The organism is Acetobacter persici (genome assembly GCF_018256955.1).
In the GTDB taxonomy this organism is placed as follows: Bacteria; Pseudomonadota; Alphaproteobacteria; order Acetobacterales; family Acetobacteraceae; genus Acetobacter; species Acetobacter persici.
Window position 1 is genome coordinate 458031 of record NZ_JAERKU010000002.1, and the last position, 44353, is coordinate 502383.

A 44353-nucleotide genomic window follows, 5' to 3' on the forward strand; every position below is an offset into this window, starting at 1 on the left:
GAATACTGGGTGGCCCGTGTGAAACCCGGTCGCATTTTGTTTGAAATCGAAGGCGTGCCGCCCGAGATCGCGCGTGAAGCGCTGGCTCTCGGTGCAGCAAAGCTGCCGATCAAGACAAAATTTGTGACCCGAATTGGAGATGCGTAAGATGGCGAAGGCAACAAAGCCCGCTGACCTGCGTGCCAAAACGGCCGACGAACTGAACGCACTTCTGCTTGAGCTGAAGCGTGAGCAGCTCAATCTCCGGTTCCAGCAGGCAACCGGGCAGAACGAAGGCCAGAGCCGCATTCGTGTGGTCCGTCGTGAAATTGCGCGCATCAAGACGATTGACGCGCAGAATACAAAGAAGACTGCGGCGGGTGCTAAAACATCTGCCGCCATTTCCTGAAGGGAGTTGGACGATGCCAAGGCGCGTCCTTACCGGGCGTGTGACCAGCGACAAAATGGATAAGACCGTAACGGTTCTTGTCGATCGTCGCGTCATGCACCCGCTGTATAAGAAGTTCATTCGTCGCTCTAAAAAATATGCGGCGCATGATGAAGAGAATGTCTGCAAAGTGGGCGATAGCGTGCGCATCATTGAATGCACGCCGATTTCCAAGCGCAAGACGTGGGCCGTGGTGGCACGCAATGGTGAGGTCGTTGATGCGTCCTCCGCTGGCGTGTCAGCGTAAGGTAAGGATATCTAGTTCATGATCCATCCCGAGACCAACCTCGACGTGGCCGACAATTCTGGTGCGCGTCAGGTGCAGTGCATCAAGGTACTGGGCGGCTCCAAGCGGAAGTCCGCCTCGGTCGGCGACGTGATCGTCGTGTCTGTCAAGGAAGCCATCCCCCGTGGGAAGGTGAAAAAAGGCGACGTGCACCAAGCTGTTATCGTGCGTACCTCTTATCCGGTTCGCCGCCCCGACGGGAGCGCGATCCGTTTTGATAAGAACGCTGCTGTTCTGATCAACAAGCAGCAGGAGCCGATCGGCACCCGTATCTTCGGCCCGGTTGTTCGTGAACTGCGTGCGCGCAAGTTCATGAAAATTATCTCTCTGGCGCCGGAGGTTCTATAAATGGCTGCTCGCATTAAAAAAGGCGATACGGTTGTTGTCATCACGGGTTCCTCCAAAGGAACTCAGGGTGAAGTTCTCTCTGTCCGCCCGGCTGAAAATCGCGCGATTGTTCGTGGTGTAGCGCTTGTTAAGCGTCACCAGAAAGCAACGCGTATGGGTGAAGAAGGCGGCATCATCACGCGTGAAGCCCCGATTCATCTGTCGAATCTGAAACTGGTCGATCCGGCCTCCAAGAAACCGACCCGCGTTGGGTTCCGTGTTCTGGAAGACGGGCGGAAAGTTCGTGTTGCAAAAGCAACCGGCGAAGTGATTGAAGGCTGAGGGGGCGAGAATGAGTGAGTCTAAGGGCGTTCGTTCCGTTCCTCGTATGCAGGAACGTTATGAAGCCGAACTGCGCGCTAAACTGCGTGAACAGTTTGGTTACAAAAACATCATGCAGGTTCCTCGGCTGGAAAAAATTGTCCTGAATATGGGCGTTGGTGAAGCTGCGGGCGACCAGAAGAAACTGGACGCTGCCGTTGCTGAAATGACGCTGATTGCAGGTCAGAAGCCGGTTAAAACTGTTGCAAAGAAAGCCATCGCGGGCTTCAAAATCCGTGAAGGTCTGCCGATCGGTTGTAAGGTTACGCTGCGCCGTGCGCAGATGTATGAATTCCTTGATCGTCTGGTCACGATCGCAATGCCCCGCATTCGCGATTTCCGTGGTCTGCCGGCTAACAAGGGGTTTGACGGACGTGGTAACTTCGCTCTTGGTCTGAAAGAACAGATCGTTTTCCCTGAAATCGACTACGATAAAGTAGACGAAGTTCGCGGGATGGACGTGGTGTTTGTGACCAGCGCAAAGACGGATGCTGAGGCTAAGGCGCTTCTTAAAGCGTTCGATCTCCCCTTTGCTGCCTGAGTGAAATAGGTTACCTGTCACCAGGTGTTGTTGTCTTGGAAAACCATCGAAGGTTTTCGAAGGGTTCCGGAGGATAAAATTATATGGCTAAGACTTCTGCCATCACGCGTAATGCCAAGCGGACACGCATGGCTGCGCGCGACAAGGAAAAGCGTGCGGCGCTGAAGAACATTGTGATGGACCGCTCGCTTCCTGTAGAAGATCGGTTTGATGCGTCTTTAAAGCTGGCTGAACTGCCGCGGAATGGTTCACGCGTACGTGTCCGTCTCCGTTGCAAACTTACGGGGCGCTCTCGCGGTAACTACCGCAAGTTTGAGCTGTGCCGTATTGCACTGCGTGATCTGGCTTCAAACGGGCAGATCCCGGGCCTGGTCAAAGCTAGCTGGTAAGGGCGCACAATGTCACTTTCTGATCCGCTGGGTGATATGCTCACCCGTATTCGTAACGCGCAGCGTGCACGCCATGTGTCCTGCGTGTCGCCGGCTTCCAAGCTGCGTTCGAATGTTCTTGATGCCCTGCAGCGTGAAGGCTACATCCGTGGCTACTCACACGAAGAAATTCGCAAAGGCATCACTCAGCTCCATATCGAGCTGAAATATTCCGAAGGCGAGCCGGTTATTAAGGAAATCCACCGCGTGTCCCGTCCGGGCCGTCGTGTGTATTCCAAAATTAAAGAGTTGCCGCGGGTGCGTGCTGGGCTCGGGGTTTCGATCCTGTCCACACCGCGTGGTGTTCTGTCTGATGTCGAGGCTCGCGCTGCCAATGTTGGCGGTGAAGTCCTCTGTCGCGTGTTCTGAGGAGGGATACATGTCACGTGTAGGCAAATATCCCGTTGATGTTCCCGCAGGGGTGACTGTCTCGATTGCAGACGGTGTTTTCAAGGCGAAGGGAAAGCTGGGCGAACTCGCTCTGCCGCTTTCCTCTCACATTGAAGCGGAAATTTCAGACGGGAAAGTTGCGGTGCGTCCGGTTGGGACTGCAGCGCAGGCTCGTATGATGTGGGGCACAACCCGCGCTCTGATTGCAACGGCGATCAAAGGTGTTTCTGAAGGGTTCTCAAAGGCTCTTGAGATCAACGGCACCGGTTATCGTGCTGCTGTGCAGGGTTCTAATCTTGTGATGAACCTGGGCTATTCTCACGACGTGGTTTATCCGATCCCGCAGGGTATCAAGATCTCCACGCCGCGTCCGACAGCTATCCTTGTCGAAGGTATCGACAAGCAGCGCGTTGGGCAGGTTGCTCTTGATATTCGCAATTTTCGTAAGCCTGAGCCCTATAAAGGCAAGGGTGTGCGTTATGAGACGGAAACCATTCGTCGCAAGGAAGGCAAGAAGAAATAATGAGCACTCAGCAGGAACTGCGGAACCGTCGGCGTGCTCGCCTGCGTTTTCAGCTCCGTCGCAAGGCTGGTGGTCGTCCGCGTCTGTCGGTCTTCCGGTCTGGCAAGAACATCTATGCGCAGGTCATTGATGACGTGCGCGGATGCACCCTTGCTGCCGCTTCCAGCCTGGATAAAGAACTGCGCTCGTCTCTGAAGACCGGTGCCAACAAGGACAGCGCTGGCGCTGTTGGTAAACTTGTTGCGCAGCGTGCTGTGGCTGCCGGCGTCTCCCAGGTTGTTTTCGACAGGGGGTCGTATCTTTATCATGGGCGCGTGAAAGCCCTGGCGGAGGCTGCCCGCGAGGGCGGTCTCTCCTTCTGAGGAAAGGATCACGTAATGGCTCGTGAACCAAGAGAAGGCGGTCGAGGCGGCCGTGATCGCGAACGCGAAGGCGATGAACTGGTTGATAAACTGGTCACCATCAACCGCGTTGCTAAGGTTGTTAAGGGTGGTCGGCGCTTTGCCTTCGCTGCTCTGGTTGTCGTTGGTGACCAGAAAGGCCGCGTTGGGTATGGTGCTGGTAAAGCCCGTGAAGTGCCGGAAGCTATCCGTAAGGCAACGGAACGTGCCAAGCGTGGCATGATCCGCGTGCCGATGAAGGAAGGCCGCACGCTGCATCACGATGTGGCTGGTCACTTCGGCGCTGGTAAGGTTGTTCTGCGCTCTGCTGAAGCAGGGACGGGGATCATTGCCGGCGGCCCGATGCGCGCTGTTTTTGAAAGCCTGGGCATCAATGACGTGGTTGCCAAGTCCCTCGGGACGCGTAACCCGCACAACATGGTGAAAGCGACGTTCGCGGCGCTTGAGCGTTGTGCAAGCCCTCGTTCTGTCGCAAACCGTCGCGGTAAGAAGGTTGCTGAAATCTTCGGTAAGCGCGATCAGGCTGCTTCAGGTGTGGAGGCTGCAGATGTCTGAAGCTAAAACCTTCAAAGTCATTCAGATTGCGTCCGGTAACGGCCGCAAGCCTGGCCAGAAAGAGACCCTTGTGGGTCTCGGTCTGAACAAGATCGGGCGTGAGCGGGTGTTGGAAGATACCCCTTCAACCCGTGGTATGGTCCGTAAGGTGGCCCACCTCGTGAAGGTGGAGGATTGATATGAATCTGAACGAACTGCGTGATAACGAAGGCTCTCGTTATCGCAAAAAGCGTCTCGGTCGTGGTATCGGTTCTGGTAAAGGCAAGACCTCCGGTAAAGGTGTGAAGGGGCAGAAAGCACGTGAAGGCGTGTCCCTGAACGGCTTTGAAGGTGGTCAGCTGCCGATTTATCGTCGTCTGCCGAAGCGTGGCTTCAAAAACATCTTCCGTAAGGCTTATGCTCCGGTTAACCTCGGTGCCATTGAAAAAGCCTTTGCTGATGGTAAGCTTGAAGCTGGCACGACAGTGACGGAAGAAACGCTGAAAACTGCCGGTCTGGTCGGCACGGGCAAATATGCTGGTGTGCGTATTCTGGCTGAAGGCGAACTGACCCGCGCTGTCACGTTCGAAGTGTCTGGTGCTTCTGCTTCTGCAGTTGCAGCTATTGAGAAAGCTGGCGGGTCCATCAAGGTCCTGGTGGCTCCTAAGGCTGCTGAAGCCAGCGCATCCTGATGTTTTGGTCAGAAGGGCAGTCCTGTACTGTTCTTCTGGCTGATACTTCTCCAGATGTGGTCTGGGTTAACTCTTAGACTATCATGACAGCGTCCCGCGTTATGTGGTGGCGCTGTTTGTGTGAAAGGACGGATGCATGGCTTCCGCGGCCGAACAGTTGGCTGCCAACTTCAATGTGGGCTCCTTTGCCAAGGCAACCGAACTCAAAAAGCGGATTTGGTTCACGCTTGGTGCGCTGATTATTTACCGTCTTGGCACATACATTCCGGTTCCGGGTGTGGATGCGACGGTGATGGGGCAGCTTCTGGCTCAGCATCAGGGTGGCATTCTGGGCATGTTCAACATGTTCACCGGTGGTGCGCTTGGGCGTATGACCGTTTTTGCCCTCAATATCATGCCTTACATTTCTGCCTCGATTATCGTGCAGTTGATGTCCACGGCAGTTCCTTCTCTGGAAGCCTTGAAAAAAGAAGGTGAGCAGGGGCGGAAAAAGCTCAATCAGTACACACGCTATTTGACTGTGTTTATTGCGTTATTTCAGGCTTACGGCATTGCCGTCGGGCTTGAGAGTATGCATAGCGCAGCGGGATCCGCTGTTGTGAACCCTGGCGTGTTCTTTCTGGTTTCCTGCGTGATCACCCTTGTGGGTGGCACCATGTTCCTGATGTGGCTGGGTGAGCAGATTACGTCCCGAGGTGTCGGGAACGGGATCTCCCTCATTATCTTTGCCGGTATTGTGGCGAACCTGCCGCATGCCATGGCAAGTCTGTTCCAGCTTGGATACACGGGTGCGCTTTCACCTTTCTTCGTGCTGGTCTTTCTTGTTCTGGCTGCGGTGACCATTACGTTCATCGTGTTTATGGAGCAGGCACAACGGCGAGTTGTGATCCAGTATCCCAAGCGACAGATGGGACAGAGGATGTTTGGGGGGGATACCACCCACATGCCTCTTAAAGTGAATACAGCGGGCGTCATTCCGCCGATTTTTGCTTCGTCTGTGCTTCTGATTCCGGTCACCATCTCCGGCTTCATGAACGGGAAGTCTATGCCGGGCTGGTTGTCGTTTCTGGGTGAAGAGCTGGGGCAGGGGCAGCCGCTCTATATGCTGTTCTACGCCGCCATGATCGTGTTCTTCTCGTATTTTTATGCGGCAGTCACGTTTAACCCGGCGGAAACTGCGGATAACCTGCGTAAGCAGGGGGGCTTTATTCCGGGTATTCGCCCCGGTGCGGCCACAGCAACCTACTTCGATAAAATTCTCACGCGCCTCACGACGATTGGCGCTGCCTATATGGTTCTTGTGTGTCTGTTACCGCAGATTCTGATCAGCCGTTACAACGTGCCTTTCTATTTTGGCGGCACAAGTCTGATCATTATCGTGTCGGTCACTATTGATACCGTGACGCAGGTGCAGTCGCATCTTGTTGCGCATCAGTATCAGGGGCTTATGCGGCGGTCTCGTGGTGGCAAGAAGCAGAGGGTTATCAGACGATGAACGTGATTTTTCTGGGGCCTCCCGGTGCCGGGAAGGGCACGCAGTCCAAGCGACTGGAAGAGCAGTACGGTCTGGTGCAGATTTCTACCGGTGACATGCTGCGTGCCGAGGTTGCGCGTGGGTCTGACATTGGTAAGCAGGCAAAATCTCTGATGGATGCCGGGAAACTGGTGCCGGATGAGCTGATTATCGCCATGCTACATTCCCGTATCGGGCAGCCTGACTGTGCAAAGGGATTCATCCTGGATGGATTCCCGCGCACTCTCGGGCAGGCAGATGCGCTGGATAAGATGCTTTCTGCCGAGAATAAAAAAATAGATGTGGTTCTGTTTCTGGATGTTGATGAAGACATTCTGGCAGACCGAATCTCTGGACGCTTTACGTGCAGCAAGTGTGGCGCGACGTATAACGAAGTCTCCAAGCCTCCTAAAAAGGAAGGCGAGTGTGATGTATGCGGCAGCCACGAATTCAAGCGGCGGGCGGATGACAAGCGCGAAACGGTTGTTGAGCGCCTGAAGGAATACCGGAATCTGACGGCTCCGATTCTTCCTTTTTATGAAAAAACCGGACGGCTTTATAAAATTAATGGAATGCTTCCGACCGCTCAGGTCACGGCAGACATTGAAGCTGTCATGGCGGGAAAGTGACAGCTCACGAAAAAGTGATCTGTTTTCGTTGACTTGTGCAGGTGGCCGGTATATTTCGCGGCCACTGATTGAAATCATGCATCCATGTGATGCCAGTAGTGTTCGACCAGCGAGTTGAACCGACAGGAGTGTAAAGCGTGGCACGTATTGCCGGCGTGAATGTCCCGACCAACAAACGGGTTGTTATCGGGCTTCAGTATATTTACGGAATTGGCGCAACCAAGGCAGCTCAGATCTGCGAGAAGGTTGGCATTGCCGATGCAAAGCGCGTGAACGAGCTGAGCGATGATGAAATCGCAAAGCTGCGTGAAGTGATCGACACCGACTATCGCGTTGAAGGTGACCTGCGTCGTGAAGTCGCAATGAACATCAAGCGTCTGATGGATCTGGGCTGCTACCGCGGTCTCCGTCACCGTCGCGGCCTGCCGGTGCATGGTCAGAGAACCCACACCAACGCCCGTACACGTAAGGGTAAGGCTGTGGCGATCGCTGGTAAGAAGAAAGCCACGCGTTAATCTGATTTGTTGAGGATTTCCGGACGGCTTTTGCGGGCTTCTGGGCAGGGACTGAGGTAGGAAAACAATGGCGAAAGCCGCTACACCGCGTATTCGTAAAAAAGAGCGCAAGAACATTATTTCTGGCGTGGCACATGTTCTGTCCACGTTTAACAACACCATGATCACCATCTCTGATGCGCAGGGAAATGCAATTTCCTGGTCTTCAGCCGGTGCTCAGGGCTTCAAAGGCTCCCGTAAGTCTACGCCGTATGCGGCGCAGGTTGCTGCTGAAGACGCAGGCCGCAAGGCCCGTGAACACGGCATGGAAACGCTGGAAATCGAAGTGTCCGGCCCTGGGTCAGGGCGTGAAAGCGCTCTGCGTGCTCTGCAGGCTGTCGGTTTTTCCATTACCTCTATCCGTGACATGACGCCGGTACCGCACAACGGTTGCCGCCCGCGCAAGCGTCGTCGCGTCTAAGCATTAAGGTTGTGCGGCTACCTGAGTGTAGCCGCCATCTTTTCGCTGTTCTGTTAATTTTCTGAGAAATCGCTGCGATCTGCAGTGTTTTTTCATATTGAAAGGCCGGTACCTTGGTCCTTCAGAAAAACTGGCAATCTCTGATCAAGCCCGAAAAGCTTGAAGTCGAATCCGGCGTGGAACCGACACGTATTGCGACAGTTGTGGCAGAACCGCTGGAACGCGGTTTTGGTATGACACTGGGCAACGCCCTGCGTCGTGTGCTGTTGTCTTCCCTGCAGGGGGCTGCGGTTACAGCCGTGCAGATTGACGGCGTCCTGCACGAGTTCTCTTCTGTTGCGGGTGTGCGCGAAGATGTGACGGACATTGTCCTGAACATCAAACAGCTCGCACTGCGTATGCACGGAGAAGGCCCGAAGCGCATGGTGCTGACGGCGACAGGCCCTGGTGAAGTGCGTGCCGGCCAGATCCAGACCGGACATGACATTGAAGTCATGAACCCTGATCTGGTTCTGTGCACACTGGATGACGGTGTGAAGCTGGGCATGGAATTTGTGGTGAACATGGGCAAGGGTTATGTCCCTGCTGCTGCAAACCGTCCGGAAGATGCGCCGATCGGTCTTATCCCGATTGATGCCATCTATTCTCCGGTCAAGCGCGTATCTTACAAGGTTGAGCCGACCCGTGTTGGTCAGGTAACAGACTTTGATAAGCTGCTGCTGACGGTGGAAACCAACGGCGCCATCACGCCGGAAGATGCAGTTGCTCTTGCAGCCCGAATCCTTCAGGATCAGTTGCAACTGTTCATCAACTTTGATGAACCGCGTCCGGTTCAGGCTGAAGAGCCGCAGGATGACCTGCCCTTCAACCGTAACCTGCTGCGTAAGGTTGACGAGCTTGAGCTGTCTGTTCGTAGCGCTAACTGCCTGAAGAACGACAACATCATCTATATCGGGGACCTGGTCCAGAAGAGCGAGCAGGAAATGCTGCGCACTCCGAACTTTGGGCGTAAGTCTCTGAACGAGATCAAGGAAGTCCTGACCTCCATGGGGCTTTCTCTGGGTATGAATGTGCCGGCCTGGCCGCCGGAAAATATTGAAGATCTGGCAAAGCGGCTTGATGAGCCGTTCTAAGTCCACATCTTATTGACTAGGAACTGAACTATGCGTCACCGGATGGCCGGCAGAAAGCTCGGCGTAACCTCTTCTCACCGCGCGGCAATGTTTCGCAACATGGCCGTTGCTCTCATCAAACACGAGCAGATCACGACCACTCTGCCCAAGGCGAAGGAACTGCGTCCCGTCGTCGAAAAGCTGATCACGCTGGGCAAACGTGGTGATCTGCACGCTCGTCGTCAGGCTTATGCCATGCTGCGTGACGAAGTGATCGTGAAGAAACTGTTCTCCGCGATTGCAGAACGCTACAAGGGCCGCACCGGTGGGTATTCCCGCGTGATGCGTGCTGGCGTCCGTTATGGTGACGCGGCTGATATGGCTGTGATCGAACTGATCGACCGCGATATCAGTGCAAAGGGCCAGGATAGCGGCCCCCGTCCGGAAGTGACGGAAGAGCACGATCTGGCAGCCTGAGGCTTCCAGAGTCTGATCAGGGAGGCCAGCGTCTTCATGCTGGCCTCATCTGCCTTTCTGGCAGAAGCGTCCACGCCAGTGTGGGCGTTGTTATCAGCCCGGATGTTGAGTTTTTCTCCGTCCTTATGGCTGTTTGGGTGAGATCTTACGATCTGTCTGTTCCGTCTCGCGCTTGACGGCTGCCCAGCAAAAAAATCGTTTTTTCGGGTCTTTGCGAGCACTCCCGTAAAGATCCGTATGGTGATGTGCCTGAAGCCCACGCAATGAGGCGAGGTGTCTTTATTTCGTGCCGTCACCGCATGAAGGAGAGCATGGTGATGCAGACAGCAACACAGCAGGAAAAACCACATCTTATAGACAGAATGGGCATCCCGCGTCCCTTACTCTGGGGCTTTGTCGGGCTTTTGCTGTTCATGATCGGGGACGGGGTTGAGGCCGGTTATCTGGCTCCGTATCTGGAAGGGCAGGGACATTCTTCCACACGGGTTGCGCTGCTGTTTACTGTTTACGGGGTTGCTGTCTCCATTTCCTCCTGGCTTTCAGGCCCGCTGTCGGACCTCTGGGGACCGAAGAAAGTCATGTGGACCGGCCTGTGGATCTGGGGTGTTTTTGAAGTTCTGTTTCTGCTGCTTGGCCTCCAGCCGAACAACTATCAGATGATGATGGTGGCCTATACGGCGCGTGGTCTTGGGTATCCGCTGTTTGCGTATGGCTTTCTGGTCTGGATTGCCGCGGCAACGCCTGCGCGCCAGCTCGGCTCGGCCGCCGGGTGGTTCTGGTTTGCATTTTCTGGTGGTCTGCCGACGCTGGGCTCTCTGTTCGCCAGCTTTGCCATTCCGCGCATTGGGGAAATGGGCACGTTCTGGTCTTCTCTGGGGCTGGTCATGGCTGGGGGGCTTGTTGCTCTTCTCTTCACCCATGAACCCCGTGGCACGCAGCGTCTCAGCCCGCCGGACGTAACGCTAAAGCAGGCCATGTTCGGCTCAATCAGCATCATCTGGCGTGAACCGAAGACGTTGATCGCAGGCATTGTGCGCACCATCAACACGTCCTCCGAATATGCCTTTCTGGTCATTATGCCGGGCGTGTTTACCAAACTGGTCGGGTTTTCTCTGGAACAGTGGCTGCAACTGCTGTCCATCGTGTTCCTCAGCAACATTATCTTCAACCTGCTGTCCGGCATGATGGCCGATAAGCTTGGTCCGCGGACGGTTGTGGCTGTGGGTGGCGGGCTTGGTGCGGCTATTTCTGTTCCGCTGTTCTATTATGTGCCGCTGTCCTTTACGCATAACTTCCCCATCGCGGCGGCTATGGGGGTGCTGTATGGCGCGTCTCTGGCGTCCTTCGTGCCGCTCTCTGGCCTGATGCCGCAGGTCTGCCCGCGTGAAAAAGCGGCTGCTCTGTCCATTCTGGGTCTGGGTGCCGGGGCCAGTACATGGGTTGGTCCGGCTATTGTCACCTGGTTTGAAGGCTGGCGCGGTGTTGAAGGCGTGATCTGGATTTTCAGCGGGCTGTATGTTGTCTCCGCGTTACTGACGGTTCTGATTACCGTCTCTCCGGAAGCCCGTGCGCAGATCCGCCGGGATGAACAGAGAGATAACCAGATGAATCGTGAAGCCGCGATGCATGCTGTCGGGAACCAGTAAGGTCTGCGAAAGCTGGTTTCAGGTTTGGCAGTGTCTGGTTTGTAAAAAGAGCGTAAGTCCTCCGGGCCGGAATAATCCGCAAGGATAACGCTCTGTTTTTGACAGCCTGACAGAGTGATCTACAGAAGCAGGGGCAGGGATGGAACGGGGGTTTCCGCGTTCCATCGGCCCCTGTTTTTATATGCGCCAACACATTTTCCCGAAGCTGTGACAAAACCGCATAATCTCCATTTCATGCGGTGCGTTGACAGGCGTTCGAATTTTATCACTATACTATTTCGGTATTAAACGCTTTTGCTCAGCGTGGTGATGAAATGAAACGGTTCTTTTCCCGATTGATGGTTGCGGGCGCGCTGGCTCTGTCCGTATTGGGTAGCCCTGCGCACGCCGGGACACCGGTGCGGATTGGCTATATTCCTGTTCTCGGTTCTTCCGCGCTGTTTGTGCTGGATGGAGAAGGCTGGGCGAAAGAGGCCGGGCTGGACCTGAATCTGGTGCGCTTTACGTCTGGCCCGCAGGCCATTCAGGCGCTCGTTTCCGGGCGGATTGATGCCTATGTGGCGGGCGTTCTCCCGCTGCTTCAGGCACGGGCGCATGGCGCGGATGTCAAGGTGGTCACGGCAGCCTCTGTTGAAGAGCTGGAAGTGGTGTCCCGCGGGGCGCTCAGCACATTGCTGCCTGCCGGGGCAGAAGGGGGCCTTTCTCCTGAGGCCCTGAAAAATGTTCTGGAAAAATTCAAGCAGGAGCAGTCTCGTCTGCCGCGTATTGCGGCTCAGCCCTCTGGCTCTGTGCCGGACAGTCTGCTGCGGTTCTGGCTGCAAAAGCGGGAGGGAATCAATCCCGTGACGTCTGCTGTGTCTATTGTCGGTGTGGATATTGATGCGGCACAGCAGGCGTTTCTGGCTGGAGCGGTGGACGCGGCCGTGCTGCGCGAGCCCGCCCTGACGGTGGTGCGCAGCCGGCTGAAGGATGTCAGAACGCTCGCCAGCGGGCATGACCTCTTGCCGGACCAGCCCGGTTCCGTACTGGCAATTGTTAATGCCAACGCCCCCGACCGTGAGGCCTGGGCGAAGGCTCTCGCTGGCCTGTTTGTGCGCGCCACAACACTTCTGGCCACGCATCCGGATGAGGCCGCTCCGTTTGTGACAAAGGCGCTCGGCGGCGGCATCCTGAGTGAAGATGTTCTGAAAAAGGCGCTCGAAGGCTCTGCGTCCCGTTTCGTGAACGATCCGACGCGCATTGTGGAGGGCGTAAAGCAGTTGCAGGACTTTGAAGTGGAACAGGGGCTACTGAGAAAAGCGCAGCCGGTGGAAGATTTGTTTGACCTTGATTTGTGGCGGCAGCTGAAACAGTGATAACCGCGCTTTCCCCACGGCAGCGCTTTGCACTGTCTGGCCTTGGTCTGATTGTGTTTTTTGGAGGATGGGAGGCGGCGGTCCGCACCGGCCTTCTGCCGTCTGGCATGGTGCCTGCGCCAAGCTCTTTGTGGCAGGCGTGGCTGGACGAGGTGCATGGTGGGTTCTGGCAACAGGCTATTCTGGATAGTCTGAGCCATTACGCGCTGGGGCTGCTGTTTGGTTCCGTGCTTGGGGCGCTGACGGGCCTGTTGTGCGGTATGGTGCCGATGCTGGATGCGTTTCTGGCCGGGATTGTGCATCTCCTGCGTCCGGTACCGGGGCTGGCATGGGTGCCGTTTGCCATTTTGTGGTTTGGACTGAACACTTCCGGCGCGACGTTCGTTATCGCGATTTCCGTTTTCTGGATCAATTTCTACGCGGCTTATGCGGCGGTGCGGAGTGTGGACCCGGAATTGTATGAACTGGCCTCGGCCTTTGGGCATGGCAGCTTTCTGGGGCGTTTGTTCAAGGTTGTGCTGCCCGCCTCTGCGCCGGGCGTTATGGCCGGGCTGAGAACCGGGCTGGGGCAGGGCTGGATGTCCGTTGTGGCAGCAGAACTGTTTGGGGTGCCGGGGATTGGCGCCCGTATGATGCAGGCGTCCAGCCTTCTGGCGACCGACGTGGTTGTGGTTTATATGCTGACCATGGCGCTTTTGTATGCACTGACAGATTTTCTTTTCGGTTTTGTTCGCGTGCGTGTGCTGCGATGGCAGGCATGAGCGATGCGGGGCGACTGGTCCGGCTTGAAGAGGTCGGGCTTTCGCATGATGGTGGAAAGACGTTCATTCTCCGGCATGTCAGCCTGAATTTGCACAAAGGCGAGTTTATCGCACTGCTTGGGCCGTCCGGCGTGGGAAAATCCACGCTGTTGCGAGTGCTGATGGGGCTGAGCAAACCTTCAGAAGGCACTGTCGTCGGGCCGACGCAGGACGGGGCTGGTGCATCGCATGGGGCATCAGAGGGTAGGCGTCGTGCGCAGGCGCTGGTTTTTCAGGATGCCCGGCTGATGCCCTGGCGTTCTGTCCTGCGGAATGTGGCTTTTGGTCTGGAAGGGCTGGGGCTGACCCGGCAGGCAAAACGGGAGCGTGCGCTGGCGGCATTGCGGCTGGTCGGGCTGGAAGATGCGGCGGACCGCTGGCCGAGGCGTCTGTCCGGCGGCCAGCGTCAGCGCGTTGGGGTTGCCCGTGCCCTGACGGTTGACCCGGACCTGCTGCTGATGGATGAACCGTTTGGGGCGCTCGATCCCATTACACGCAGTTCCTTGCAGGACGAATTACTGCGGATCTGGCAGCAGACCCATAAAACGGTGCTGTTTGTAACGCATGATATTGAAGAAGCGCTGAAGCTCGCGACCCGCATTGTCGTGCTCTCCGGTTCCCCCGCGGGCATTACCGGAGAACTGGAGATTGGAGCCGGGGAAAAAGAGCCGGATTCTCCTGCATTCCGCATGTATGCCGCCCGGCTGCGCGCCATGATTGCCGGGGAACCGGACCCCGGTGGGGCTCCATACTGGCAATCTGCCGAAATTTAACTTTTTTTGTGAGAAAATACGGCTGCAACGCATCCCTGTGCACAGGTGTGCGTTATGAGCAGTTATGAGAGGGGGAGGGCTTCTGATGAGTGACGAAAAAACAGTTGAGAACAAACTGGAAGATGGCATTGGCCGTGTTCAGGACGGTGCAGAAAACCTTTTCAACAAAGCGGCGGATCAGACTGATGGTCTGGCCTGCAACAAAGCCTGTGCCGCGCTGGATGCGGTAAGGGACTGCGTTGCGGATCAACCTGTTGTTGCTGTGTCGGTCGCAGGTCTTTTCGGTTTTATTCTGGGCGCCTTACTGGCTCGTAAATCCTGATCAACGCTGACACCCGTTTCACCACTAACGGCTGTGTTGGTTAAAAAGGCAAAGGAGACTTCAACATGCTGAAGATGGCGCTTTTCTTTCTGGTGATTTCCATCATTGCTGGTCTGTTCGGTTTCGGCGGCATTTCTTCCGCTGCTGCCGGAATGGCTAAAATTCTGTTCTTTATCGCGATTGTCCTGTTTGTGGTGTTTCTGGTGGTCGCCCTCTTGGCGGGCCGCTCGCTCACTCAATAAACAGGTCCATCCAGAGTTTGAAAAAGACCCCTGTCCGGAAGGATGGGGGCTTTTTTTATGATGGGTATTTGTTTTTCACGGACCTTGAGCCTTGAGCCTTGAGCCTTGAGCCTTGAGCCGGAGCCGGAGCCGGAGCCGGAGCCGGAGCCGGAGCGGAGGAGCCACAGCATTGCTGCGGGCTGTTACCGGTGTCTGAGGGGGTTGCTGAGGCGGTAGGCTTCACCAAACGGGGCAATAGAGGCACCTGTTACCGGGTCATGCCGGGTATCTTCGCCAAACTGCATGTGGATGCGGATACCTTTCCAGAGGGTGATATCTCCAGCGGCATGGCCGTCGTCATACTGTTTTAAAAAAGGCTTTTGCGGGGGCGCGAGAAAGGCCGCGTGGCGTTTGCCGTGCACGGTCAGATCTTCCGTAAGCCATGACTGCAAACCTGAGGACTCAGAGGTTTGCTGCGTCTGGAAAGACAGGGCGTCGGGGGGCAGAATGGTCTGGGTTCTGAGGTCTGGCGCGCCCGGAGCACCCGGAGCAGCCTGACACGGCGAGGCAACGCACAGGAATGCCACCTGAAAAGCGCAGGCCAGAACGGGAACTAAGAGCGGACGGCGTCTCAGCATATGGAAAGGCTCGTGCTTGAGAGAGGGCTGAGTACAGCAGGGTCAGAGCCCATAAAAAAAGTCCCTGCTGAAAACAGCAAGGACTTTGTTCCGTTGTCAAGATTATTCCGGAAAACTCAGTTTTTGTCCTTCTGAATGAAGGAGGGCAGGAAGGGATTATCCGTCTGCATGGAGTTTTTGCTCGGCAGTTCAGTCGCGTTCCAGCCACCCCCCAGATTTTCAATCAGGGTAACGGAGTCCAGCATCCGGCTCTGCTGGATCTGCAAGGCAGTTTCAGCATTGGAAAGGGCGGTGACTTCCGATGTGATAACCGTCGTATAGATTTCCGTGCCTGCCATATACTGGTTAAGGGCCACAGTGACCGCGCGGTTGGAGGCTTTGACGGCTACATCCTGCTGGTCAGCCTGCTGGGCCAGAACGCGCAGGTTGGCAAGCTGATCTTCCACGCCCTGCAGGGCGGTCAGCACCGTCTGACGATAGGTGGCGACGTAATAATCATAATTGGCGTTTGCTTCATGCACAGCAGCAGTACGGCTGCCACCGGAGAACAGGGTTTCAGACGCCGAGGCCCCCAGTGCCCAGATCCGGTTGGCGACCTGCACCAGCGTCCCCACCGGGTCCCCGCTGTAGGAATAAGACGCCGTGAGTTTTACATCCGGATAGAACGCGGCAATGGCCGCGCCAATCTGGGCGTTATATTCTTCCATCCGGCGTTCAGCCGCCGCTACGTCCGGCCGGCGTTGCAGCAGATCGGCCGGAACCGTGACCGGGATGGCGGGGATGGAGGTAGGGAGCGCACCGGGGGCGATGGAGACTTCCGCCGGTGGTTTGCCAATCAGGATGGCAATGGCGTGTTCATACTGGGCGCGGGCCGCCTGTGTGGCGGTGGACTGAGCGCGGGTCTGTTCCAGTTGTGTCTGCGCCTGCAGCAGGGTCGTCGGGGTCGCGGTCCCGGCGTCATACTGGTTTTTGGTAATCTGGTAGGAGCGTTCATAGAACTTCACGTTCCGCTCCAGCAGGTCATGCAGGCTGTCCTGATAGCGCATGTTGAAATACGCCGTGGCAAGCTGGGCCTGATAGGACAGGCGGGCATTCGCAAGGTCTGCCGCACTCGCCTGTGCCTCAGTGACCTGTGCCTGAATCTGACGGCGGATCTTGCCCCACAGATCCAGATCCCACGAGGCAGTCGGCCCCATGCCGTAAGTATTTTCCGTACTGTTGGAGGGCGTAGCCCCGCCGGAGGCAGAATCCCCGCCGTAATTGATGATGGTGCCGGACGAGCGTGACCCACGGCCCGAACTCTGCCGGTTGAAGGAGAGTGAACCGCTCAGCGTGGGGTAAAGCTGCGCGCGCACGGAATTGATGGTTGCGCGGGCGTTCCGGTAGCGCGCGTCATATTCCAGCACGGTCTGGTTGTTCAGCGCGACCTGTGCTTCCAGCGCGTTCAGGGTCGGGTCATTATAAATGGTCCACCATGTGCCTTTTGGCAGCTCTGCCAGAGCAGGTTTGGCGTAGGTCCAGCCGGGAGCCGGGCGCAGTTCCTTGAACTGAGGAGACACAATGGCCGAAGGGCGCTTATAGCTGGGGCCGACCATGCAGCCCGTTAAAATAAGCGGGGCCAGCAGGATACTCAGGCGGCGAGAAGACGGGCGGAGAGGGGAATGCTTCATCGGGCGTATCAGGTATCTTGCATGTTGTGAGAAAGGCGGAGGGAGCGGGGGCGCCGTCGGGCAAAGCGCAGGCGCAACCCATCCAGCATGAGGTAAATAACGGGCGTGGTATAGAGCGTGAGCGCCTGACTGACGATCAGACCCCCCACAATCGCAATTCCCAGCGGGCGGCGCAACTCGGCACCATAGCCGTTGGCAACAATCAGGGGGGCCGCTCCAAGGGCTGCAGCCACGGATGTCATCATAATCGGGCGGAACCGCAGCAGGCAGGCTGTACGAATGGCCTCAAGCGAGGACAGGTTCCGTTCGCGCTCAGCCTCAATGGCGAAATCCACCAGCATGATGGCGTTTTTCTTGACGATGCCGATCAGCAGAATCACGCCGATCATGGCGATGAGCGAAAATTCCTCGCCTGCCAGTTGCAGGGCCAACAATGCGCCGACCCCGGCGGAGGGCAGGGTGGAGAGAATGGTCAGCGGATGCACATAGCTTTCATACAGCACACCGAGCGTAATATAGACGGCGGCGAGTGCCGCCAGAATGAGCAGCGGTTCATCATTCACCGTCTGCTGGAACTGCGCGGCGTTGCCCGCAAAGCTGCCGTGGATGGTGGGCGGCATATGCAGCGCGACCTGCGTAGCCTTAAGCACCTGCGTTGCCGTGCTCAGAGAGACGTTTTTCGCCAGATTAAAGGAAATGGTGGTGGCGACGGACTGGCCCTGATGGTTGATGGAGAGCGGTGTTTTGGCAGGCACCAGTCTGGACACCAGCGTAAGCGGCACCATCGTCTCGGACGACGTGCTGACTGCAGAGCCGTTTGACGCACTCGCCCCGCCCGCCAGAGCGTTGGCAATCTGGTTTTTGAAGGACTGGCTGCTCAGGGAGGCGGAACTGCTGTTACCTGCCGAATCCCGGCCCGACGCATCCCGCCGGACCCGCACCGTATTGGACTTTGTGCCGCCCCCGGCAGACCCGCCTGATACACTGATCCAGACCTGATTCAGTGCGTTGGGGCTGGACCAGTGCTGCGGGTCCGCTTCCATCACCACATGATACTGGTTGAGCGCGTTATAAATGACGGAGGCTGAGCGCTGGCCAAACGCATCATACAGGGTGTTGGACAAAAGCTGCGGGGTGATCTGCACGCGCGATGAGGTGTCACGGTCAATCCGCACATCAATCGCGGAGCCACCCTGCTGCACGTCGGAGGACAGATCAGTGAATTCCGGGTGGTGTTGCAGGGCGGCCTGGAGTTTGCTGGTCCATGTATAGAGTTCGGACGCGGATTCTCCTTCCAGCGTGTACTGGTAGGCCGCGTTGCTCTGCCGGGCACCGGCCCGCACAGCCCCCGGCTGCATCATGAAGAACTGCGCGCCCACCAGATGGCTCAGCCTGCGTGTGGCGCGGGCAATCAGGTCTGTCGGCGTGTCGGACCGGTCTGCCTTGTCTTTAAGTTGCAGGAACAGATTGGCCTGATTGGAGCCACGCCCGCCAATAAAGCTGGAGACGCTCTGCACATCCTTATCCTTCAGGATGCTTTTCTGAACCTGCATCAGCTTTTGTGAGAGCGCCGTGAAGGAAATGGACTGATCACCCTGCAAATGGCCCATCATCATGCCGGTATCTTCCGTGGGGAAGAAGCCTTTGGGCATGCGGACAAACAGCGCGACAATCAGGGCCAGAGTCAGCGGCAGGCTGAGCAGCACCAGTTTACGGTGCGCCAGTGCCACGTCCAGCGTGCGCGTGTAACCTGCCTGCAAACCATTCAGGACGCGGGTGATAAAAACCGTGATGCGCCGCAGGATTTCCGGCGTCTGGCCGGGCTTGCGGGGGGTGAGAAGCTGGGCTGCCATCATCGGCGTAAGAGTGAGGGACAGCACCATGGACACCAGAATGGTGACGGAGACGGTCATCGCGAATTCATGGAACAGCCGCCCGGCCAGCCCGCCCAGCAGCAGGATGGGCAGGAAGACCGCAATGAGGGAAATAGAGATGGAAATGACGGTAAACGCCACTTCCCCCGTGCCGCGAATGGCGGCGTCCCGCGCGGAATAGCCCTGCTCAATATAACGGGCGATATTTTCCATCACCACAATGGCGTCATCCACCACAAAGCCGGTGGAGACCGTCAGCGCCATGAGGGACATATTGTCCAGCGAATAGCCGAGGGTCGCCATGACGCCAAAGGTCGCCACAATGGATGTTGGCACCACAACGGCCGGGATCAGCGTCATGCGGCCGGAATGCAGGAAGGCCAGCACGACCAGCACGACCAGCACGATGGAGACAATCAGCGTATATTGCGTATCCGCCAGAGAGGCCCGGATGGTCAGAGACCGGTCAAGCCCCACATGCAGCTCCACCCCGCCGGGCAGGGCGGCCTGAAGCAGCGGCATTTTGGCGTTAATCTGGTCCACCGTCTTGATGGTGTTGGCCCCGGCCTGCGGGAAAACAACGGCAATCACGGAGCGCGCGCCGTTATAATAGCCTGCGTTGCGGAGGTCTTCCACGCTGTCCCGCACGTAGGCCACGTCTGAAAGCCGCACCGGGCGGTTGTTGCGCCATGCGATAATCAGATCCCGGTAGTCCTGCGCGCTGCGGGCCTGATCGTTCGTGTCGAGCGTAAAGCGCATGCCGTTCTGGTCCACCACCCCTTTGGGGGTGTTGGCGTTGGCAGAGGCCAGTGCCGCCCGGACGTCTTCAAAGCTGATGCCGTATTTGTAGAGCGGGTGCGGGTTGATTTCCACGCGCACGGCGGGCAGGGCGCTCCCGCTGATTTCCACTTCCCCCACCCCTTCAATCTGCGAGAGGTGCTGCTCCAGAACATTGGTGGCGTAGTCATAGAGCTGTGGCTGGGTGTGGGTGTCGGAGGTCAGCGCCAGAATCAGGATAGGCGCGCCGTTGGGGTTGGCTTTGGAATAGGACGGGTTTTGGCGCAGGGAAGAGGGCAGGTCCGCATGGGCGGCCTGAAGGGCTGCCTCCACATCCCGCGCGGCCCCGTTAATATCGCGTGAGAGCGCAAATTGCAGCGTGATGCGCGTCAGGTTCTGGGAGGACTGGGACGTCATTTCCGTGAGGTCCGCAATCTGCCCCAGATGCCGCTCCAGCGGGGCGGCGACGGAACTGGCGATTTCTTCAGGTGAGCCGCCAGCCTGCCGGGCCTGCACCTGAATAACCGGAAAATCCACGTTCGGCAGGTCTGACACCGGGAGACTTCTGTACCCCAGCACGCCGGCAAGCAGCAGTGCTACGGTCAGAAGAATGGTGGCAACGGGCCGGTCAATGAAGATCCGGCTGAAATTCACGAGTGAACCTGTCCGGCTGAGGGCGGCTGAGCCGGAGGCAGGTCATTACGGTGGCGCCATGCGTTCCAGCGATGGGCCCATGTGTCCAGCGTCAGATAGATCACCGGCGTAGTGAACAGCGTGAGAAGCTGGGAGAGGGCAAGGCCGCCGATAATGGTCAGCCCCAGCGGGTAACGCAGTTCAGACCCCGTGCCGTTGGAAATGACCATCGGCACAGCGCCCAGCATGGCGGCAAGGGTTGTCATCAGAATAGGACGAAACCGCAGGGTGGCTGCCTGACGGATGGACTGGAGGGAGTCCATGCCATGCTCACGCTCGGCATCCAGTGCGAAGTCGATCATCATGATCGCGTTTTTCTTCACAATGCCGATCAGCAGCACGATGCCGATAATGCCCATCACATCCAGATCCACCCCGGCCACAATCAGCGTCAGCAACGCCCCAATGGCGGCGGAGGGGAGGGTGGAGAGAATGGTAATGGGGTGGATAAAGCTCTCGTACAGAATACCCAGCACGATATAGACCGCAACCAGCGCCGCCGCGACGAGGAAGAGTTCGTTGCTCAGAGACCCTTCAAACGCCGCTGCCGTGCCCTGAAAGGACGTCTGGAAAGAAGAGGGCAGTTTGATCTCTTCTTCCACCTTGCGGATGGCGGCTGTTGCATCGCCCAGCGCATAGCCGGGTGCGAGGTTGAAGGAGACGGTCGTCGCCGGGAACTGCCCGAAATGCGTTATCAGCAGCGGGGCCTTGCCTTTTGTGACTTTTGTGACCGCCGCCAGAGGCACCAGCCCTGAGGTGGGGGAGCGGGTAGGGCCAGAGGAACTTTCCCCGGAGTTGCCGCCAATACCCGGCAGATAGACCTGATTGAGCGAGGCCAGATTGGTCTGGAATGCCGGGTCAGCTTCCAGAATGACACGATACTGGTTGGACTGCGTGTAGATGGTGGAAATCTGCCGCTGGCCGAAAGAGTCATACAGAACGTTATCAATGGTCTGCGGCGTGATGGAATAGCGCGCGCCGGTGGTGCGATCCAGCGTGACATGCGCCACCAGCCCTTCGGCCTGAAGGTCAGACGTCACATCGGCCAGAGCAGGTTCCTGCCGCAGGCGGTCCAGCAGTTTGGGGATCCACGTGTTAAAGGCGGTGGCGTCCGGGTTTTCCAGCAGGAACTGATACTGCGTGGCGGTGACGGTTGTATCCAGAGACAGGTCCTGAACAGGCTGCATATACAACTTGATCCCGGCGACCTCGGAGGTTTCCTGCTCCAGACGGCGCGCAATGGCCAGAGCGCTGTCTGAACGGTCATCATGCGGGCGCAGGTTGATCAGGAAGCGACCCTGATTAAGCGTGGCGTTCTGCCCGTCCACCCCGACAAAGGAGGAGAGGGAGACCACATCAGGGTCTTTCAGCAGCACGCGGGCCAGTGCCTGCTGATGCTCCTTCATGCTCTCAAACGAGATGGCCTGAGACGCAACGGAAATCCCCTGAATGACGCCGGTATCCTGCGCGGGGAAGAACCCTTTGGGGATGATAACAGCCAGAACGCCGGTCAGCACCAGCGTGCCCAGTGCGACAAACAGGGTGAGAACGCGGTGCGCCAGAACAACATCCAGAGCGCGGTCATACCCGGCAATCAGCTTTTCCGTCGCCACTTCCATACGGGCGGACCAGCGCTGGAAGGCAGTGGTGGCGCTGGCGGCATCATGCGGGCGCTCACTGAGGATCCGCGCGCACATCATCGGCACGAGCGTCAGGGAGACCACGGCAGACAGAACGATGGTGATGGACAGGGTCAGCGCAAATTCATGGAACAGGCGGCCCACCACATCCCCCATGAACAGCAGCGGGATCAGCACCGCAATGAGCGAGATGGTCAGGGAGATAATGGTAAAGCCGATTTCCCCGGCACCTTTGACGGCGGCGGACATCCGGTCTTCCCCGGCTTCCACGTAGCGCGAGATGTTCTCGATCATCACAATGGCATCATCCACCACAAAGCCGGTGGCGATGGTCAGGGCCATGAGAGAGAGGTTATCCAGCGAGAAGCCGAGCAGATACATAATGGCCAGCGTGCCAATAATGGAGAGCGGCACGGACAGGCTGGGGATAATGGTGGCCGGGACGTTGCGCAGGAACACAAAAATCACGCCCACAACCAGCACCAGAGCCAGAAACAGCTCGAACTCCACGTCCGAGACGGAGGCGCGGATGGTGGTGGTGCGGTCTGTCAGCGGAACAATATCAATGCCCGGCGGCAGGGCCTTGCGCAGCACGGGCAGAGCCGCCTGAATATTGTCCACCACGGAGATCACGTTGGCACCCGGCTGGCGCTGCACATTCATGATCAGCGCCGGGGTGAGGTTGGACCATGCGGCAAGCTGGGTGTTTTCCGGGCCGATCACAACAGAGGCGACGTCCCGGATCCGGACAGGCCCGCTGTTCTGATAGGCAATGACCTGATTGAGCAGCATGTCCACATTGGTAATCTGCCCATCAACCCGCAGCGTGGCCGCACGGGTTGCACCATCAAACGTGCCGGTGGGGGAGTTGACGTTGACGTTGCCAATGGTGGTGCGCAGCGTATCCAGATCAATCCCGTAGGAGGTCAGCTTGGGGATGTTGACGCGAACGCGAATGGCCTTGCGGTTGCCGCCTGAAAGCGTCACCAGCCCAACGCCGGAAATCTGGCTGATTTTCTGGGCCAGACGGGTGTCCACATAGTCTTCCACTTCCGGCAGGGGGATGGTGGAGGACGTAATGCCCAGCGTCAGCACAGGTGTATCCGCCGGGTTGACCTTGGCGTAGACCGGCGGGGCCGGAAGGTCAGTCGGCAGGAGAGAATTGGCCTGATTGATGGCGGCCTGCACTTCCTGCTCTGCCACATCCATGGACATGGTGAGGTTGAAGCGCAGCGTAATGACAGACGCGCCCCCGGAGGAGCGCGATGTCATCTGGTCCAGCCCCGGCATCTCGCCAAACTGGGTTTCCAGAGGGGCCGTCACGGAGGTTGCCATCACATCCGGCCCGGCGCCGGGGTAGAAGGTCTCAACCGTAATGGTGGGGTAATCCACCTGCGGCAGAGCCGAAACCGGGAGGAAGTGGTAGCCCAGAAGCCCGCTCATCAGAATGGCGAGCATCAGGAGCGTCGTGGCGACGGGCCTGCGGATAAAGAGGCTGGAGGGGTTCACTGGGCAGGCGTACCGGCAGGTGGGGTAGTGGGGGCTGTCACGGGGGAGGTATCAGCCGTTTTTGCGTCCGGAATGGTCACCTTGCTGCCAGCGCGCAGGTGGTCCACGCCGTCTGTCACCACGCGGTCCCCGGCCTGCAGGCCGGTTTTGACCACGGTGTTCGTGCCATCGGAAATCCCGATGCTTACCTGACGGACTTCTACGGTGCTGTCGGCCCTGACCACATACACAAACTGGCCGGAGGGGCCGGTTTGCAGAGAGGTTGAGGGCACCAGAATGACGTTCTCCAGATCCTTCACCAGCAGGCGGGCATTGACGAACTGGTTGGGGAACAGATGTTCATCCGTGTTGGGATAGAGCGCACGCAGGCGGACGGTGCCGGTGGCGGTATCAATCTGGCTGTCCAGCGTGCTGACGGTGCCATCCGCAATTTTGGTGCTGTTTGAACTGTCCCACGCCTCGACCTTCAGGGAGCCTTTGGCGCGGAGCTGCTCGGCAACCTGCGGAAGCTGATCCTGCGGGAGCGTGAAGATAACGGAGATGGGCTGCATCTGGGTCAGCACAGCCAGCCCGCCGGACTGACCGGCGCTGACATAGTTGCCTTTATCCACCGCGCGGATACCAATGCGGCCATCCACCGGGGCGGTGATGTGGCAGTAGATCAGCTGAAGTTTCTGGTTGTCCACCAGAGCCTGATCGGACTTGACGGTGCCTTCATACTGCTGGACCAGAAATTCCTGATCCCGCGCGGTCTTGGCGTCGATACTGTCCTGCTTGATCAGGCGCTGATACCGGGCGTTGTCCACGCGCGCCTGTGCAAGCTGGGCTTTGTCCCGCTCAAGCTGGCCTTCATACTGCGCAAGCTGCACTTCATACGGGCGGGGGTCGATCACCGCCAGCAGATCCCCCGCATGCACGTGCTGCCCTTCGGTAAAGAGCACCTGCATCAGGTAGCCCTCTACACGGGTCTGCACCGTGACGTTGGTAACCGGCACAACTGTCCCGAGTTCTGTCAGAATCACTGGCATGGTGCCGGTTTTGACCGTCTGCACCGCAACGGGCTGCGTGGTTGCGCTGTCAGCCGCGGCATGGCGGCTGCCATGTTTGCCCGGTGTTGCCGAATGGTGCGGCCGCAGGAAGGCAAAGGCCAGCACGCAGACACCGGCTACGGCAACGCCGCTCCAGATAAGACGCTTTTTCCGGCCAGAGGTGCGGGGGGGCGTGGGTGAATCGGATCGTGTGTCCGTGGTGTAATCATCCATAGGGCGCGCGGCTCGTTTCACCTGACTGCTAGAGTGGACCGCAGGGGCTGCAATGCAGATCTGCGGTAAACCGGAGAAGGGACAGTAGCAGCTTTTCCTTTCCGTTCAATTTCAATCCTGACAAGAAAAAATGCCCGGCGGAAAGCGTGCTGGTGTTGTAACAAAAAACAGGCTGGAGTTTACACGGACTGAAAGTTTCATCCAAGATTTATTACGAAAAGAGAACACTATAAAAGCGAGTTTAAAATAACCTTTAATCTCGGATGTGGTCGTCAGGATTTGTTGCCGCTCATGCTGGCCCCGGCCTGTGGAGACAGGCAGGCTGCCGCAGGCACCGCCAGCATGGAGATACTGCCGACGACAAGAAAGGCGATTGAGAAATCATGCAGGGTGGGGGTGGCGTGCCGGAACAGAATATGGGTGAGGGTGAGTGTGCCCGCGGCCGTGCAGATCCCCACAGACAGCATAAGCTGTTGCAGGGTTGAATAAAGGCTGGTGGCCGCACTCATCCGCTGCTTGGAAATATCCGCGTAGGCAATGGTGTTATAGGCGGAAAACTGCGTACTTTGTGCCATGCCTGCGGCAAACAGAATGAGGGACAGTGTCCATAACGGCTGGCCTTTCTGAAAGGCGGCAATCAGCGCGAACAGAATGGCTGCGGAAAACCCGTTGGCCATCAGCACGCGTCGGAACCCCCAGCGCGCCAGTGTGGCGGGCACAAAGGGCCGCATGACAATCGCGCCAAGTGGCGCAATGAACGTGATGGCACCGCTCTGGGCTGCTGTCAGGCCCGAGCCAATCTGCAGGAACGTCGGGAACAGAAATGGCAGTGAACCGACGGCCACGCGCGAGGCCGCGCCTCCTGCGACGGAAATGGCGAAGGTGGGCACCCGGAACAGGCTGAAATCAAGCAGGGGTGCCGCCGTGCGCACGGCGTGCAGGCTGTAAAGCCCCATCAGACTGCTGCCCCCCACCAACATGCCCAGAACCAGCATGCCGCCGCCCTCACCGTGGCTGAAGAGTTCCGCCGCGATGGACAGAACGGCCAGCCCGCCGCCCACCAGCGCCATGCCCCGCAGGTCAAACGGTGCCGGATCAGGCGTGCGGGTGTTGGGGATAAAGCGGCGCGTGAGCAGCAGGCCGACAATGCCAACCGGAATATTGAGGTAGAAGTTCCAGCGCCAGGACAGATAGGTGGTGATGAAGCCGCCGACGACCGGCCCCATCAGCGGGCCGAGGGTAGCGGGCAGCATCATCCACGTCATGGTGCGCACCAGATCCTCCCGCGCCGTGCCCCGCAGCACGACCAGCCGCCCTACCGGCACCATCAGCGCGCCGCCAACGCCCTGCAATGCGCGCATACAAGCCAGAAATATAAGGCTGGTGGCTGACGCGCACAGCACCGAGCAGGTGACAAAGATGATGATGGCCCCCGTCAGCACGGTGCGGCTGCCCAGCCTGTCCGCCAGAGCACCGGAAGCGGGAATAAATATGGCCAGACCTATGATGTAGGAGGTCAGCGCCACGGAGGTCGCGACCGTATCAACATGCAGGCTGTGGGCAATGGAGGGCAGGGCGGTGGCCAGAATGGTGCCATCCAGTTGCTCCATGAAAAACATGGAGGCGACGATAAGGGCGATCAGATGAGGGCGGCTGATAAACGGCATGCTAGCCAGAGACGTGTTTTTGCGGTCTGATGCAACAGAAGACCGTGCTCAAACGCTATATTTGTGGCGACCGCACTCTGGGTACGGAACGGTCTTAAATAAGGAGAAAAACGATGGCTGACGATAAACTCAAAAACCTCGGCACAAAACTTGAAGGCGTGGCTGATGAAGCCAAGGGCCGCGTGAAAGATGCCGCTGGTGGTCTGACGGGTGATCTGGGGCTACAGGCCGAAGGAAAGATCGATCAGCTTTCCGGAATGGCGCAGCAGGAATTTGCTGACCTGTATGAGGAAGGTGAGGGAGTGGTGGAAAAAGCCGTGACCTTTGTGCGGGATAAGCCCTTGCTTTCACTGGGTATTGTGACGTTTGTCGGGGTGCTGATCGGCTGGCTGGTGTTCCCGCGTTCCAAGCGCTCCTGATAAATCATTTTCACCGGGACTCTTGCGCGTTCCGGTGAAAAGTGATTCTCCTCTTTCTACGGAGTCGCAATTGGTGCGACTCGGTTATTTTAACCGAGTCCTGCCAAATGAGTGGAAAGAGGGGTCATGCCGGATTTTACACGGGAGCAGCAACACGGCGGGCGCGTCGCCGGTGTTGATGAAGTCGGGCGTGGCCCGCTGGCTGGTCCCGTGGTGGCTGCCGCTGTCGTCTTTGGTGCGGGTGTGCCGGATGACCTTGCAGCCGTTATTGATGATTCCAAAAAACTGAAGCCTGCTGTGCGTGAGGCCATTGCGGCCCGCCTGCCGGATGTGCCCGGAATTGAAATTGGTCTGGGTGCTGCGTCTGCTTCCGAAATTGATACGCTCAACATCCATCACGCTGCCCATCTGGCCATGCAGCGCGCTGTGGCGCGCCTGCCGCGCCTGCCGGATTATGTGCTGGTGGATGGCAATAAGCTGCCGTCCTTCGGGTGCCGGGCGGAAGCTCTTGTGGGCGGGGACGCGCTCAGCCTTTCCATTGCAGCAGCATCAATCATGGCCAAAGTCGTGCGGGACCGCATTATGGCGCGTCTGGACGTGCGCTGGCCCGCTTATGGCTGGGACCGAAATTCCGGTTACGGCACCGTAGTGCATCGCGCGGCTTTGAGCAGCGCGGGTGTCACCCCGCATCATCGTAAAACATTCGGCACAGTGCGCCGGCAAATTGAACATCTTGCTATGGAGGGCCGGGCATGAGCGGCGCAAAATCAATCAGTATGGAACTTCCTCTTGATCAGATTCTGCGTGGCGAATGCGTGGAAACCATGCGCGGCCTGCCGTCTGGCTCTGTGGACTGTGTGTTTGCAGACCCGCCATACAACCTCCAGTTGCGCGGTGAACTGCGTCGCCCGGATGATTCCCTCGTGGACGGCGTGGATGATGACTGGGACAAGTTTTCCGATCTGGCCGAATATGACCGCTTTACCCGCGCATGGCTGACGGAAGCGCGCCGCGTCCTGCATAAGGATGGCACGATCTGGGTGATCGGCTCCTATCACAATATTTTCCGCATCGGTGCGATTTTGCAGGATCTGGGATTCTGGATTCTCAATGATATTGTCTGGCGGAAATCCAACCCGATGCCTAATTTCCGGGGGCGCCGCTTTACCAACGCGCATGAAACCATGATCTGGGCCGCCCGGAGCGAGGATAGCCGTTACCGCTTCAACTATCAGGCTATGAAGGCTCTGAATGATGATGTGCAGATGCGCTCCGACTGGTATCTGCCACTCTGCACGGGCAATGAGCGCCTGCGCAATGAACATGGCCTGAAGCTGCATCCGACCCAGAAGCCGGAAAGCCTGCTGCACCGCGTTCTGCTGGCCTCCACATCTGTTGATGATGTTGTGCTCGACCCCTTTACCGGCACGGGCACGACGCCTGCGATGGCCAAGCGCCTGCGCCGCCGCTTTATCGGCATTGAGCGCCACCCGGATTATGTGGAGGCGGCTCTGGGTCGCGTGGCGCGGGAAGAGCCTCTGCCGGATGATGCCGTTATGACCACGCTGGACAAGCGCGAGGCACCGCGTGTGCCGTTTGGTAGTCTGGTAGAGCAGGGACTACTCTCCGCGGGTGTTGTGCTGGCAGACAAGAAGCAGCGCGTGCAGGCAACCGTTTCTCCTGATGGCACACTGGTCAGCGGGGATAAGCGCGGCTCCATTCACAAAATGGGCGCGATGCTGACTAATGCTCCGTCCTGCAATGGCTGGACTTTCTGGCATTTTGAGCGTGATGGCGTCTGGCTGCCGCTGGATGTGCTGCGGCAGGAAAGTCTGGTGCAGTCTGGCCGTGGCGCCAGTAACGTCATTTCTGTCTGAACTCTGAACGCACTGGGGCCGGGCCGGTTACGGCTCTGCCTTGGTCTTGTTGCAAGAGAATGAGGTTATAAAAAAAGCCGCCCGGAAGAGGCGGCTTTTTTGTTGGCTGATAAAGGAAACTCAGCTTCCGCCAAACCCGAGGAAGCCGATATCGGGCCGGGGAGAGCCACCCGTCGCGTCATACCGGCTTCTGCCGGAAACGGACGTGGCGTTATGGCGTCCGGCCGTGCCGCCGATTGTCAGATGGCCTGCGCCGTCTTCCGTATCCATCCCGCGGGTTTTTGTGGTGATGTCGGTGCGCGGGCGGTCATCGCTGCCACGCATGGACAGCAGCAGGAAGATGATGGGGTTCCGGTTGAGGTCAATGGCCATATCCAGCGGGGTCTGGCCCAGAATGTTGTGATGGTTCAGGTCCGCGCCACGGTTGACCGCTTCTTTGGCGGAAAGCAGGTTGCCGCGGTTAATGGCGTCAAACAGGGCAGCGGTCGGCTCCATATCCGTGTTGGAATGGTCATTTTCATCGTCATCAGGAGCTTCTGCGCCGGGAATGGACGCCGGAGGCGCAGCGCGTTTGGCCGCTTTCGCCGCTTCGGCTTTCTGGGCAGCTTCTTCCGCAGCAGCCTGAGCTTCGGCCTCACGGGCGGATTGCGCCCAGACGGGCGTGGCACAGGCGAGAAAAAGGCTGCCACCAACCATGAGAGCAGCCGGAGTAAAGCGGAAGAAACGGGTCATGATCTGTCCATAGGTGGAACCTGATTTGTTATTTATCACACCCGTGTGCGGGCGGAAAGGAAAACGGTTATCCGCGCCGTCCTTCCCGCCACCAGCCTGCAAACAGCAGGCAGAGGGTGAGGCCGAGCATCAGCCAGGCCGGTAAAAGGGGCGTGGCACTTTTCCCGGTCACAACATGCGCGTTGCGGTGCGGGAAGCCCATCCAGTCTGCCCCGTGCGGGGTGCTGCCGTCTGCCAGCCGCAGGCCCGGCACGGTGGGGGAGGCACTGTTTTCCCCTGTCCAGAAAACACCGCCCCCCGTCGCACTGACGACTGCGTTCAGATGGCTGGCGGTGGCGCGGAGGTCCGCAAATTCCTGCGGGTCTGGCTGCACCGGGGCCGCGAAGGCTTTGTGCGTGCCATCATCCACCTGCCAGATGCCCGGCTTATCAGCCTGCATGCGGCCTGTGCTGAGGCCGGTTGCGTCGCCCTTAGCGTCTGCGCCTTCTGTGACGGAATGAAGGTTCAGGCTGACCGCTGCACTACCGGGCGGCGTGACGGTGACGGATTTGAGCGGTGCGCCAGCCGTGCTGCGGCGCGTGACTGTCAGTTCGCCCCCGGCAATGGCGGCGGTCAGTTGTTCTTCCTCCAGTTCCGGCTCTTTCATCAGCCAGTGGGAAATCCGGCGCAGCAGTTCAGCCTGCGGACCACCGCCGCCTTCCCCGCGAGACCAGAGCCAGATCTGGTCAGACAGCAGGAGCGCCACGCGGCCCTGATCCACATGGTCAAGCACCAGCAGCGGGGCGTTGTCTGGCCCGCTCATCAGGGTCTGGCCGTGCGTGGTATCCGGCCTGAGGGCACGGTACCACGGCCCCCATTCGCCGGGGATGCTCTGCGCCGTATCGGCCGCGCCCGATGGCGGCGGCGCGCCGGGCAGGGCGGCGGTCACCGGGTGGCGGCGCCCCTCCGCAGTCAGTTTCGGGCGAAAGCGTTGTTCAACCAGACCGCTTTCAGACGGGACATGCGCGGGCAGGATATCCCCCACCGGGGTATCCTGAAGCGTGCCGGGGCCGACAAATTCCGGACCGCCCGTCAGCAGCAGGCCGCCCCCTTTGCGCACAAAATTGGCGATGTTGTTCAGATAGGCGTGCGGCAGGATGTTTCGGTTTTCAAACCCGTCCAGAATGATCAGGTCAAACTGGTTGATCTTGTCCTGAAACAGCTCTCGCACGGGGAAGGCAATCAGAGCGAGATCAGACAGCGGGGTGCCGTCATCCTTATCTGGCGGACGCAGAATGGTGAAGTGAATCAGATCCACCGACGGATCGGCCTTCAGCAAACGCCGCCAGACGCGCTCACCCTGATTAGGGGTGCCGGAAATCAGCAGGACGCGCAGCCGGTCCCGGATGCCGGTAATCCGCGTGACAGACTGGTTGTTAAGCTGAGAAACCTCGCCCTCCAGCGGGGCGACGGACAGGCTGACCAGTAACTGGCCCGGATGCGGCACCGGCAGGGAAATATCCTGTGGCGTCCCCGTACGGACGGGGATGATCACCGGATCATCCCCATTGACGCGGAGCGTGATATCCGCCTGCGCGCCCGGTGTGGTGCCCGGTCCGGCATCATCGACCTGAATACGGAGTTTGGCGGGCTGGCCAACAATGGCATAGGGCGGTGCCTGCAGAATACGGAGCTGGCGGTCCGTTTCTTCGCCTTTTGCGGGCAGCAGAATATGCAGGGGCAGGGTTATCCGCTGGCCGTCCGGGGTGGTCGGGCGCAGCCGGTCGGGCACGGAGGCCGCGCTAGCGCCAGCCGGGATATCGGCAACCTGACCATCCGTAATCATGACAGCCCCGGCCAGCTGGTCGGGCGGCACGTCTGCCGCGGCCTGTTCCAGCGCGTCAAACAGGCGGGTGCCGTTATGGCCGGAACTGCGGACCGTAACGGTGCGGAGTGTCAGCCCTTCCGTATGGGCCTGTGCCAGTGTGCTGGCGGCCTGCCGCGCAATGGCGGCGCGCTGGCCAACAGACATGGAGGGAGACTGATCAACCAGCAGCAGGGCCGTTTCCGGCAGCACATGCCAGCTTTCATGCAGGCGCTGTGGCCCGGCCAGCCACACCAGCACCGAGAGCATGGCCGCCAGTCGGAAGAATGCGCCTTTTGTGCGCCGGAGCAGCGCAAACACACACAACCCCGCCGCCAGCACGGCCAGAGTGACCAGCAGCCAGACCGGCACAAGCGGGGCAAAACCAACGGAGCGGGCAACGGACGGAACAAGAGAGTGGGGCATGGTGCTTATTCCCCCAGCCGCTTGAGCAACATGGGCACATGCACCTGATCGGCCTTGTAGTTGCCGGTCAGCGCATAAATGATGGTGTTGACGCCAAAACGATAGGCCAGTTGCCGCTGGTCCGCGCCATCCGGCAGCACCGCGAACGGCGTATTGCCGTTTTCATCCACGGCCCATGCGTGCGCCCAGTCCGCGGAGCCGATAATGACCGGGCTGACATCATCATTCTCGGCCTCTCCCTCCCGCGCAACCCAGACGGGTTGTTCCGCATACCGGCCCGGAAAGTCATGCAGCATATAAAATGTGTGTGCCAGCAGATGGTGGTCCGTCATGGTCATCAGCGGCGGGATGGGCAGGCCAGCGGTCAGGCGCCGTAAGGCGGACCGTGTGCCGGGGGCGTCTCCGGCGTAGGGGCCGGAGCTATCGCTCTGATTGCCGGAATCCTGCCCCTGTGTGTCAATCAGCACAATGCCGCCATGTGCCATAAACGCGGTGAGAGCTGCCGTCATGGCCGGTGTGGGAGCGGCGTCCGGCGTGATAGGCCAGTAGAGGAGCGGGTAATAGCTCAGATCATCTTGCCCCGGCCTGACACCGTCCGGGTGTCCGAGCATGGCGGAAGTGCGGGCGTTGGTATAGTCGGACAGACCCTGAAGCCCCTGCCGGGAGACGGTATCAATCTCGTCATGCCCGGTAATGACATAGGCCAGCCGCGTCTCCAGTGCTGCTCCGGGCACCGGCGTCGGGCTGGCGGCGGAGGGCGATGGCGTTGCAGGGGTTCCGGAAACCGGCCCGGCAGGCTGTGCCGTTGGTCCGGCGGCATCGGGGGATTGCACTGGTGCCTGTGCCTGTGTGGCCGTTGCCGTCTGCGCGGAGGCGAGGGCCGGAAGTGTGAGCGCGCAGGCTACAAGCAGGGATAAACCCTGTTTGCCAGAAGGCCGCAGGGAGGATTTGCGGGAGGGATTCCCCGGAGACTGTCTGGTCATGCCGGGTAGGGAGAACCCGGCCCGCATGGCGAGAACCAGCAGACCATCGAGCAGAAGCAAGGCCGCTGCCAGACAGAGCAGAACGGGGGCCAGTGCGGTATCTGGCCTGCGTCCGGCGGGGCTGGTCAGCGTACCCACAGGGGCTGCGGCTGTGAGGGTAGTCATCTGGCTGCTGGCATTGAGCGCACGGCGCGCAGCGCGCGGCCCATACAGGCCCGGAGGGTGTGCGGGGGAAACGGGCGTGTGTGCAAAATCGCTTGCTTTCAGGCCTCGTGCCGCAGGCGGCGGCGGGCCGAGCACGCCGTCTCCGTCCAGTGTCAGCACCGGGGCGAGAAGTGTGTCATCCGCCGGGATGGTGACGCCATTGGCGTGGTCTGTCAGCCGTTGCAGCATGGAGACAAACAGACCGGACAGCGGCAGGTTGGACCAGTCCGCTGTACTGCTGACGTGAAAGAGAATGATATCCCCCTTACCCAGCGCCGCGTGCGTGACAAGCGGGGTTCCGTCCGTCAGCCGTGCCCAGTTATGGGCCGCAAGATCCGCCACAGGGCTGGCCAGAACCTGCCGGGAGATCGTGACATCCGCCGGGATCTCCAGCCCATGGAACGGGGATGTGGCGTCAAAAGCGGCCAGCTTCTGGGGGGCACCCCACGTCATGGTGCCACCAAGCTGGCGGGAGCCGTCCAGCAGGGCGACGGGCAGCAGGTCAGAAGTGGGGTCAGCAGACGGGTCGCTCGCCGGGTGGTTGTCTGACGTGTCGATGTCCTCACCCGCCGGAGCGTTAGGCGTGCTGCCATCCGGCTCCGTGCCGTGCTGCGCGCCAGCCAGAGCCGGGCCTGCAAAGCGGATCAGGGTGCCGCCGTTTTTCACCCAGTCTTTCACTTTCTGGCGGATAGCCGGGTTGGCCAGCGTACCATCCGGCGCGATGATAACGGAAAGCGGCTGGGCCAGCAGGGTGGCCGGAGTGCCTTCATGCAGGTCCGCCGTGGGGGCAAGAGCGCGGCGCAGGTAGAACAGCGGGCCGATCAGCGGGGTATCAGCCGCGCCGGAAGTCATTAGTCCGACGGGGCGCAGACGGTCCCCTTCATCAAACAGGAGCGTCGTGGCAGCGCTGCTTTGTCCGGTCAGAGAAATCTGGTCAATCCGGTTGCGGACGGCCGTTGGCAGCGTGACGGGCACATCCATCTGCGCGGCTCCGGCAGGCAGAACCAGCGGCAGGACAGCCAGCGTCCCGCCATCCTGCGCGTGCACCCGCACGGAAAGGGAGCGCGGAGCCGGGAGCGGCAGAGCCAGCAGGCGCGCCATCTGCGTGCCGGTGCGTTCCGCCGCAGGCGCAAGGGTCAGCACGGAGGCGTCCGGAAAACGGATTTCCTGAACGGGGCCGAATGCGCGGAGGGCACGGGCAAAGTCCTCACCACCAGACGCGACACCATCTGCCAGATACAGCACAGAGCCATTGGTGTGGGGCAGAGTGGCCAGTGCGTGAGCCGCTGCGGCTCTATCCGTGCGCCAGGGAGCGGGGCGCATGCTGTCCAGTTCCTGCCGGATGGCGGCAGCGGACCGGGGTGCGGGAGGCTGCGCCGGGTGCCCGTCGGCTGCGGGTGCCGTGCGGAAGAACAGAATAGTGCGTCCGGCATGGTCAGCATCGTCCACCAGCCCTTGCGCGGTGGCAATGCGGCGGCCCCAGTCTGACGCGGCAAAAAGACCATCGTCCATCACCAGCAGGAGCGGCCCGTGCCCGGCGCTGGGCAGACGGTCCCCCGGCAGAACCGGCTGCGCCAGCCCCAGCACCAGACAGGCAACGGCAGCCAGCCGGACCAGTAGCAGCCATAACGGGGAACGAACGGCGTCAGTCTGGTGCGGGCGCAAGGCGCGCAGCAGCGCGACCGCCGGAAAGCGCTGCACGCGGGGAGTAGGCGGCGTGGCGCGGAGCAGCCACCAGACGAGCGGGAGGGTGAGCAGGCCGAAAAGGGCCAGCGGGGCAAGAAAGATCATGATTGCCTCCCACCCTTACCGGACGGACCCGTGTGCCCAGACAGAAGCGTATGGAGCGCCAGCAGCGCAGGCATGGGCGACTGATCCGTGCTGTGCAGAACAAGGTCATGCCCATAACGGGTGGCGAGGGCTGTAAGCTGCGCCGTCCGGGCTTCAATCAGACGCCTGTAATCCTGTTGCAGGGTTTGCACGTTTGGCAGGTCAATCTCCGCTTCGCCTTCCAGCCCTTCAAAACGCACACGACCCTGATACGGGAGTGTGCGTTCCGCCGGGTCCGTCACCTGCACCAGATGGCTGCGGACCGGGCGACCGGCCAGATGATGCAGGCAGGTCTGGAACGCCTCCTCGGCGCATAGAAAATCGCTCACAATCAGAAGATGTGCGTAACGCGGCAGAACGGAGGAGGGAGGAAGGGCGTGGCGTGCGGATGCCGGAGACGCGGCAAGCTGGGCCAGCCCGAGCGCCAGACGCTCCAGCCCGCTGCCTCCGGGGGGCAGAACAGCCGGGCCGGAGGGCGTTAAAAGCTGCACCCGCTCCCCATTGCGCAGCAGGAGGGAGGCCGTTGCGAGCGCGATCAGAATCGCGCTGTCCTGCTTTTCCGGCAGTGAGGCGCTGGAGCGCCATGCCATGGAGGGGGAGAGGTCACACCAGATAAAAATAGTCTGGGCGGATTCTGCTTCCGTTTCCCGCACATAGGCATGGGTGCTTCGCGCGGACTGTCGCCAGTCGATATGGTTTGCGGGTTCACCGGGCAAGGCCTGCCGGTATTGCCAGAAGGTTTCCCCGCTGCCGGACCGGCGCTGGCCATGCTGCCCGGCAAACAGCGTGGCGGCAATATGGTCAGCCTGAAGCACCAGCCCCGGCAGGCGCGCCGCCAGAGCCGAGGCCACGTTGCTGGCGGAGGAGGAGACTGGTTGCGGCATGCCGTGCCGCACACGCCCAAACAGACCGCCAGACGCGGATGTGCCAGAGGTGTTCCCCGGCAGGCCAGAGCCGTCAGCCGTCTGCGCTGTGGTCTGCGCTTGCGGCCGCAGGCGGCGCAGGAATGCGGGCAGTGAAAAAGCAGGCCGGACCAAAGGGTTAGCCCAGCCGGTTGACGAGCCGCGTCAGCACATCATCCAGCAGCACGCCGTCTGCCCGGGCCGCAAAGGTGAGGGCCATGCGGTGCGCCAGCACAGGGCGGGCGAGGGCAATCACGTCGTCCAGACTGGGGGAGAGCCGTCCGTCCAGCAGGGCGCGGGCGCGCGTCGCCAGCATCAGGGCCTGTGCGGCGCGCGGGCCGGGGCCCCACGCAATCTGTATGCGGAGGGTGCTGTCAGGCGATGTTTCAGGCCGGGCGGAGCGGACCAGTTCCAGAATGGCATCCACAATTTTCTCACCCACGGGCAGACGGCGGACCAGCGCCTGTGCCTCTGTCAGGCCTGCGGTGTCCATCACCGGCTGGGCCTGCGCTTCCTGCGTGCCGGTGGTGGCGAGCAGCATGGTGCGTTCCGCCTGCTCGTCCGGGAAGGTCAGCGGAATTTGCAGCATGAAGCGGTCAAGCTGGGCTTCCGGCAGGGGGTAGGTGCCTTCCTGCTCCAGCGGATTCTGGGTGGCCAGAACATGGAACGGGCGGGGGAGCGGATGCTCCGCCCCGGCAACCGCCACGCGGCGTTCCTGCATGGCCTGCAACAGGGCGGACTGGGTGCGCGGGCTGGCGCGGTTGATTTCATCAGCCATCAGCAACTGGCAGAAGACCGGGCCGGGCACAAAGCGAAAGCTGCGGCGGCCTGAGGCGTCTTCATCCAGAATTTCACTGCCGGTAATGTCGGAGGGCATCAGGTCCGGCGTAAACTGCACACGGCGTGCATCCAGCCCCAGAACGGTGCCCAGCGTTGTAACCAGCAGCGTTTTGCCCAGACCCGGCGCGCCCACCAGCAGCGCATGGCCCCCGGCCAGAATGGCGGTCAGCGTCTGGCTGATCACTTTGTCCTGACCAAAGATGATGCGGGAGGTTTCCTGCCGGGCGTGCTGGAGGCGTTCACAGATCATATCCGCTTCACGCACATCAGGCATGGTGGCAGGCTGGGCGGCGAGGGGCGATGTGTCTGATGAGGTCATGGGTCCAGTCTGACAGATACAGGGCTTACATCAAGCATGGTATCATCCCTATATCATGCTCATTGCAGTGAAACAGTCACGAACAGGATGCTCCACCGGTGAATGCTGAAGGCCAGACCCAGAAGAATGCGGTGCCCCGCGCCACTGCCTGTACGGAAAAAGCAGGGCAGCACGAGGGGCAGAGGACGCTGCCGTTTCTTATTCGTCGTGATGGTGTCTGGCTTTATCGAGGCTCACCCATCAAGCGGAAGGAAATGCTCTGCCTGTTTGGCTCCATGCTGACGCGGGATGAGGCGGGCGCGTATCTGCTGCGCTCCCCGTTTGAAACCGGCACGATTGAGGTCGAGGATGTGCCCTTTCTGGCGGTGGAACTGGACTGGAAAGGCTGCGGCCGCATGCAGAAGCTGTGCTTCCGTACCAATGTGGACGAGCCTGTTGTCGCCAGCCGTGAGCATCCGATTCGGGCGGTCTGGAATGTGCCGAATGAAGCCTGTGGGGACGGCGGGTGCCCGCCTTATCTGCTCGTAAGGGCCGGGGACGGGCGCTTTCCTATAGAAGCCCGGCTCTCCCGCCCGGTCTGGTATGAACTGGCTGCACTGGCGGAGCCGGGCCAGTGTGAGGGGGTGCCCTGCATGGGGGTGTGGAGTTGTGACTGCTTCTTCCCGCTGGCGCGTCTGCCTGCGGAACCTTGCGGCACATGACATCCGGCCCGCAGGCTGCGCAGACGCATTTATCCGCACAGCAGAGGCATGCGCTCGGGCTGCTCTGGCAGGTTCTGCCGGAGGCCCGGCTGGTGGGCGGCGTGGTGCGGGACCTGATGATGGGTCGTTCCGTCGCGGATGTTGACCTCGCGACGCCAGAGCCGCCGGAACAGGTATTGGCTACGCTGAAGCAGGCCGGGATTAAAGCCATTCCCACAGGGCTGGCCCATGGCACCGTGACAGCGGTGATTGAGTCCGCCCCGTATGAAATCACCACCCTGCGCCGGGATGTGGAGACGGATGGCCGCCATGCCGTCGTGGTCTGGACAGCAGACTGGCGGGAGGATGCTGCCCGGCGTGATTTTACCATGAACGCCATGTCCCGCGGGCGGGACGGGGTGCTGCATGATTATTTTGGCGGGCAGCAGGATCTTGCGCAGGGGCTGGTGCGGTTTGTGGGCAATGCCGCAACCCGCATTGCGGAAGATGCGCTGCGGATTCTCCGCTTTTTCCGCTTTCAGGCCCGATATGGCAGGGGGCAGCCGGATGCCGAGGCAATAGAGGCTGTTACGGCGCAGGCCGGTTTGCTGCGTGGCCTTTCTGTTGAGCGGATCTGGTCCGAACTCAAACGTCTTCTGACCGGCCCTGCTGTGCCGGAGACGCTGAGCCTGATGGAGCAGACCGGCGTTCTGGCGGTCCTGTTCCCCAGTGGGGTGACAGGGGCGCGCCTCACCCGGATGGTCGTGGAGGGTGCGCCGGCGGATGCCGTTTTGCGGCTGGCGGGGCTGGCGCCTGAAGACAAGGGAGACCTCGCCCGTCGTCTGAAACTCTCAAAAGCAGAGGCGGCTTTTCTGAAAGGGGTTTCCAGCCCGCCAGTCCCTCAGCCGCACATGACGGATGCTGATCTGCGGCGTCTGCTGGCACAGGAGCCGCCGGAGATGTTGCTTGGCCGCACATGGCTTGAGCAGGCCGACCGGGCTGAGGGGGAGTGGACCGCCGGGACGAAAGACGCAGAGAAAAACGCCTCCAGCGCTGACTGGCTGGCGCTCAGAACCCGGCTGTCCGCCATGACGCCGCCGGTTTTTCCGCTGGCGGGGCGGGATGTTCTGGCCGCGGGCCATCCGCCGGGGCCACAGGTTGGTGCGGTGCTGGAGCAGGTACGGGCGTGGTGGCTGGCCGAGGGCTGTACAGCCTCGGCCGAGGCCTGTCTGGCCTTCCTGAAAAAGGTTTTAAAATCCCAAAGCTAGGCTGCCCCTTTGCATAGCAGCGTGTGAGGCTGGTAGAGGTCTGGCATGACTTCTGCAAAGCCTGATGGTGCGGCTGCCGCCAGCCGCCGTTCCCTGCTGCCCGACGACTCTCGTGTTCTGCTAAATCGCCTCTGGCGGGAGCAGGTGCGCCTGCACCCCGCACGGATTACCGCCGTAATTGTGCTGACGGTGCTGACAGCCGCCCTGACGGCTCTGTATCCGCTGGTGATCCAGCGTGCGCTGGACATGTTTGCCACGCATGATTCCCGTATTCTGTATCAGGTGCCGCTGCTGGTGGTGCTGATTACCATTTCCAAGGCGGCCTCCCAGTATGCGCAGACGCTGGCGGCGCAGGGGCTGGTGCTGGTGGTGATTCGCGGCTTGCAGGGTGAGATGTTTGACCATCTGGTCCAGACGGATGTGACCCGTATTGAGCGCGAGCCGCCCGCCAAACTGGCCGCGCGTTTTACGACCGATGCCGTTTCTATCCGTGAGGCGATGATTCGCGCCGTCAACTCTCTGGGCGATGTGGTGACGGTGGTCGGGCTGATTGCCTCCATGTTCTATATGGACTGGGAACTGAGCCTGATTGCGGGCCTGCTGTACCCGGTGGCGGCCGTGCCGATCCAGAAACTGGGCAAGCGCGTGCGCCGGGCGTCCGGCGGGATGCAGGAAAGAATCGGGGAGACCGCGGCGTTCCTGACTGAAAGTTTTTCTCAGGCGCGCACCGTGCGGGTGTACGGCATGGAGCAGAAGGAAAGTGCGCGGGCGGCTCTTTCTTTTGATCATCTTTATAACGCGATGCTGCGTATTACCCGTGGCCGGGCGCGTGTTGACCCTCTGCTGGAAGCTCTGGGTGGTTCTGCCGTAGCGGCGGTGCTTGGCTTTGCGGGCTGGCGTGCGGCCATGGGCGGCGCAACGCTCGGGGATTTTTCCGGTTTTGTGGCGGCCCTTCTGCTGGCGGCGCGTCCGCTGCGGGCGCTGGGCGCGCTGAATGCCGCCTTGCAGGAAGGTCTGGCGGGCCTTGTGCGCGTGTTTGACGTGATTGATGAAAAACCGGCCGTTCTGGAACGGCCCGGCGCTATTGCCCTGCCACCGGGGCATGGCCATCTGACGTTTGAAAATGTCGGGTTTGTCTACCCGGACGGGCGCGTGGGGCTGGAAAGCCTGAGTCTGGAGGCTGCTCCGGGCTTTACGGTGGCGCTTGTCGGGGCCTCTGGCGCGGGTAAATCCACAGCCCTTTCACTCGTGCCGCGCCTGCATGATGTCACGTCCGGCCGGATTTTGCTGGATGGGGTAGACCTGCGGGATCTCACGCTGTCCAGCCTGCGGCATGCGATTGCTTACGTCAGTCAGGACCCGTTGCTGTTTGATCTGTCCATCCGGGACAACATTCTGATCGGGCTGGAGAATGCGTCTGACGAGGCAGTGCGTGACGCAGCCCGAGCTGCGGCTGCGGAACCGTTCATTCTCGCCTTGCCCGACGGGTATGACACAGTGGTTGGCCCCGGTGGGCAGCGTCTGTCCGGCGGGCAGCGGCAGCGTGTGGCTCTGGCCCGCGCCCTGCTGCGCAACCCGCGCCTGCTGCTGCTGGACGAGGCGACGAGCGCACTGGATAGCGAGAACGAAGCCGCTGTTCAGGAAGCCCTCAGCACCCTGCGCCACGCCCGTACAACCATTGTGGTGGCGCACCGGCTCTCCACCATCCGCTCGGCGGATCTGGTGGTGGTCATGCGGGAAGGGCGGGCCGTGGAATATGGCACGCATGATGAACTGATTGCGCAGGATGGTCTCTACGCCCGGCTGGTCCGGACGCAGGGACTGGAGCACTAAAGCGAGTCTTTTTTTGGTCGTTCCGACAAGGCTTTAGGGCCGGATACGCCCTTGCGGGCCGTCTGCCCGCTTGAAGCCTTTTTGGGATCATGCCACATACTGACCGAACCGATCGGTCAGCGCGGCGGAAGCAGAAGCATCCGTGACTGACTTTATGTGTTGAAGTGTGTCTCAGGGACGGGAAACAGAATGGCCGACGACTATAACGAACAGTCTGATGCAACGTCTGATAACGGGGGCGCCCCGCCAGAGAAAAATCCGCCGGAAAAAAAGAAAAGCGGGCGCGCCAAGATTATTCTGACATGCGTTGTGATTGTGCTGGCGGTAGCGGCCGGGGTGTACTGGTTCCTGACGCGTAATGAAGTGGAAACGGATGATGCGTTTACCGCAGGCCGTGCCGTCTCCATTGCGCCGCATGTGGGCGGGTATGTGACGGAACTGCTGGTGAATGATAACCAGTTTGTCCGCAAAGGGCAGATTCTGGCCCGCATCGACCCCAGAGACTGGCAGGCCGCGCGTGATAAGGCCGCAGGTCTTTTAGAAAAATCTCAGGCGGCCATGCAGGCCAGTGATATGATGCATATCGTGGCGATGCAGAGCTATCCCGGCCAGCTTGTCCGGGCGCAGGGGAACCTGGCGTCTGCCAAGGCGCAGCTCTTCAAAGCGGAAACGGATTATAAGCGTCAGCATTCCGTGGAACGCGCTGCAACGTCTCAGCAGGATATTGATTATGCGCGGGCCGCGCTGGATGCCGCCAAAGCGCAGGTTCTGGAAGCACAGGGTGCGGTGCAGATTGCAACGCCGGTGCAGCCGAATATCAAAAATGCCCAGATTACGGTCAGCCAGCAGGAAGGTCAGGCCAAAGCGGATCAGGCCGAACTGGATAACGCCAACCTCAATCTGGAATGGACGGTGATCCGCGCTCCGTGTGATGGCTGGATTTCACAGCGTAATCTGGAGCAGGGCAATTACGTCCGCGCCGGGCAGGTTGTGTTCTCCATTGTTGAGCCGGAAGTCTGGGTTGTGGCCAACTATAAGGAAACGCAGATTACCCATATCCGCCCCGGTCAGACGGTGGATATCAAGGTGGATGCCTATCCGTCCCTCAAGCTGCACGGCCATGTGGACTCCCTCCAGAAGGGAACGGGTGCGACCTTCAGCGCCTTCCCGCCTGAAAACGCGACCGGCAACTACGTGAAGATTGTCCAGCGTGTGCCGGTGAAAATTCTGATTGATGATGGTCTGGACCCGAACCAGCAGCTTGCTCTCGGGATGTCCGTCGTGCCCGTGGTGCATGTGGATACACAGGGCCGTGCGGATGCCGCGCCGCACGATGTGCAGCAGGCCGTGGCGCAGCGCCAGAGAGCGGCGTCCACAGCAGGCCATGAGACCGCCGCACAATGAGCACGCAGGACGAGGTTGCCGCCGGAGGGTGGAAGCCCAAACATAATCCGTGGTCCGTCGCCTTTATCGTCACGATGGCGGCGTTCATGGAAATTCTGGATACGACAATCGTCAACGTGTCCCTGCCGCACATCGCCGGGAGCCTCTCCAGCACCTACGATGATGCGACATGGACGCTGACGGCCTACCTCGTCGCAAACGGTATCGTTCTCACTATCTCCGGATGGCTGGGGAAGGTCTTTGGCCGAAAACGATACTTTATGGTCTGTATTGTCATGTTTACGGTTTCCTCCTTTCTGTGTGGTATGGCCACCAGTCTGGCGGAGCTGATTATCTTCCGCATGATGCAGGGCTTTTTTGGGGGCGGTCTGCAACCCAACCAGCAATCCATTATTCTGGATAGCTTCCCGCCGGAAAAGCGCGCGGCAGCTTTCGGGCTTACGGCAATTGCCGCAGTTGTCGGGCCAGTGATTGGCCCTACGCTGGGGGGCTGGATTACCGACAATTTCTCATGGCGCTGGATTTTCTTCATCAACGTGCCGTTCGGTTTCCTGACCACCCTTGGCGTTGCCGCACTGGTGGAAGACCCGCCATGGGCCAGAAAGCGTAAAGCGCCGATTGATGTCATTGGTATCAGCCTGATCACCATCGGGTTTAGCTGCCTTGAGGTCATGGTGGACCGTGGTGAGGACGCCGACTGGTTTGGCTCCACCTTTATCCGCGTGATGTGCGTTCTGGCGGTGCTTGGGCTGGGCGGTGCCGTGCTGTGGCTGCTGCATACGGACAAGCCTGCGGTGGATCTGCGGGTTTTCAAGGACCGTAACTTTGCGGTCGGCACAGCCATGATGGGGGCCATGGGGGCGCTGCTTTACGCCTCTGCTATTATCGTGCCGCAGTTTGCCCAGCAGGTTATGGGGTATACGGCGACGCTGTCCGGGCTGATCCTCTCACCGGGCGGGATTGCGGTGATTGTGCTGATCCCCTTTGTGGGCAAGCTGATGAGTATTACCAGCGTGCGCAGCGTGATTGCTCTGGGGTTCGGGCTGATGGGCGTTTCCCTGTTCTTCTCTGCCCAGCTCGCACCGCTGCTTGATTTCAAGCATCTGGTGCTGTTCCGGATGAGTCAGACGGCGTGTCTTGCCTTCCTGTTCGTGCCGCTGTCTACCATTGCCTATTCCACCGTTCCGGAACGCCTGAATGCGGATGCGTCCGCCCTGTTCAGCATGTCCCGTAACGTGCTGGGGTCTCTGGCTATTTCCGGGGCTACGGCGTTGCTGATGGAGCGGAAACAGGCGCATCAGGCGCATATGGTCCACTGGATGACGCCGTATCACGAACCGTATAACGAGTATCTGACACAGGCGCAGAATGCGGGCATCAACCGTGGACTGACGCCTGAGGCCGCGCAGAGTGTTGCGCAGCATGTGCAGTTTCAGGAGTTCTCCCGTCAGGTCGCGATGCTGACTTATAACGAGGTCTTCATGATCCTCGGTATTGGGGCGTTCCTGTGTGTGCCGTTCTGCTTCCTGCTCTCCAACATCAAGAGCGGCGGCAAGCCGACGGCTGCGCATTAAATACAGCGCAGACATCTGTTTTAAAAAGGGCGGGAAGAGAGATCCTCTTCCCGCCCTTTTTTATGCTCGTCACATTTGGAGAAAATCAGGTGGAGGAGGGGTGTGCCGGGGCCGCGAACGGGGCGAAAGCCTGCACCAGCCGCTCATAAATCGGTTTTTTGAAGCCAACATTGCCAGAGGGCAGATCAGCCAGTTCAATCCACTGGATGGCGTCAAATTCCGGCGGGGTCTGGGCATCAAGCCGGATATCGGCATCAGTGCCGGTAAAGGCCAGCGCAAACCATTTTTGTGTCTGCCCGCGGAAACGGCCCCCCAGAGCCTTGCCAATCAGATACTCGGGCAGGTCATACGTAATCCAGTCCGGGTGCTCCTGCAGGATGTGGAGCATGCCGAAGGGGAGGCCTAGCTCTTCATGCACTTCCCGGAATACGGCTGCTTCCGGCTCTTCCCCGTCATCAATGCCGCCTTGCGGGCACTGCCAGATCCCTTCTGAAAGCGGGCCACCCGCGCCGGGCTGGTCTGTACGCCGGGCAATGAGAATACGGCCATCCGCCCGAAAAATCATGGCGGCGACATTCGGGCGGTACGGCAGGCTTTCGGCGTGCGGGCTGGTGCTCATTTTGCGTGTCCAAAGGGGGCGGGGGTGGTCTGGTTCCCAGCGGGCGGTGTGCTGATCTGCACATGCACAGCGCCTTCCGGAGCCGTTGGTTGCGTTGGCGGTTTGGGTGGCGGCGGG

45 protein-coding genes (1 of these 45 running past the window's edge) are annotated in these 44353 nt (G+C 59.8%); 33 read left to right on the plus strand and 12 right to left on the minus strand.

Features of this window, described 5'->3' with window-relative positions; genetic code table 11:
- The 25 genes from rplP to JK199_RS04330 all read left to right on the plus strand — a co-directional run.
- A protein-coding gene (gene rplP, locus JK199_RS04210) for a 50S ribosomal protein L16 (RefSeq protein WP_025826454.1) crosses the window boundary here: on the plus strand, positions 1–147 show its final stretch. It extends 270 nt beyond the left edge of the window; only the last 147 of its 417 coding nucleotides appear in the window; its start codon lies off the left edge, out of view; the stop codon is at positions 145–147.
- Between the two features lies 1 nt (position 148).
- Entirely contained in the window at positions 149–388 is a 240-nt protein-coding gene (rpmC, locus tag JK199_RS04215; protein ID WP_077930123.1) for a 50S ribosomal protein L29, read from the plus strand.
- A gap of 13 nt (positions 389–401) precedes the next feature.
- Positions 402–674 (plus strand): 30S ribosomal protein S17, encoded by a 273-nt coding sequence (gene rpsQ / locus JK199_RS04220; RefSeq protein WP_025826456.1) that lies wholly within the window; start codon positions 402–404, stop codon positions 672–674.
- Positions 675–692: 18 nt separating this feature from the next.
- Complete coding sequence (rplN, locus tag JK199_RS04225; RefSeq protein ID WP_006557767.1) at positions 693–1061, plus strand: 50S ribosomal protein L14; 369 nt, start codon at positions 693–695, stop codon at positions 1059–1061.
- On the plus strand, positions 1062–1382 hold the full coding sequence (gene rplX, locus JK199_RS04230; RefSeq protein WP_077930122.1) for a 50S ribosomal protein L24: 321 nt from the start codon (positions 1062–1064) through the stop codon (positions 1380–1382).
- Positions 1383–1392: 10 nt separating this feature from the next.
- Entirely contained in the window at positions 1393–1962 is a 570-nt protein-coding gene (gene rplE, locus JK199_RS04235; RefSeq protein WP_025826460.1) for a 50S ribosomal protein L5, read from the plus strand.
- Between the two features lie 83 nt (positions 1963–2045).
- Complete coding sequence (gene rpsN / locus JK199_RS04240) at positions 2046–2351, plus strand: 30S ribosomal protein S14 (RefSeq protein WP_025826462.1); 306 nt, start codon at positions 2046–2048, stop codon at positions 2349–2351.
- A 9-nt stretch (positions 2352–2360) separates the two neighbouring features.
- Positions 2361–2759, plus strand: coding sequence for a 30S ribosomal protein S8 (rpsH, locus tag JK199_RS04245; protein WP_025826465.1), 399 nt, complete (start codon positions 2361–2363; stop codon positions 2757–2759).
- Between the two features lie 10 nt (positions 2760–2769).
- Positions 2770–3303 carry a 50S ribosomal protein L6 gene (gene rplF / locus JK199_RS04250; protein WP_077930121.1) on the plus strand — a complete coding sequence of 178 codons (534 nt, stop codon included), beginning with the start codon at positions 2770–2772 and terminating at the stop codon, positions 3301–3303.
- Positions 3303–3665, plus strand: coding sequence for a 50S ribosomal protein L18 (rplR, locus tag JK199_RS04255; RefSeq protein ID WP_077930120.1), 363 nt, complete (start codon positions 3303–3305; stop codon positions 3663–3665). Before rplF ends, rplR begins: the two co-directional genes overlap by 1 nt.
- A 15-nt stretch (positions 3666–3680) precedes the next feature.
- Entirely contained in the window at positions 3681–4259 is a 579-nt protein-coding gene (rpsE, locus tag JK199_RS04260) for a 30S ribosomal protein S5 (RefSeq protein WP_025826471.1), read from the plus strand.
- A complete protein-coding gene (gene rpmD / locus JK199_RS04265; RefSeq protein WP_025826473.1) occupies positions 4252–4437 on the plus strand; it encodes a 50S ribosomal protein L30 in 186 nt (61 codons plus the stop codon). Before rpsE ends, rpmD begins: the two co-directional genes overlap by 8 nt.
- A 1-nt stretch (position 4438) precedes the next feature.
- Positions 4439–4930, plus strand: a complete 492-nt coding sequence (gene rplO / locus JK199_RS04270; RefSeq protein WP_025826475.1) for a 50S ribosomal protein L15 — start codon at positions 4439–4441, stop codon at positions 4928–4930.
- 136 nt (positions 4931–5066) lie between these two features.
- Positions 5067–6425, plus strand: a complete 1359-nt coding sequence (gene secY, locus JK199_RS04275; protein ID WP_025826477.1) for a preprotein translocase subunit SecY — start codon at positions 5067–5069, stop codon at positions 6423–6425.
- Positions 6422–7072: an adenylate kinase gene (locus tag JK199_RS04280; RefSeq protein WP_035373734.1), complete on the plus strand. Its 651-nt coding sequence runs from the start codon at positions 6422–6424 to the stop codon at positions 7070–7072. The genes secY and JK199_RS04280 overlap by 4 nt, the downstream gene beginning before the upstream one ends.
- Positions 7073–7209: 137 nt before the next feature.
- Entirely contained in the window at positions 7210–7587 is a 378-nt protein-coding gene (gene rpsM, locus JK199_RS04285; RefSeq protein ID WP_025826479.1) for a 30S ribosomal protein S13, read from the plus strand.
- Positions 7588–7654: 67 nt separating this feature from the next.
- Entirely contained in the window at positions 7655–8047 is a 393-nt protein-coding gene (gene rpsK / locus JK199_RS04290; protein ID WP_006557780.1) for a 30S ribosomal protein S11, read from the plus strand.
- Between the two features lie 113 nt (positions 8048–8160).
- The gene (locus JK199_RS04295) at positions 8161–9180 is read left to right on the plus strand and encodes a DNA-directed RNA polymerase subunit alpha (protein WP_043552272.1); all 1020 of its coding nucleotides are present in this window, start codon (positions 8161–8163) and stop codon (positions 9178–9180) included.
- Positions 9181–9210: 30 nt separating this feature from the next.
- The gene (gene rplQ, locus JK199_RS04300) at positions 9211–9636 is read left to right on the plus strand and encodes a 50S ribosomal protein L17 (RefSeq protein ID WP_025826481.1); all 426 of its coding nucleotides are present in this window, start codon (positions 9211–9213) and stop codon (positions 9634–9636) included.
- A 317-nt stretch (positions 9637–9953) separates the two neighbouring features.
- Entirely contained in the window at positions 9954–11282 is a 1329-nt protein-coding gene (locus JK199_RS04305; protein ID WP_212354706.1) for an MFS transporter, read from the plus strand.
- 314 nt (positions 11283–11596) lie between these two features.
- The gene (locus tag JK199_RS04310) at positions 11597–12637 is read left to right on the plus strand and encodes an ABC transporter substrate-binding protein (protein WP_212374015.1); all 1041 of its coding nucleotides are present in this window, start codon (positions 11597–11599) and stop codon (positions 12635–12637) included.
- A 107-nt stretch (positions 12638–12744) separates the two neighbouring features.
- Complete coding sequence (locus JK199_RS04315; protein WP_244984908.1) at positions 12745–13398, plus strand: ABC transporter permease; 654 nt, start codon at positions 12745–12747, stop codon at positions 13396–13398.
- The gene (locus JK199_RS04320) at positions 13386–14210 is read left to right on the plus strand and encodes an ABC transporter ATP-binding protein (protein ID WP_212374020.1); all 825 of its coding nucleotides are present in this window, start codon (positions 13386–13388) and stop codon (positions 14208–14210) included. Before JK199_RS04315 ends, JK199_RS04320 begins: the two co-directional genes overlap by 13 nt.
- 85 nt (positions 14211–14295) lie before the next feature.
- Positions 14296–14532: a DUF883 C-terminal domain-containing protein gene (locus JK199_RS04325; protein ID WP_025826489.1), complete on the plus strand. Its 237-nt coding sequence runs from the start codon at positions 14296–14298 to the stop codon at positions 14530–14532.
- 65 nt (positions 14533–14597) lie between these two features.
- The gene (locus JK199_RS04330; RefSeq protein ID WP_025826491.1) at positions 14598–14774 is read left to right on the plus strand and encodes a DUF1328 domain-containing protein; all 177 of its coding nucleotides are present in this window, start codon (positions 14598–14600) and stop codon (positions 14772–14774) included.
- Between the two features lie 182 nt (positions 14775–14956).
- On the opposite strand, the gene JK199_RS04335 is transcribed toward JK199_RS04330, so the two are convergent.
- The 6 genes from JK199_RS04335 to JK199_RS04360 form a co-directional block, all read right to left on the minus strand.
- Complete coding sequence (locus JK199_RS04335; protein WP_212374022.1) at positions 14957–15391, minus strand: hypothetical protein; 435 nt, start codon at positions 15389–15391, stop codon at positions 14957–14959.
- Positions 15392–15507: 116 nt separating this feature from the next.
- Complete coding sequence (locus JK199_RS04340) at positions 15508–17061, minus strand: efflux transporter outer membrane subunit (protein WP_212374025.1); 1554 nt, start codon at positions 17059–17061, stop codon at positions 15508–15510.
- 8 nt (positions 17062–17069) lie between these two features.
- Positions 17070–20366, minus strand: a complete 3297-nt coding sequence (locus JK199_RS04345; protein WP_212374027.1) for an efflux RND transporter permease subunit — start codon at positions 20364–20366, stop codon at positions 17070–17072.
- The gene (locus tag JK199_RS04350) at positions 20363–23554 is read right to left on the minus strand and encodes an efflux RND transporter permease subunit (RefSeq protein ID WP_212374029.1); all 3192 of its coding nucleotides are present in this window, start codon (positions 23552–23554) and stop codon (positions 20363–20365) included. The genes JK199_RS04345 and JK199_RS04350 overlap by 4 nt, the downstream gene beginning before the upstream one ends.
- Positions 23551–24816: an MdtA/MuxA family multidrug efflux RND transporter periplasmic adaptor subunit gene (locus tag JK199_RS04355; RefSeq protein WP_212374032.1), complete on the minus strand. Its 1266-nt coding sequence runs from the start codon at positions 24814–24816 to the stop codon at positions 23551–23553. The genes JK199_RS04350 and JK199_RS04355 overlap by 4 nt, the downstream gene beginning before the upstream one ends.
- A gap of 272 nt (positions 24817–25088) precedes the next feature.
- Complete coding sequence (locus JK199_RS04360; protein ID WP_212374034.1) at positions 25089–26483, minus strand: MFS transporter; 1395 nt, start codon at positions 26481–26483, stop codon at positions 25089–25091.
- A 113-nt stretch (positions 26484–26596) separates the two neighbouring features.
- Here JK199_RS04360 and JK199_RS04365 point away from each other — a divergent pair, with 113 nt between their 5' ends.
- The 3 genes from JK199_RS04365 (at position 26597) to JK199_RS04375 (ending at position 28779) form a co-directional block, all read left to right on the plus strand.
- Positions 26597–26902: a CsbD family protein gene (locus tag JK199_RS04365; RefSeq protein ID WP_025826503.1), complete on the plus strand. Its 306-nt coding sequence runs from the start codon at positions 26597–26599 to the stop codon at positions 26900–26902.
- Positions 26903–27028: 126 nt separating this feature from the next.
- Positions 27029–27658 carry a ribonuclease HII gene (locus JK199_RS04370; RefSeq protein WP_077930111.1) on the plus strand — a complete coding sequence of 210 codons (630 nt, stop codon included), beginning with the start codon at positions 27029–27031 and terminating at the stop codon, positions 27656–27658.
- Entirely contained in the window at positions 27655–28779 is a 1125-nt protein-coding gene (locus JK199_RS04375) for a site-specific DNA-methyltransferase (RefSeq protein ID WP_077930110.1), read from the plus strand. Before JK199_RS04370 ends, JK199_RS04375 begins: the two co-directional genes overlap by 4 nt.
- A gap of 120 nt (positions 28780–28899) precedes the next feature.
- Here the strand turns inward: JK199_RS04375 and JK199_RS04380 are convergent, their stop codons facing one another.
- The 5 genes from JK199_RS04380 to JK199_RS04400 form a co-directional block, all read right to left on the minus strand.
- Entirely contained in the window at positions 28900–29511 is a 612-nt protein-coding gene (locus tag JK199_RS04380) for an ankyrin repeat domain-containing protein (RefSeq protein ID WP_086655540.1), read from the minus strand.
- A 67-nt stretch (positions 29512–29578) separates the two neighbouring features.
- Positions 29579–31780, minus strand: a complete 2202-nt coding sequence (locus tag JK199_RS04385) for a VWA domain-containing protein (protein ID WP_212374037.1) — start codon at positions 31778–31780, stop codon at positions 29579–29581.
- A 5-nt stretch (positions 31781–31785) separates the two neighbouring features.
- Positions 31786–34758, minus strand: a complete 2973-nt coding sequence (locus JK199_RS04390; RefSeq protein ID WP_212374039.1) for a DUF4159 domain-containing protein — start codon at positions 34756–34758, stop codon at positions 31786–31788.
- On the minus strand, positions 34755–35834 hold the full coding sequence (locus tag JK199_RS04395) for a DUF58 domain-containing protein (RefSeq protein ID WP_244984872.1): 1080 nt from the start codon (positions 35832–35834) through the stop codon (positions 34755–34757). Before JK199_RS04395 ends, JK199_RS04390 begins: the two co-directional genes overlap by 4 nt.
- A gap of 4 nt (positions 35835–35838) precedes the next feature.
- Positions 35839–36858, minus strand: a complete 1020-nt coding sequence (locus tag JK199_RS04400) for an AAA family ATPase (RefSeq protein ID WP_212374041.1) — start codon at positions 36856–36858, stop codon at positions 35839–35841.
- 131 nt (positions 36859–36989) lie between these two features.
- On the opposite strand from JK199_RS04400, the gene JK199_RS04405 reads away from it, so the two are divergent.
- The 5 genes from JK199_RS04405 to JK199_RS04425 all read left to right on the plus strand — a co-directional run bounded on the left by JK199_RS04405 (position 36990) and on the right by JK199_RS04425 (position 43617).
- Positions 36990–37559: a DUF1285 domain-containing protein gene (locus JK199_RS04405; protein ID WP_237388727.1), complete on the plus strand. Its 570-nt coding sequence runs from the start codon at positions 36990–36992 to the stop codon at positions 37557–37559.
- A complete protein-coding gene (locus JK199_RS04410; protein WP_212374043.1) occupies positions 37556–38806 on the plus strand; it encodes a CCA tRNA nucleotidyltransferase in 1251 nt (416 codons plus the stop codon). The genes JK199_RS04405 and JK199_RS04410 overlap by 4 nt, the downstream gene beginning before the upstream one ends.
- 45 nt (positions 38807–38851) lie before the next feature.
- Positions 38852–40639 carry an ABC transporter ATP-binding protein gene (locus JK199_RS04415; protein ID WP_212360102.1) on the plus strand — a complete coding sequence of 596 codons (1788 nt, stop codon included), beginning with the start codon at positions 38852–38854 and terminating at the stop codon, positions 40637–40639.
- A gap of 189 nt (positions 40640–40828) precedes the next feature.
- Entirely contained in the window at positions 40829–42043 is a 1215-nt protein-coding gene (locus tag JK199_RS04420; RefSeq protein WP_077930104.1) for an HlyD family secretion protein, read from the plus strand.
- Positions 42040–43617 (plus strand): DHA2 family efflux MFS transporter permease subunit, encoded by a 1578-nt coding sequence (locus JK199_RS04425; protein WP_212374045.1) that lies wholly within the window; start codon positions 42040–42042, stop codon positions 43615–43617. Before JK199_RS04420 ends, JK199_RS04425 begins: the two co-directional genes overlap by 4 nt.
- A gap of 85 nt (positions 43618–43702) precedes the next feature.
- On the opposite strand, the gene JK199_RS04430 is transcribed toward JK199_RS04425, so the two are convergent.
- Positions 43703–44236 (minus strand): RNA pyrophosphohydrolase, encoded by a 534-nt coding sequence (locus JK199_RS04430; protein ID WP_212374047.1) that lies wholly within the window; start codon positions 44234–44236, stop codon positions 43703–43705.
- Between the last annotated feature and the right edge of the window lie 117 nt (positions 44237–44353).

Coding starts and splice junctions, on each gene's coding strand:
- JK199_RS04320 (WP_212374020.1), top strand. CDS start 13,386: ATGGCAGGCATGAGCGATGCGGGGCGACTGGTCCGGCTTGAAGAGGTC.
- JK199_RS04380 (WP_086655540.1), bottom strand. CDS start 29,511: ATGACCCGTTTCTTCCGCTTTACTCCGGCTGCTCTCATGGTTGGTGGC.
- JK199_RS04305 (WP_212354706.1), top strand. CDS start 9,954: ATGCAGACAGCAACACAGCAGGAAAAACCACATCTTATAGACAGAATG.
- rpsQ (WP_025826456.1), top strand. CDS start 402: ATGCCAAGGCGCGTCCTTACCGGGCGTGTGACCAGCGACAAAATGGAT.
- rpsH (WP_025826465.1), top strand. CDS start 2,361: ATGTCACTTTCTGATCCGCTGGGTGATATGCTCACCCGTATTCGTAAC.
- JK199_RS04325 (WP_025826489.1), top strand. CDS start 14,296: ATGAGTGACGAAAAAACAGTTGAGAACAAACTGGAAGATGGCATTGGC.
- rplE (WP_025826460.1), top strand. CDS start 1,393: ATGAGTGAGTCTAAGGGCGTTCGTTCCGTTCCTCGTATGCAGGAACGT.
- JK199_RS04365 (WP_025826503.1), top strand. CDS start 26,597: ATGGCTGACGATAAACTCAAAAACCTCGGCACAAAACTTGAAGGCGTG.
- rpsE (WP_025826471.1), top strand. CDS start 3,681: ATGGCTCGTGAACCAAGAGAAGGCGGTCGAGGCGGCCGTGATCGCGAA.
- JK199_RS04420 (WP_077930104.1), top strand. CDS start 40,829: ATGGCCGACGACTATAACGAACAGTCTGATGCAACGTCTGATAACGGG.
- JK199_RS04355 (WP_212374032.1), bottom strand. CDS start 24,816: ATGGATGATTACACCACGGACACACGATCCGATTCACCCACGCCCCCC.
- rpsN (WP_025826462.1), top strand. CDS start 2,046: ATGGCTAAGACTTCTGCCATCACGCGTAATGCCAAGCGGACACGCATG.
- JK199_RS04335 (WP_212374022.1), bottom strand. CDS start 15,391: ATGCTGAGACGCCGTCCGCTCTTAGTTCCCGTTCTGGCCTGCGCTTTT.
- JK199_RS04340 (WP_212374025.1), bottom strand. CDS start 17,061: ATGAAGCATTCCCCTCTCCGCCCGTCTTCTCGCCGCCTGAGTATCCTG.
- JK199_RS04375 (WP_077930110.1), top strand. CDS start 27,655: ATGAGCGGCGCAAAATCAATCAGTATGGAACTTCCTCTTGATCAGATT.
- JK199_RS04410 (WP_212374043.1), top strand. CDS start 37,556: ATGACATCCGGCCCGCAGGCTGCGCAGACGCATTTATCCGCACAGCAG.
- rplO (WP_025826475.1), top strand. CDS start 4,439: ATGAATCTGAACGAACTGCGTGATAACGAAGGCTCTCGTTATCGCAAA.
- rplF (WP_077930121.1), top strand. CDS start 2,770: ATGTCACGTGTAGGCAAATATCCCGTTGATGTTCCCGCAGGGGTGACT.
- rpmC (WP_077930123.1), top strand. CDS start 149: ATGGCGAAGGCAACAAAGCCCGCTGACCTGCGTGCCAAAACGGCCGAC.
- JK199_RS04280 (WP_035373734.1), top strand. CDS start 6,422: ATGAACGTGATTTTTCTGGGGCCTCCCGGTGCCGGGAAGGGCACGCAG.
- JK199_RS04385 (WP_212374037.1), bottom strand. CDS start 31,780: ATGCCCCACTCTCTTGTTCCGTCCGTTGCCCGCTCCGTTGGTTTTGCC.
- rplQ (WP_025826481.1), top strand. CDS start 9,211: ATGCGTCACCGGATGGCCGGCAGAAAGCTCGGCGTAACCTCTTCTCAC.
- rpsK (WP_006557780.1), top strand. CDS start 7,655: ATGGCGAAAGCCGCTACACCGCGTATTCGTAAAAAAGAGCGCAAGAAC.
- JK199_RS04330 (WP_025826491.1), top strand. CDS start 14,598: ATGCTGAAGATGGCGCTTTTCTTTCTGGTGATTTCCATCATTGCTGGT.
- rplN (WP_006557767.1), top strand. CDS start 693: ATGATCCATCCCGAGACCAACCTCGACGTGGCCGACAATTCTGGTGCG.
- JK199_RS04390 (WP_212374039.1), bottom strand. CDS start 34,758: ATGATCTTTCTTGCCCCGCTGGCCCTTTTCGGCCTGCTCACCCTCCCG.
- rplX (WP_077930122.1), top strand. CDS start 1,062: ATGGCTGCTCGCATTAAAAAAGGCGATACGGTTGTTGTCATCACGGGT.
- JK199_RS04415 (WP_212360102.1), top strand. CDS start 38,852: ATGACTTCTGCAAAGCCTGATGGTGCGGCTGCCGCCAGCCGCCGTTCC.
- secY (WP_025826477.1), top strand. CDS start 5,067: ATGGCTTCCGCGGCCGAACAGTTGGCTGCCAACTTCAATGTGGGCTCC.
- JK199_RS04315 (WP_244984908.1), top strand. CDS start 12,745: ATGGTGCCTGCGCCAAGCTCTTTGTGGCAGGCGTGGCTGGACGAGGTG.
- JK199_RS04430 (WP_212374047.1), bottom strand. CDS start 44,236: ATGAGCACCAGCCCGCACGCCGAAAGCCTGCCGTACCGCCCGAATGTC.
- JK199_RS04370 (WP_077930111.1), top strand. CDS start 27,029: ATGCCGGATTTTACACGGGAGCAGCAACACGGCGGGCGCGTCGCCGGT.
- JK199_RS04400 (WP_212374041.1), bottom strand. CDS start 36,858: ATGACCTCATCAGACACATCGCCCCTCGCCGCCCAGCCTGCCACCATG.
- rpmD (WP_025826473.1), top strand. CDS start 4,252: ATGTCTGAAGCTAAAACCTTCAAAGTCATTCAGATTGCGTCCGGTAAC.
- JK199_RS04425 (WP_212374045.1), top strand. CDS start 42,040: ATGAGCACGCAGGACGAGGTTGCCGCCGGAGGGTGGAAGCCCAAACAT.
- JK199_RS04360 (WP_212374034.1), bottom strand. CDS start 26,483: ATGCCGTTTATCAGCCGCCCTCATCTGATCGCCCTTATCGTCGCCTCC.
- JK199_RS04310 (WP_212374015.1), top strand. CDS start 11,597: ATGAAACGGTTCTTTTCCCGATTGATGGTTGCGGGCGCGCTGGCTCTG.
- rplR (WP_077930120.1), top strand. CDS start 3,303: ATGAGCACTCAGCAGGAACTGCGGAACCGTCGGCGTGCTCGCCTGCGT.